Raw genomic sequence first — 53,948 nt, 5'->3', positions numbered from 1 at the left:
CTCCAGCACGAGCTGACGCTGCGGAGTGAGCCGGTATCCGCGCGCTCGGAGGTCGCTCTGCCAGTCGGTGGTAGCCACGGGGTCCAGTGTAGAAGCGGTACGGGCCCGGGTGCCCCCGTGGCACCCGGACCCGCGTCACCGGAAGGGGGAGACGATCAGTTCTGGCCGGCCTTCTTGCGCTTGGCCAGGAAGACCGCCGCGCCGCCGATCACGACGAGGGCGCCCGCACCGCCGACGAGCAGCGGAGTGTTGGAGCTGCTGCCGGTCTCGGCGAGGTCGCCCTCGCCGCCGTTGCCCTTGTCGGAGCCGCCCGCGGGCGCCGGGGTGTTGGCGTCCGAGGCGTTGTCGCTCGGCTTCTCGCTGGGCTTGTCGCTGGGCTTCTCGGTCGGCTTGTCCGAGGGCTTCTCGGTGGGCTTCTCGGTCGGCTTCTCGGTGGGCTTGTCCGTGGGCTTGTCGGTCGGCTTGGGCTTGGTGGCGTCCACGCTGTAGGAGCGCGTGAGGCGGTTGTTGCTGGTGTCCGGGTCGGGCTTGTCACCCTTGATCTCGGCGCGCAGCGTCTGCTTCTTGCCGGAGAGGGTGGCGGGAAGGTCCATGTTCTCCAGCGCGTCGCCGTCCGCGGCCAGGTTGGCCACGATGACGACCTTCTTGGCGCTCCAGGACTTCACGGTGCCCTTGTCCACCTTCGGCTTGCCGGTGAAGGTGACGTTCTTGACGGCGGTCACCGTGACGGTGGCCTTGGTGGCCTCGGGGCCGTGGTTGCCGAAGTTGCCGCCGATGCCGTCGCCCATCACCTTGCCGGAGTTCTTGTCGTAGAGAATCCCGGACGTCAGGCCGACGTTCAGCTCGGCGCCGCTGTCGTACGCGAAGGCGCTCGCCGCGGTGGCCAGCTGAGTGGTGGCCAGGCCGCCGAGCAGCGCGACGGTGGCGGCGGCGGAGGTTATGCGAGAACGATTCACAGAAGAGCCTTTTCCCCGTTGGGCGGTCGAGCGCCGGGGCAAGAGGGCACGAGAGCGCGCCGCAGGGGCCCCACCGGCGCTCGTGCCGGTGAATGGATTAACGCCATTCTTATCACTCAAGGGCACGCATTAGATTGCCTACCGGGAGTGATTTCGGCGACTCGTGCTGTAGGGGTCTCGCCGTGACCTGTGGATTCGCCTCGACCGGGGTGCCGGGGGAGGGTTCCCGAACTGGCGGGCGGAATCGCGCTATTCCACAGCTTTCACAATCGTGACATCTCCGAGACGTGCGCCGCGGGCAGGCCGCCGCTGCCGCCGAACGCGGCGGCAACAGCCGTCGAACGGAAGGGGAACGGCCCTCGACGGGGGAGGGGGACGGCGCCCGGGGAGGAGGGGAGCGGCCCTCGGCAGGGGAGTGGTGGCGCCCGGCGGGAGTGGCGGCGCCGCACCGCGGGGGGCGGGACGGTCCGAAACGGCGAGCGGGGACGCTCCTCGGCGGAGTGAGCGTCCCCGGCGGAGTGCCCGGAGTGTGAGCGTCCCCGGCGGAAGCGGGGAGCCAGGTCGGGGGAGTCAGGTCCTCAGCGGAAGAAGGCGATGCCGTCGTCGGGCAGGTCCACGACGTCCTTGGCCCATTCCTTGGGGTCCACGACCTTCTTCAGGTGCGCGGACATGTAGGGCCGCAGCGGCACCTCGGGCGTGGCCTTCTCGCCCACCCACATCAGATCGCTGTTGACGTAGCCGTACAGCCGCTTGCCGCCGCTGTACTCGCCGGCGGCCGCCGTGCGGGCCACCGCGTCGGTCGCCAGGTCGATCTGCGGCTTCTTCTCGGCCAGTTCGCCGTACCAGACCTCGGCGATGCCCTGGTCGCGGATCATGACGACCTCGACCTTGCGGTCCGCGTCGATGCGCCAGTAGCCCGTCTCGGTCTCCAGCGGGCGGACCTTCCGGCCCTCCGCGTCGAGCTCCCAGGAGTGCGAGACGTACTCCAGGAAGTCACGGCCGTCGTGGGTGAAGGTGACTTCCTGCCCGAAGTTGCACTTCTGCTCCTCCTCGCCCTCCTGGGCGTCGAGGGCGGCCACACCGGCACCGGTCCAATTGCCGAGCAGGAAGGCGAGGGGCACGAGGTCCGGGTGGAGGTCGGACGGAATCTCGATCATGGAACTGGTCGATCCCTAAGAGTGGCGGGCGTGCGAGCGGTCAGCGCTGGCCCTGGTAGAGCTTCTTGAAGGTCAGCCCGGCGAAGGCCACGGTGCCGACGCAGACCAGGACCATCAGGGCGGTGAAGAATGCCTCAAGCACGGGTGGCTCTCCTTGCGCGGTGTTCGGTGACCCCCCGAGTCTAATCGCCGCGGCGGGGGCGGGCCTCCCGAGGGGCTGCCCGGCGGACGCGGGGGCGCTCTGTGGACGAGGAGGCGCGCTCAGTAGACGAGGGCCCGGACGTCCTCGGCCATGATCTCGCTCACGAAGAGCTGTGCGCCCGCGATGCGGACGCCTTCGAGGACGTCCTTCTCCTCGATGTCACGGCGGGCCGCGCACTGGGTGCACAGCGTGATCCTGCCGCTCGCCTGGATCGCGGCGATGAGGTCGGGCAGCGGTGCCGCGTGCGGAAGCTCGAACTCCGCTGCGCGGCCCGGGAGGGCGAACCAAGCCGATTCGCCGGTCAGCCAGAGGCTGACCTCGGTGCCGCTCGCCGCCGCGACGGAGGCGACGGTGAACGCCTGCGAGCACCGCTCGGGCGCGTCAGCGCCCGCGGTGACCTTGATGACGAGCTTCCGGTGTGCCATACGGCCAGCATATGGGGGCTCCGCCCGGTCCCGGCCCCGGCACCGTGCCGGGGCCGGAGGCTCGGCACGCCGCCGCCGGACCTGGCGGAGCCCCTACGTGGCTCAGACCGCGATGGTGACCTCGGCCAGGCCGCCGTCCTGGGCGACCACCGTGCGGTCCGCGGTGCCGCCGGGCACCAGTGCGCGGAGCGTCCAGGTGCCTTCCGCGGCGTAGAAGCGGAACTGGCCGGTGGCGGAGGTGGGGACCTCCGCGGTGAACTCGCCGGTGGCGTCCAGCAGCCGCACGTACCCGGTGACGGGCTCGCCGCCGCGGGTCACGCTGCCCTGGATCGTCGTCTCGCCGGGCTTGATGGTGGCGGCGTCGGGCCCGCCTGCCTGTGCTCCGCACATGAGGGTGTTCCGTCCTTTCGAGGGGTCGGGTCAGTTGGAGCCGAGTTCGACGGGCACGCCGACGAGCGAGCCGTACTCGGTCCAGGAGCCGTCGTAGTTCTTGACGTTCTGCTGGCCCAGCAGCTCGTGCAGGACGAACCAGGTGTGCGCGGAGCGCTCACCGATGCGGCAGTAGGCGATGGTGTCCTTGCCCAGGTCGACGCCCTCGGCCTCGTAGAGCTCCTTGAGCTGCTCGTCGGACTTGAAGGTGCCGTCGTCGTTGGCCGACTTCGACCAGGGGATGTTGCGGGCGCTGGGCACGTGGCCGGGGCGCTGGGACTGCTCCTGCGGCAGGTGCGCGGGGGCGAGCAGCTTGCCGCTGAACTCGTCGGGGGAGCGCACGTCCACCAGGTTCTTGGTGCCGATCGCCTCGACGACCTCGTCGCGGAAGGCGCGGATGGCGGTGTCCTGCGGCTGGGCCGTGTAGTCGGTGGCCGGACGCTCGGGCACCTCGGCGACCAGGTCGCGGGAGTCCAGCTCCCACTTCTTGCGGCCGCCGTCGAGGAGCTTGACGTCCTGGTGGCCGTAGAGCTTGAAGTACCAGTAGGCGTAGGAGGCGAACCAGTTGTTGTTGCCGCCGTAGAGCACGACGGTGTCGTCGTTCGCGATGCCCTTGGCGGACAGGAGCTTCTCGAAGCCCTCCTGGTCGACGAAGTCGCGGCGCACCGGGTCCTGGAGGTCCTGCTTCCAGTCGATGCGGATCGCGTTCCTGATGTGGTTCTTGTCGTAGGCCGAGGTGTCCTCGTCGACCTCGACGAGCACCACCTTCGGGTCGTCGATGTGGGCCTCTACCCAGTCGGCGTCGACCAGAACGTCGCTGCGGCTCATGCTGTCTCTCCTCGTGAGGTGGGTGGATGCGGCGGAGGGTGCGAACAGGTGCGCGTACGCGGCGGCTCGCGGACACGGTTGGGTGCACGGCGGGGTGCGGTCGTGCGCGACGGTGCGCGGTGGGACGTACGCGGGACTGCGCTGCGGCACGTGTGCGGGTAGGCGGCGAGACGCCGAGCGGGCGGGGCGCCTCGGTCCCGGCGGGACGTGCGGACGGTCAGCGGGTCAGCGGGAGCCGCGACAGAGCATGGCGGCGATGCGGCACAGGTCCACTGCCCGGCGCTTCGTGAGGTCCGCCTGTCGCTTCATGCGCTCGATCGTAAGGACGACGACGGGTCTGTGTCACCGCCGATCCGCATCGTGAGATATTTTTGTCCGTATTACGGGATGAGTGCCCCCACGGGCAGGGCGGGGAGGCGGCGCCGGGCGGGTGGGTGCGGGGCGCGCGCACCGGGTCGTCTCGGATGGCGGGATTGATGATCTCGCCTTCAACGGCAGCCGGACGCCGAGGCGGTCCGGTGCCGGGCTCCGCACACGGCGACGACACCGTCGGATGCTGCGGCCCGCCCGGAATCCGGGCCCTGCGCCTCGGGCCGAGGGCTGCGCCCGGGGCGGGGCCCGGCCGGCCCCCAGGCGGGGCGGGGCCGTCGGGAGGAGCGGGGTCGCACGAGGGGGCCGGGCCCGACGTACCGGAGTCAGGTCCGTGCCCAGCGGTCCGCGACCGAGCGCCCCGGGACGGGGTCCAGGCGCGGGCTCCCGGGGGTCAGCCGGCCAGCCGGACGTCGGTGCCCGCCATGGAGACGTCCACGCCGCTCTTGGTCGCCTCGACCTTCTCCAGCCGGAGGCCGTCGGGGAGGCGGTCGATCTTGCGGTCGAAGTCGATCTTCTTGCGGATCGCGTCCTCGACGCCGGGCACCTTGGAGCCGGGCACCTCGTCGGCGTGCAGCCGCACCGTGTCGCCGCCGGTCACGCTGACGGTGCTGTAGACGCTGCGTTCGATGCTGCGGCCCACGACCGGGAGGACGATGCCGGCGGTGACCTTGACCTGGTCCTTGCCGGAGGTGCTCTTGCCGCCGTAGCTGACGCGTACCCCGTCGTCCGCCGCCTTGGACAGATCCGCGTAGGACAGGTGCACGGTGCCGGTGGCCCGGTCGGCGACCGCCGTACCGAAGTTGTTCGACAGCTTCACGTCGAGGGCTTCCATGGTGATCTTGCTCAGCCGCACCTGGCGGTCGTTCGCCGTGGCGGTGACGCCCTCGACGTCGACCTTCACCTTGTCCAGTTGCTTGCCGGCGACCTGGGTCAGAAAGGGGAAGCCCTCGATGGAGACGGAGGGGTCGCCGGACGACGCGGAGCCGAGCTGGCCCTTCAGTTTCTCGGCCACCTTGTCCTCGGCGAGGTTCACCGCCACGCGGTCGGCCGCCACGAAGAGCCCGGCGAGTATCACCAGGATCACCAGCCCTGTGCGGAGTGCGCGCATCGTGTCCGTATCCCCCCATGAGTCGGCGTGCTGGCTGCGAGCGTAACCCGCTTCGTGTCGCTGTGGACGGGGAGACGACGGGGACGCAGGGGGACAGTGAGGTTCCCGTTGCGCGGGTATCCGTCGTCGGGGCATCGTCAGAGCAGAGTGCGGCCCAGCAGCTGGACGGCGGGCGCGGCCAGGGTCAGCGGGAGGGCGACGCCCGCGGTCATGTGGACGAACCGGGACGGCCAGTCGTAGCTGGCCACCCGCAGCCCCAGCACCGCGCACACTCCCGCGCCCAGGCCGATGAGCGCGGCCGGGACCGGATCCACGCCGGTCAGCCTGCCTGCCGCGGCCCCGGCGGCCGCCGCAGCCGCCAGCGCGAGCGGCACCGACACCGGGCCGGGCAGCGGTACGGCCCGGGCCAGCGCCGCCACCGCGACCGCGGCAGCTCCCACTGTCACCGCGTCGGCCTCGGCCGGGAGCAGCCCGGCGGCCAGCACCGTCAGGCCGATGGCGGCGAAGCCCGCGGTGAGCGCGTAGAGGCGCTCGTCGGGGCTGGAGTTGTTGCGCAACTGCAGCACCAGGGACAGGACGCACCACACGCCCGCCGCACCGAGCAGCACCGTCGGGGCCTCTCCGCCGTCGGTCAGCAGCAGCCCGGCGTCTGCCGTCAACCCGGCCACGAACGCCAGCGCGATGCCCTGCCGGGCGGGCCACATCCCGTTGAGCCGGTACCAGCCGGCCGCCGTCAGCGCCTGCAGCAGCACGAGTGCGCCCGCGAGCGCCCCGTGCCCCAGCGGCGCGGTCGCCGCCAGCAGCGCCGCGAGGACCGCGGTGACGGCGGCGGGCCTGATCCCCGGCGCGATGATCGGGGAGCCGGTCCGCTGCCGTGCGCCACCGGTGCCCGCGGGGGCTGCCGTGGCCGCCGCGGTCCGCGGGTCCGCCGGGGCCTGTCGGGCCGGGGGCGGCTGCGGGGCGGTCCGGGTGGCGTGCGAGGGCGGACCGGGGTGCGCCCCCGGCTGCGGTCCGGGCTGTGCTCCCGGCTGCGGTCCGGGCTGTGGGGCCGGCTGCGGTCCGGGCTGTGGGGCCGGCTGTGGTCCGGGCTGGGACTGGTGCTGTGGCATCGGCTGGTGCTCTGTGCGGCTTTCCGGTGGCAGGGGCTGCCCGGCCCCTCCGGGCCGGAGCGGTCCCGTGGAGGCGGGCAGGGGCTGGTGGGCCGACGGGGTCCCGTGCGGGAGCGCCCCCGTGTGCCCGGGTGCCCCCGTCGAAGGGGACCCGGGCCGGGCGGAGGCCGCAGCGCCGCCGGGCCGCGGCCCGTCGATCCGGGTCACCTCGTAGGTCACGTCGTAGGAGACATCGTCGTACGCCGGTCCGTACGGCTGCCCGTACGCCTGCTCGTACGGGGCCGGGTGCGTCGCCCCGTACGAGGGCTGCCCGCCGTGGTCGGGCAGCCGGCCCGCCGCGGGGCCGTGCGGATACGGGCCGGCGGCGCCCTGGCCGCCACCGCCCCCGCCGTACTGCTGGCCGTACTCGGCCTGCTGCCCGTACCCGTACTGCTGCCCGTGCTCGGCCTGCTGGCCGTACGGGTCTCGGGAGGACCGCTCTTGGGCGTACGCGTCCGGACCGTACGGCCCCGAGGCGTACGGATCCGTCCCGTTCGCCCCTGTCCCGTACGGGTCCCGGGTGTACGGGTCGTGGGCGTACGGGTCGTGGGCGTACGGTGCGGGCCCGGCGTACCCGGACTCGGCGGCGTCCGGCGGTGCGGCGTCCGGCTGGGGCGTGTGCGGGGGCAGCGGGTGGGACGGGTCGGGCGGCACGGGTCGGCCGTACGCGTCGTACGGACCGCCGTAGGGCTCCTCGGGGCGGCCGTCGCTCATCGGGCGCCTCCCGCGAACGGGGGGAGGACCTCGACGGTGCCGCCTTCGCTGAGTTGGACGGCGTCATGGGTGCGGGTGCCGACCGGGTCGCCGTCGACCAGGAAGGAGCAGCGCAGCAGGACGCGGGCGAACTCGGGCCGCCCGGCGTGCGTCTCGCGGGCGCTCCGGAGCGCGTCCGCGAGGGTGCCGGCCTCGTACGGTTCCTCGGCGGTGCCTGCCGCGGCCTTCGCCGCCGCCCAGTAGCGGATCGTGCCGCTGGCCATGGTTGGGGTCCCTCTCAGCCGTCCGTGCCCTCGGTGGCGTCCGGTGCCGGTCCCGGGGCGTGTCCCGGCGTGCTTCCGGCGGCCCGCGGGGCGTGTGGGTCGCGGCTCCCATGATGCGGCCTCGCGGCGGGTGCTTGTAGCCGGGTGGCCGCCCAGCTGCCGATCCGGTCCAACAGTGCGGCGTCCGCGGCGTTCTCGGCGTGTCCGAAACCGGGCCGCAGCCACAGTTCGCAGGCTTCCGGGTCCGCCGCCTCGGCGAGCGAGAGCGGATGGTCGACGGGGAAGTACGGGTCCTGGTCGCCGTGCACGACCAGCAGCGGGACCGGGGCGATGCGCGGGACGGCGGCGACGGGCGGGAGCGGAACGGGGTCCCAGTCCCGGTGGTGGACGCGGGTGCGGAGCCCGTAGCGGGAGACGAGCCGGCCGAGGGGGTGCTGGATCGCCCAGTGCAGCCGCCGCATCGGTGCCGTGCCCCGGTAGTACCAGCGGGCGGGCGCGCTGACGGCCACCACGGCGTCCGCGTGGGCGGGAGCGGGACCGGAGGCGCGGGCGGGAGCGGGAGCGGGACCGGGGCCGGGGCCGGAAGCGGGGGCGGCTGCCGCGGCGCCGACGGCACCCCGCGGGCCCGCCGGGTCAGCCGTGCGCCCGTCTGTGCGCCCCCTGTGCATCACAGAATCGAAAGTTGACTCTGCGTGATCCTGGCCGTACTCCGCGCGGTACAGGGCCGCGTGCCGCAGGACGACCGAACCGCCCATCGAGAAGCCGACGGTCGCCACCGTGCGGTGCCCCTGCGCGCGCGCCCACGCCACCGCGGCGGCCAGGTCCAGCACTTCCCGGTCCCCCACGGTCGAGCGCCCGCCCGACCGGCCGTGCCCCCGGAAGGAGAAGGTCACCACGGTCGCGTGTGCGGTGAACGCGGCCGCCGCGCGGCGCACCGCCGGCCGGTCCAGGGCGCCGGTGAAGCCGTGCGCCAGCACGATCGCGCCCGGGTCCCGGGCGGTTCCGGAGCCGTCGGCCGGGCCCGTGTACGGCTCGTACCGGGCCTCGATCCGGACCCCGTCGGCGGTCCGCAGGTCCTTCCGTACCGCCGTCGTGTCAGTACGCTGCGTAACACCCTGGCGGGGGGCGCGAGCGATGTCACATGCCGCTCCGACTCTCATGCGGGTATTCTGCTGGCAAGCAGGATCCGGGCAGCGTCGCCCCCGGGTCCTTTTGTGCTTTCTGGGGGTCGTGGCCGGTGGAACAGGCCCGCGGCCCGGCCCTCGGGCAGTGCCGTACGAAGCAGTGCCGCCATATTCCCCCGGGCACCGGCCCGGGTGGCGCCCCCGGCGCAGGGCGCCAGGAGGGAAATCGACGTCATGGGCAAGCGAACCGTGCAGAACCGAGACCGGAACCGAGGCCGTTCGAAAGCGCACCGACCACGTCCGACGTGGGCCCTCTCGCCGAGGGAGGGTGTCACCGCATGAGTTCACTGCTGCTCCTCACCAACGCGCTCCAGCCCTCTTCGGAGGTGCTGCCCGCGCTGGGGCTCCTCCTGCACAACGTGCGCGTCGCCCCCGCCGAGGGGCCCGCGCTGGTGGACGCGCCGTCCGCCGACGTGATCCTCGTCGACGGCCGGCGCGACCTGCCGCAGGTGCGCTCCCTGTGCCAGCTCCTGCGCTCCACCGGACCCGGCTGCCCGCTGATGCTGATCGTGACGGAGGGCGGGCTCGCCGCCGTCACGGCCGAGTGGGGTGTGGACGACGTCCTGCTGGAGACCGCGGGACCCGCCGAGGTGGAGGCCCGGCTGCGGTTGGCGACCGGCCGCCGCCAGCTCACCGCGGACGACAGCCCGATGGAGATCCGCAACGGGGACCTGTCGGTCGACGAGGCGACCTACAGCGCGAAGCTGAAGGGCCGGGTCCTGGACCTGACCTTCAAGGAGTTCGAGCTGCTGAAGTTCCTCGCCCAGCATCCGGGACGGGTGTTCACCCGCGCCCAGCTCCTCCAGGAGGTGTGGGGCTACGACTACTTCGGCGGCACCCGCACCGTCGACGTCCATGTCCGGCGGCTGCGCGCCAAGCTGGGGCCGGAGCACGAGGCCCTGATCGGGACGGTCCGCAACGTCGGGTACCGCTTCGTCTCGCCGGAGAAGACGGAGGGCCCGCCCGCCGCGGAGCCCGCCTCCGGCGCCGGCTCCGTCGCGGACGCGGCGGAGCGCGTGACCCGCGAGGCGGCGTCCTCGTCCGGGCGCAGCGGCGACTGACCGCAAGAGGGACGGGGACCGCTCCGGCCGGGTGACCCCTCCGGCCGGAGCGGTCACCCCGGCCGGAGGGGCCGGTACGGCGCTCTCCGGCCGGGCCCGGGGCCCGCTTCCCACGCCGCCGGCCGTGGCGCCGGGAGTCCTCCGCCGCCGCCCGGCGCGAAGGGTGGAGACGGGGGCGGAGCGGGGCGACTCATCCCGCGTAGACTCTCGGCGTGGCCAAGGTGACGCGGGACGACGTGGCGAGGGTGGCGGGGACCTCGACAGCCGTTGTCAGCTATGTGATCAACAACGGTCCCCGGCCGGTCGCCCCGGCGACCCGGGAGCGGGTGCTCGCCGCCATCAAGGAGCTGGGGTACCGGCCCGACCGCGTGGCCCAGGCCATGGCGTCGCGGCGGACGGACCTCATAGGGCTGGTCGTCCCGGACGCCCGCCAGCCGTTCTTCGCGGAGATGTCGCACGCCGTCGAACGCGCGGCGGCCGAGCGCGGAAAGATGGTCCTGGTCGGCAACTCGGACTATCTGGACGAGCGCGAGGTGCACTATCTGCGCGCCTTCCTCGGCATGCGGGTCTCCGGCCTCATCCTCATCAGCTCCGGTCCCAGCGAGCACGCGGCCGCGGAGATCGACGCGTGGGACTCGCGCGTCGTGCTGATGCATCGGCGGCCCGAGGCCATCGACGACGTCGCCGTCGTCCTCGACGACGTGGGCGGCGCCCAGTTGGCCGTCCGGCACCTGCTGGAGCACGGCCACGACACGGTGGCCTGCCTCGGCGGCGTGGAGGAGACCCCGGTGCTCGGCGACCCGGTCACCGACCACGTCGTGGGGTGGGAGCGGGCCATGCGGGAGGCGGGCAAGTCCACCGAGGGGCAGCTCTTCCAGTCCCCGTACAACCGGTACGACACCTATCAGCGCTCCCTGGAGCTGCTGAGCGGCCCCGACCGGCCGACGGCGCTGTTCTGCGCCACCGACGACCAGGCCATCGGGGTGCTGCGGGCGGCACGCGAGCTGGGCATCGACGTGCCCGGCGAGCTGGCCGTCGCGGGGTTCGACGACGTGAAGGAGGCGGCCCTGACCGATCCGCCGCTGACCACCGTCGGCTCGGACCGCGAGGCGATGGCGAAGGCCGCCGTCGACCTGGTGCTGGACGACTCGCTGCGGATTCCCGGGACGCGCAACGGCGGCGTCCCCGGCAGCAAGGGCCGCGTCCGGCAGTTCCCGTCCGGACTGGTGATCCGCCGCTCCTGCGGCTGCGATCCGGCCTGAGCCGCGGCCCCGAACGCCGAACGGCCCCCGAAGGCCGAACGGCCCCCGCAGGGCGAGAACTCGGAGGTTTCTCACCGCCTCCTCAGAGAGCTCTCATCTTGCCGGAGCACGCTCATGGGCATGGACAACTTCGAGCGGCAGACCCCGCACGGCACCCACGGCCCGCAGGGCGGCGAGCCCCCGCACGGCACGCGGCCCCCGCAGGGCGCATCCGACGCGCACGGCACGCAGGGCCCGCACCTGCCGTATCCGCAGCGGCCCGAGCAGCAGTCGCCGGCGCCCTTCGGAGCCGTACCGCCGCCCCCGCCCCCGGCCGGGCCGCCCCACGCCGCCTTCGCTGCGGAGTCCGGCGCTCCTGGCGCGGCGGGTGACCCGGCGGAGACCGGTGCCTCCGGCGCGGCTTCCGACGCCGGGCATGGGCGTCCGCACCGCCGCCGGATGCGGCAGCCCGCGGCGCTGCTGACGGCGGTCGCCGTGGCGGCTGCCGTGATCGGCGGAGGGACCGCCTTCGGCATGGAGCGGCTGCTCGGCGGGCACGGCGGGACGAGTTCCGCGGCGCCCGCTGTCGGCGGCAGCAACGCGACGGCGAAGGGCGCGGTCTCCGACGTGGTGCGCAGCGTCCAGGACAGCGTGGTGGAGATCAAGGCGACCAGCGGTTCGGGGGAGTCGACCGGTTCCGGTGTCGTCATCACCGAGGACGGTCAGATCATCACCAACAACCACGTCGTCTCCGGCGCCGACACCGTGAAGGTCTCCTTCAGCAGCGGCAGAACGGCGGACGCCGAGGTGGTGGGGACCGACGCGGACAAGGACCTGGCGCTGCTGAAGGTGGACGGGCAGGACGACCTCCAGGCGGCTCAGCTCGGCGACTCCGGGGCGGTCGGCGTCGGCGACCAGGTCGTCGCCATCGGCTCTCCCGAGGGCCTGTCCGGCACGGTGACCAGCGGCATCGTCTCCGCCAAGGACCGCGAGGTGAAGGTCCCCAAGGAGGACGGCGGACAGCAGCGGCTGCCGGGACGGAACGGCGGCGGCAGCGGGGGCAGCGGCGGCAGCGGCGGCCAGGAGTGGCCGTTCGAGTTCGACGGCGGCCAGTACAACGGCGGCGTCCAGGGTGAGACGACCACCTACAAGGCCATCCAGACCGACGCGTCCCTCAACCCGGGCAACTCCGGCGGTCCGCTGTTCAACATGGCCGGGCAGGTCATCGGCATCAACTCGGCCATCTTCTCGTCCGGTTCGGGGCAGGGGCAGACCTCCCAGGCCAGTGCCGGCAGCGTCGGCCTGGGCTTCGCCATCCCGGTCGACGACGTGAAGAAGGACCTGGACGCGCTGCGGCAGGGGGGTGCGTGAGGGCGCTGCGTGACCTGCTGGGCGGCCGGGACGGTGCCAAGCTGGGAGCCATGCCCTCCGACACCACGCCTCCGCCACCCCAGCGGTCCCGGTCGCCTCAGTCGCCTCAGCCGTCCTCGGGGCCGGAGCCCGCTCCGTCGGCCCCCGCGTCCGGGAACGGCACCGGGAACGCCGCCGGGAAGCAGACCGTCCTCGTCGTCGACGACGAGCCCGCGGTCCGGGACGCACTCCGCCGCAGCCTGAGCTTCGAGGGGTACGCGACCCAGCTCGCCGCCGACGGTGCCGAGGCCCTGGAGAAGGTGGCCGAGCACCAGCCGGACCTCGTCGTCCTCGACGTGCTGATGCCCCGCATGGACGGGCTCACCGCCGCGCGCCGGCTGCGGGCCGCCGGGCAGCGGGTGCCGGTGCTGATGCTGACCGCGCGCGACACCGTCGGCGACCGCGTCACCGGGCTGGACGCGGGCGCCGACGACTACCTCGTCAAACCCTTCGAACTGGACGAACTCCTCGCCCGCGTCCGGGCGCTGCTGCGGCGCAGCTCCTACGCGCGCGCCCAGGCGCAGGCCGAGGCCGCCGAGGAGCCGGAGACCCTGGCCTTCGCCGATCTGCGGATGGACCTGCTCACCCGCGAGGTGACCCGGGGCGGGCGGCCGGTGGAGCTGACCCGCACCGAGTACACGCTGCTGGAGATGTTCCTCGCCCACCCGCGGCAGGTGCTCACCCGGGAGCAGATCCTCAAGGCCGTCTGGGGCTTCGACTTCGAGCCCTCGTCCAACTCGCTGGACGTGTACGTGATGTATCTGCGGCGCAAGACCGAGGCGGGCGGCGAACCGCGGCTGGTGCACACGGTGCGCGGCGTGGGCTACGTGCTGCGGGACGACACGTGAGCCTCGGCTCCGACCACACGGGGCGCGGCCTGCGCACCGCCCTCTTCCGGCTGCGGCGCGGCGGCGCCCGCGCCGTCTCGATGCCGCTGCGGGGCCGGCTGGCGCTGCTGGCCGCGACGACGGTGGCGCTGGCGGTCGCCGCGTGCGCGCTGGCCTGCTGGTTCCTCGTCCGCGCCCAGTTGCTCAACTCGCTGGACGATTCGCTGCGGGACAACTCCGTGGCACCCGGCGCCGTCGTCGACCGGGTGCAGTCCGGCCAGTGCACCCCGCCCGACCAGCCGGCGCCCAACCCCTTCGGCGCCACCGTGCAGGTCGTCGACCCCTCCGGCGGCAACTGCGTCATCGTCGGCAGGAAGCTGGACGTCACCGACGCCGATGTGCGGGTGGCCGAGCGGCGGCACGGCGAGACCCTGCACACGGCGCGCGCCTCGGACGGCACCGAGTACCGGGTCCGCACCACGCCGGTCGCCGGCACCGGGCTGGCGGTGTCGGTGGCGCGGCCGATGGCCGAGCTCCAGGAGTCGCTGCGCAAGCTCGCGCTGATCCTCACCCTGGTGGGCGGTGCGGGCGTACTGGGTGCGGCCGGCGCCGGTGTCGCGCTGGCCCGCGCCGGGCTGCGGCCCGTGGACCGGCTCACCGGGGCCGTGGAGCACATCGCCCGCACCGAGGACCTGGCGGTGCGCATCCCGGTCGACGGGCACGACGAGATCGCCCGGCTGTCCCGCTCCTTCAACGCCATGACCGAGGCGCTGGCCTCCTCACGCGAGCTCCAGCAGCAGCTCATCGCCGACGCCGGGCACGAACTGCGCACCCCGCTCACCTCGCTGCGCACCAACATCGACCTGCTGGTCCGCAGCGAGGAGACCGGGCGGGCACTCCCCGAGGAGGACCGCAGGGAACTGCTCTCCTCGGTACAGGCGCAGATGGCCGAGCTGGCCGAGCTGATCGGCGACCTGCAGGAGCTCTCCCGCCCGCAGGCGGTGCCGCACGCCGCGGCGGGAGCGGGCGCCGATCCGGGCGGCGCCGACGCCCCCGGCGGGCCGGGCGGTTCCGCCGCCCCGCCCCGGGCCGCGGTGGTCGGACTGCACGAGGTCGTGGAGCGCGCCGTGGAGCGGGCCCGGCCGCGAGGGCCGCGGCTGACGCTGACGACCGACCTCGCCCCCTGGTACGTACGGGCCGACGCGGCGGCGCTGGAGCGTTCGGTGGTCAATCTGCTGGACAACGCGCTGAAGTTCAGCCCGGAGGGCGGCAGCGTGCACGTCGTGCTGCGGGACGGGGTGCTGACCGTCCGCGACCAGGGTCCCGGCGTACCGGCCGACGAGATCCCGCACGTCTTCGACCGCTTCTGGCGCTCCCCCTCGGCGCGCAGCCTGCCCGGTTCCGGCCTCGGGCTGTCGATCGTGGCCCGCACGGTGCGGCAGAGCGGCGGCGACGTGCGGCTCCGGCGCCCCGCGGACGGCGGCCCGGGAACAGAGGCGGTCCTGCGGCTGCCCGGTGCCCCCACCCCGCCGCCGTCCGAGCCGCCCCGCTGAGCGTGTCCGCGGTCGGCGGAGCGACGGGCGGTCCACTCCCGTGCGTTCCGCCGTAGGGTCGTCCCCATGAGTGACGTGGATGTTGTGGACGAGGTGTCCGCGGACGATGTACGGGAGGTCCAGGCGCTGATCGACGCCGCGGCGCGGGAGGACGGCCAGCCCGCCGTCTCCGAACAGGGCAGGCTGCAGTTGCGCGGCGGCTCCCGCCCGGGCGTGCGCCACCTGCTGCTGCGCGGCGGCGACGGCGTGCTGTCCGGCTACGCGCAGTTGGAGGACACCGACCCGGTGGAGGCTCCGGCCGGGGAGTTCGTCGTCGCACCCACGCGCCGCGGCAACGGCTACGGCCGCAGGCTGGGGCAGGCCCTGCTGGACCAGTCCGGGCGGCGGCTGCGGGTCTGGGCGCACGGCGGCCATCCCGCGGCGCGGCACCTGGCGCAGAGCCTGGGGATGACCCTCTTCCGCGAGCTGCGTCAACTGAGGCGCCCGCTGGCCGGACTGGAGCTGCCCGATCCGGTGCTGCCGGAGGGGGTGACCGTGCGGGCCTTCCGGCCCGGCGAGGACGACACGGCCTGGCTGGCGCTGAACGCCGCCGCTTTCGCGCACCACCCCGAGCAGGGCACCCTCACCCAGCGCGATCTCGACGACCGGAAGGCCGAGCCCTGGTTCGACCCGGTCGGCTTCTTCCTCGCCGAGCGGGACGGGAAGCCGGTCGGATTCCACTGGACGAAGGTGCACTCGGCGGAGGAACTGGGCGAGGTCTACGTCCTCGGTGTCGACCCCGGCGAGCAGGGCGGCGGCCTCGGCAAGGCCCTCACCACCATCGGCCTGCGGTATCTGGCCGACGAGCGGGGCCTGCCGACCGCCATGCTCTACGTCGACGCCGACAACGGAGCCGCGGTGCGGGTCTACGAGGGGCTCGGCTTCCGCACCCACGAGACGGACCTGATGTACCGCACCGAGACCTGACGGCCGGGTACCCGGGTTCCGCGCCGAGCCCGGGCACCGGGTCCCGCCCTGAGGGCCGGAGGACGTGCGTCCTCCGGCCCTCCCCCCGTTGCGGGCCCTCCCCCGGCACCGCCGCGGTGGGGAGACACCGTCGCCGCGGGCGGGGGAGGGGGACTGCGGAGCGGCCTCGGCGGCCGGGTCGCCCCGGCCCGCGAGGACCGGGGGCGCGGCGGAGCCGCTCGGGGTCGTCAGACCCGGGGTGAGGCGGTGACGGAGTAGTGGACGTAGCCGTCGCCGTCGTTGTTCCAGTTCAGCTTCCAGGCACCGTCACCGAGCGCGTAGCGGGAGACGGCGTGCCGGAAGGTCGGGGTGGTGTAGGAGCCGTCGCCGCTCTCCATCCGGCCTTCGAGGCCGAAGTCGCGGTGGGCGCGGATCGGGTCCGGCGCGCCGGCGACGCTCTTCTTGAGGTAGACCCGGAATTTCGCCGCGTCGAAGGTCCGCGGGGTGGGGTTCGGGTAGGAGGAGGGCACGTCCCAGCTCAGCTTGGCGTAGCTGTAGATGTAGCTGCCGGACCGGTAGGAGCACATGGTCGCCTTGAGGGTCCAGTTGTCCGCCCACGGACCGGAGTAGCCGCGGTCGTCCACGGTCTTGGTGGTCGTGTTGCAGGACGCCGCCATCGCCGGGGGCGCCATGACGACGGCCGCGCCGGCGAGGGTGCCGAGGCAGGTCGCGGCGACCGTGGCCCGGCGCATAAGGGTGCGCATTCGGTGACTCCTGGTTCTCCGCACGGGGTGCGGCTTCGCTGGTACGAGCCGACCGCGCCCCGGGCCGGCACCTGGGTGCGGGACCGGAGCGGGAAGCGGTGTGACGGGCTTCAGGGCGGCGAGCCGTCTCGGCACCGGGCGTCCGCGCAGTGGCGGTCCCCCATCGCCCGGTGACCGTCCGAAGGTGCCGCTCGTTCGCGGCAACGCCCTGAGAGGCGGATACCCGTCCGCCCGTTCGTCGCTTCCCCCGCCGGTGCGGTCGGACGCCGGGATCGTAGGCACACCGGCCGGCACCGCGCCGTATGCATCCGAGGAGGCCGGCTGTGCATGTGAGGCGCCCGTTCCGGACCCCTGTCAGCGGCCGGGCTCCGCCGGATCCGGTACTGCGGTCACCGGGAGCTGCCCGGCGGCCACCATCATCAGCAGCACCTGGTGAGGGGCGGCTCCCGGCTCGCCGAGCGGCAGCCGCAGCAGCGCGCCCAGTGCCGAGAGCCGGGCGGCGAGGGTGTTCCGGTGCATGTCCAGCGCCGCGGCGGTCGCGCTCGCGTGACAGTTGTGCGCGAGCCAGGTGGCCAGCAGCCGCGCGGGATCGGCCGCCTGGTCCAGTACGGTCAGCTCGCGCGTCGCCCGGTCCACGACCGGCGGCTCCCGCAGCAGCGCCCGCAGCCCGGGAGGTGCCTGCGGTGCGAGGTCCGGCGGGACCGGCAGGTCGGCGAGCTGGAAGGCGAGGTCGGCCACCGCGCGGTGTGCGACCTGCCGGTGGTCGAGCCCCATCGCCTCCAGCACCAGCCGGAGCCGCTTGTTGGCCGTGGTGCGGTCGACGCCGAGCAGCCTGCCCGCGCGCAGCGCCCCGTAGGACAGTGCGCGGCGGGCGGTCGGCACTGCCTGGGAGCGCTGCTCCTCGGTGAGCTTCCGCAGCCCGACGCAGACCTGGTGGGCCCACACGCGTGCCCGCGGCGACAGCGACGCCAGAAGGGAGGAGGCCCCGGCGTCCCGGACGATGCCCTCCGGATCGTTCCGCGCGGCGGTCAGCGCCCGGACGGCGGCCTCATAGGCCAGGGCGGTCTGCGACCAGGGCCGGGGCCCCGAGACCCCGGCGAGACGTCCGGGCCGCTTCCGCACCACCGGGCGCAGCAGGGCCGCCGGGGTGCCGTCGTCCGGGTCCTGCGGAAGCACCACGATGACGTGCCGCGGATCCGCCGGGCACAGGACGACCAGCCCCCCGTCGCCCACGGCCTGTTCGCAGGCCGCGGCGGTCTGCTCGCGGTCCTCCCGCGGCGCGCGTTGCACCACGGCCACCACTCCGCGTGCGGCGGCCAGCACTTCGCCGACGCCGTACTCGGCGGCACCCAGCCGGGCCAGCGGTTCGGCGACCCGTACGGCGCCCTCCCAGTTCCCCAGCATCAGGTACTGCAGCACGGACACCCGTACGCCCCGCAGGGCGGTGCGCAGCACCTCGTGGTCCCGGCGGTGCCGCAGCGCGCAGTCCAGCAGCGCCACCTGTCCCGCCGTGTGGGCCAGCAACTGCCGCAGGTGCGGCGGCCAGCCACCGGAGCGGAGTGCGGCCAGCACCTGGTGCGGCCGGTCGCTTCCGATCGCGTGCAGCACCAACTCCCGGTCACCGAACGGCACGGCCGCCGTGTGGATCCGTCCGCACCGCACCTCCTCCAGTGTGCGGCGCTGTTCGGTGGCCAGCCGGTCCCACTCGGGGTGCCCCGGCTCGACCAGGGTCACCGGGCCGCCGGTGACGGCGGCCACCTCCCGCAGCAGTCGCGCCGGTCCCTCCGCCCGCTCCAGCGCGGCCGCGGAGAGGGCCAGCACCCGTGCGGTGGAGCGGGCGTTCTCCCGCTCGACCGTCAGTTGTCTCCGCAGCACGTGGCGCAGGGTCTCCTCGGCGTCCCGGGGTGCTGCCGGGACGAGTGCCGGCACCCCTGCCGCTCGGGCGGCCTCCCGGCCGGCGGGGGCCGCGGCGGGTGCGAGCACCACCGCGACCACGCCCGCGCGGACGAGTTCCCGCAGCGCCTTACCGGCGCAGTCGGGGACCGCCCCCTCGGGGCCGGTGGGCAGGACGGCCAGCCCGGCCCGCATCCGGGGCGCGTCCGCGGGTAGCCGCCAGTGCGCGTCGCACGCCACGGCGTCGTCCACGTGCTGCGCGGTCGCTGGTGCCGATGTGCCGGCGGCCGGTTCCGGTGGTCTGGAGGAGCCCGGGCGGCTGGGGGAGTCCGGAAAGCGCAGTACCGGGCGGGGACCGGTGGTCAGGTGGCGGAGGTTCAGCATGGCGGTGCCGCAGTGGGGGAGAGGCCGGGTGGGGGTGCGGGGATACTAACCGCCGGTGCCGCTCCCGGACCTCCCGGGAGCGGAGGAATCCGCGGGCCGCCCGCCCCGGCAGGCCATCCGCGGCACCCCGCGATGCCATGTCGGCGTAACCAATGATTCAAACTCGCGTGCGAGCCTCGCGGAATGGCCCGGTCCTCCCTCGCAGAGAGCATCGACAATGGCGGTATGACCCAGCAGCCGCAGTCCCCGGTCGGCTCGATCGCGGCCCACCGCCTCAGCTCACCCACCGATCCCGGCAGCGTCCCGGGGGCCGGGCCCGGCCTGGGCCTGGACCCCGACCTCGACTCCGACCCGGACGTGTACGCGGGCGGCGGAGGCCGGCTGGACGACGAGTCCGCCACCGACCTGCCCGCCGACCGCTTCCTGGACCGGGAGCGCAGCTGGCTGGCCTTCAACGAACGGGTGCTCGAACTCGCCGAGGACCCGGAGACGCCGCTGCTGGAGCGGGCGAACTTCCTGGCGATCTTCTCCGGGAACCTGGACGAGTTCTTCATGGTCCGTGTCGCGGGCCTCAAGCGCCGGATCGCGACCGGCGTGGCCACCCGCAGCGCGGCGGGGCTCAAGCCGCGCGAGGTGCTGGAGGGGATCTGGGAGCGCTCGCGGGAACTCATGGAGCGGCACGCAGCCTGCTACCAGCAGGACATCGCCCCGGCACTGGCCGCCGAGGGGCTGCACCTGCTGCGCTGGGCGGAACTCACGGACAAGGAGCAGGCCCGGCTCCTGACCCTCTTCCGGCAGCAGATCTACCCGGTGCTGACCCCGCTGGCCGTCGACCCGGCCCACCCCTTCCCCTACATCTCGGGGCTGTCGCTCAACCTGGCGGTGGTCGTCCGCAACCCCGTCAGCGGGCACAACCACTTCGCGCGGGTGAAGGTGCCGCCGCTGCTGCCGCGGTTCCTGGAGGCGTCGCCGCAGCGCTACGTCCCGCTGGAGGACGTGATCGCCGCGCACCTGGAGGAGCTGTTCCCGGGGATGGAGGTGCTCGCGCACCACATGTTCCGGGTCACGCGCAACGAGGACCTGGAGGTCGAGGAGGACGACGCGGAGAACCTCCTCCAGGCCCTGGAGAAGGAGCTGATGCGGCGCCGGTTCGGCCCGCCGGTGCGCCTGGAGGTCGAGGAGTCCATCGACCCCTACGTCCTGGACCTGCTCATCCGGGAGCTGAAGGTCGGCGAGTCGGAGGTCTTCCCGCTGCCCGGGCCGCTCGACCTGACGGGACTGTCCGGGATCGTCTCCGCCATGGACCGGCCGGAGCTGAAGTATCCGAAGTTCGTGGCCGGCACCCACCGGGACCTCGCGGAGGTCGAGTCCGCCTCGGCGCCCGACGTCTTCGCCGCGCTGCGCAGCCGCGACGTACTGCTGCACCACCCCTACGACTCGTTCTCCACCTCCGTGCAGGCGTTCCTGGAGCAGGCCGCCGCCGATCCGGACGTGCTGGCCATCAAGCAGACGCTGTACCGCACCTCGGGCGACTCGCCGATCGTGGACGCGCTCATCGACGCCGCCGAGTCCGGCAAGCAGGTGCTCGTCCTGGTCGAGCTCAAGGCGCGCTTCGACGAGCAGGCCAACATCAAGTGGGCCCGGAAGCTGGAGGAGGCGGGGTGCCACGTCGTCTACGGGCTGGTCGGGCTGAAGACCCACTGCAAGCTGTCGCTGGTGGTGCGCCAGGAGGGCGAGGTGCTGCGCCGGTACGCGCACGTGGGCACCGGCAACTACCACCCCAAGACGGCCAGACTCTACGAGGACCTGGGGCTGCTCACCGCCGACCAGGAGGTGGGCGCGGACCTGTCCGACCTGTTCAACCGGCTGTCGGGCTACTCGCGGCGGGAGACCTACCGCCGACTGCTGGTCGCCCCGCGCTCCCTGCGGGACGGACTCGTCGCACGGATCCAGCGGGAGGTCGAGCACCACCGGGCCGGGCACGAGGCCGCCATCCGCATCAAGGTCAACTCGATCGTCGACGAGACGGTGTGCGACGCCCTCTACCGCGCCTCGGCCGCGGGCGTGCCGGTGGACGTGTGGGTGCGCGGCATCTGCGCGCTGCGGCCCGGCGTACCGGAGCTGAGCGAGAACATCCGCGTGCGCAGCGTCCTGGGCCGGTTCCTGGAGCACTCGCGGGTGTTCTCGTTCCGGAACGGCGGCGAGCCGGAAGTGTGGCTGGGCAGCGCCGACATGATGCACCGCAACCTCGACCGGCGGATCGAGGCGCTGGTGCGGGTCACCGATCCCGCGCACCGCGCCTCGCTCGACCGGCTGCTGGTCACCGGGATGTCCGACGCCACGGACTCCTGGCATCTGGGCCCGGACGGGGTGTGGACGCGGCACGCGCGGGCCGCCGGGGAGGAAGGCGGGCAGCGGTTGTCGAACGTGCAGGAACTGCTGATCGAGGGGCGGCGGCGGAAACGCGGTCCGGCCGCGACGTGACGCGCGGCGCCGCGTGGCGGTTGGGGGACTGAGGGCGATGCGGCGACGTCGGTGCGCACGGGCACACACGCGCGGTGCGACCGGTGGCGTCGGCAGGACCGGTGGCGTCGGTGGGACCGGTAGGACCGGTGCGGCCGGTGGCGTCGGTAGGACCGGTAGGGCAGGTGGGACCGGTGGGGCCGATGGGGCCGGTGGGGACAACGTGCGCGCTGCGCGGAAGGGGACGTGATGGGACGGAGCCGGGACGTGGTCGTCGAGTCCGGGCGCGGCACGCGGGAGCCCCCGCGGCCCGCCGGGACGGCCGGGACGGCCGGGGACACGGCGGCAGATCCGGCCGCGGACCGGGCGGCGGAGGTGGGCCCGGGGGCGGCCCCCGGGCCCGCGGGCCCGGTGCCGGCACCCGCAGCTCCTGCGGCGTCCGCGGGGACGGTCGCCGAGGTGCTGGGCGGCTACCTCCAGGAGCGCGCCGCGGAGTTCCTCCGCGGACTGCGCACCCATGCGCAGGGCACCGGCGCCGGTACGGGAGGCACCGGAGCCGGCCCCGGCGGGACGGCCGGTGCGGCGGACCCCGCCCGGGCTGCCGCGTCCGTCGGCGTCCTCCGCTCCGCCGCCCGCCGGATGAACGGAGTGCTCGTCACCTACCGTGCGCTGCTCGACCCGGTCTGGGCCGACAACCTGCGCACCGAACTGAGCTGGCTGGCCGGGGTGGTGGCCCGTGAGTACGCCTGCGCGGACCGGCTGGAGCGGCTGTCGGGCGCCCTGCACCGGCTGGCCAGCGGCGCGGCGGGCAGGGGCGAGGGCACCGACCCGGCAGCCGCGGAGGCGGGCGGCCGGACACCCGGCGCCGCGGGCGGCGGGCGGCGGTCCGCCGGGGGCGCCGCGGCCACCCGCGAGCGGGGTGCCCTGCCGGTGGGAGCGGCCCGCGCCGGGGCCCTGCTGGAGCGCCAGCTCACCCTGGCCCGCACCCGCGCCCACTCGGCCGCGCTCCAGGCACTGGGCTCGGCCCGGTTCCACGCGGTCGCCGACGCGGTGGCGCTGCTGGCCTCCGAGACACCGCTCTGCCCGGGCGGCGACGCCGGCAGGCCCGCCGCGGCGGTGCTCGCGCAGCCGGCCGAGCAGGCGCGCCGCAGGCTCGACGAGGCCGTCGCCGCGCTTCCGCTCAGCCGCGCCGGAGCCCCGTACAACGCCGACGGGCTCTCCCGTTCGCTGGGCACCGAGGCGCGTCAGGACGCGGCCTGGGACCACGTCCGGGTGCTGCTGCGGGTGCACCGCTACGCGCAGGAGGTGCTGGGTCCGCACGCGGTGCCCGACCCCCGGCTCCGCCCGGCGGGCGAGGCGCTGGAGCGGCACCACGAGGCCGCGGCTGCCGCAGCGGCTGCTGCCTCCGCCGCCGCGACCCCCCGCATCGCGCCCGCCACCGCCTACGCCCTGGGCGTCCTGCACGCCGACCAGCGCCACGAGGTCGAGGCCGCCCGCTTCACCTTCGGCCGCCACTGGACCCGCACCCATCCGGAGGGCGCCCCTGCCTGAGGCGGTTTCCCGGGGCGCTTTCCTGAGGCGGGGCGGCGCCCGGCGGCAAGCCGTCGGGGCGGGACGTGTCAGATGAAGGCGCCCGGCATGGTGTGCGGGGCGAGGGCGCTCCAGCGGACCGTCACCTCGCCCTGGCGCCAGCGGCGTGGGCCGTCGGCCAGCGGCCAGTCCGCGGCGAGGGCGCGTACCGCGCGGATCCAGCGCTGGCGGGCGCTGAGGGCGCCGTAGGGGGCGGCGGTGGCCCAGGCGCGGTCGAAGTCGGTGAGGAAGGCGTGCACCCTTTCGCCGGGCACATTGCGGTGGATGAGCGCCTTCGGCAGCCGTTCGGCCAGGTCGGAAGGGGCCGCCAGGGTGGCGAGGCGGGCCGCGAAGGTCACCGTGCGTGGGCCCTCCGGGCCGAGCGCCACCCACACATGGCGGCGGCCGATCTCGTCGCAGGTGCCCTCCACCAGCAGTCCTTCCGGCGCCAGCCGCGCGCACAGCCGCCGCCACACCGGAAGGACCTCCGCTTCCGGGTACTGGCGCAGCACGTTCGCCGCGCGGATCAGCGTCAGCCCGCGGCCCCGGTCGACGGGCAGTTCGAAGCCGCCGCGGACGAAGGCCAGGCCCGGGCGCGCGTACGGGTGCGCCGCGGCGACCCGCGCCGGGTCGATCTCGACGCCGTACACCCGCGCGTCGCCGCGCACCCTGCGCAGCCGCTCCAGCAGCTCGACGGCCGTCCAGGGCGCCGCGCCGTAGCCGAGGTCGACGGCGGCGGGCGGAGCGGGGGAGCGGCGGAGCGCGGGGCCGTGCGCGGCGGCGATCCAGCGGTCCATCCGGCGCAGCCGGTTCGGGTTGGTCGTCCCGCGGGTGACCGTACCGACCGGGCGGGACGGTACGGGGGGACGCGGCGGCATGAGGGCGAGGATACGCGGGCCCCGGAGAGCCGAGCCGATTGTCACAGTTCGGCAAATTCGACTGCGGAGAGGGAAGAGGGAGCAACCTTTCCGCTGTTCTCGCTCGCGGGCCGCGCGTGGCCGGGTCGCAGCTGCCGCGACCTCGTACCGCACCGTGTCCCGGTCCGCACCGTCCGCAACGGAGGAGGCATCGGAACCGTGAGCCACCACGTGTCCCGGCTCGGTCAGCGGCGCGGCGGACGCTCCGCCCTCCCGCACCAGTCCAGGCCGCCGCTGCTGCGTCTGACCGGCCCGCGCCGGGCCCGCCGGGTGGCGATGCTCAGCGTCCACACCTCTCCGCTCCACCAGCCGGGCACCGGCGACGCGGGCGGCATGAACGTCTACATCGTCGAACTGGCGCGGCAGCTCGCAGCACAGGGCACCGAGATCGAGATCTTCACCCGCGCCACGACCGGCACCCTGGCCCCCACCGTCGAGCTGGCCCCCGGCGTCCTCGTGCGGCACATCGACGCCGGCCCCTACGAGGGCCTCTCCAAGGAGGAGCTGCCCGCACAACTGTGCGCCTTCACGCACGGGGTGATGCAGGTGTGGGCCGGCCACCGGCCCGGCTACTACGACCTGGTGCACTCCCACTACTGGCTGTCCGGGCACGTCGGCTGGCTGGCCGCACAGCGCTGGGGCGTGCCACTCGTGCATGCCATGCACACCATGGCCAAGGTCAAGAACGCCGCCCTCGCCGACGGCGACACCCCTGAGCCGGCCGCCCGCGTCATCGGCGAGACGCAGATCGTGCGCGCCGCCGACCGGCTGGTCGCCAACACCGACGAGGAGGCGGGTGACCTCGTCCACCACTACGAGGCACCCCGCGATCGCACCGCCGTCGTCCACCCCGGCGTCAACCTCGACCGCTTCCGGCCCGCGGACGGCCGCGCCGCCGCCCGGGCCCGGCTCGGCCTGCCCCAGGACGCGCTGATCCCCCTCTTCGCCGGCCGCATCCAGCCGCTCAAGGCCCCCGACGTGCTGCTGCGCGCGGTCGCCCGGCTGGTGGACGAGGAACCCTCGCTGCGCCGCCGGATGGTGGTGCCCGTGGTGGGCGGGCCCAGCGGCAGCGGACTCGCCAAGCCGGAAGGGCTGCAGAAGCTCGCCGCCCGGCTGGGCATCGCCGACCTGGTCGCCTTCCGGCCGCCGGTCGGCCAGGAACAGCTCGCCGACTGGTACCGGGCAGCCTCCGTGCTGGTCATGCCGTCCTACAGCGAGTCCTTCGGCCTGGTCGCCGTCGAGGCCCAGGCGTGCGGCACCCCCGTGGTGGCCGCCGCCGTCGGCGGGCTCCCGGTCGCCGTGCGGGACGGCGTCAGCGGCTACCTGGTCGCCGGGCACGATCCCGCCGAGTACGCCCGCGCCCTGCGCCGCTTCGCCGACGACCCGCACCTCCCGGACCGGCTCGGCACCGCCGCCGCCCGGCACGCGCAGGGCTTCGGCTGGGCCGCCGCCGCGGGCTCCACCGCCGAGGTGTACGCCGCCGCGTTGCAGGAGCGGCGCCGTCGCCTACGATCGCCGCATGGGTGACGTTGCTGCCGCGGCACGTGCGGCGATCGAGCGGACACTGAACGACGCCGAGCTGGAGTGGGAGAGCCCGACGGAGGGCACGTACGTCGTCACGCTCCCGGGCACCCGGAAGCTGCAGACCACGTGCTCACTGGCGGTCGGCGCGCACTCCCTCTCGGTCAACGCCTTCGTCGTCCGCAACCCGGACGAGAACCACGCCGCCGTGCACCGCTGGCTCCTGGAGCGCAACACCAAGCTGTACGGCGTCGGTTACGCGATCGACGGGCACGGCGACATCTACCTCGTGGGGCGGTTGCCGCTGGCATCCGTCACCGGCGAGGAGGTCGACCGCCTGCTCGGCAGCGTCCTGGAGAACGCCGACGGCTCCTTCAACACCCTCCTGGAGATGGGCTTCGCCGACGCCATCCGCAAGGAGTACGCCTGGCGCACCGCGCGCGGCGAGTCCACCCGCAACCTGGACGCGTTCACGCACCTGACCGGCCACGAGGGCTGAGCGCGCGCCGCGTCGCGCCGCACCTGCGCCGCAGTCGGTGCGCGGCCGCTCAGGCGGGACCGGCCGGTCCGGCTGCCGGCCGGTCGATGCGGTAGATGACGTGGCGGCGGTCGTCGGCCGGATTGTCCGGGGTCAGCTCGCCCTCCGCGACCCGATGCAGCCCCGCCTTCTCCAGGGCCCGCCAGGACGGCCGGTTGGCGGCGTGTACCGGGATCACGGCACAGGTGGCGTCCGGGTGGTCCGTCCACGCCCGGGCGAGAGCGGAACGGATCAGCTCGGGGCCGAGGCCGCGACCGGTCAGTCCTGGCTCCCCGATCAGGTAGTCGAGGGTCAGCGCTCGCTCGGGCACCTCGGTGACCGTCGCCAACTCGGCCCGGCAGTCCGGATAGTCGGCCAGGAAGCACCGCTGCACCAGCCCCAGCGGCCTGCCGTCGAGCAGGACCAGCCAGTCCTCGGACGGCTCCTCACCGCGGGCCGCGGGCCCGAAATCCCGCGCCACCGCCTCCGGCGAGGTCTCGTGGTGCCACCAGCGGGCCACATGCGGCTGCGCCAACCAGGCCCGCAGCAGCGGAAAGTCGCTTTCGTCGAGACGCCGCCGGCTCAGCACCCGGCCAGCCTACGCCGGAACCCCCGGGCCGGCCTCGGCCACCGGGCTCCGGTCGGGCGGTGGACGGCCAGCGTGGCACCGCGGCAGTGGATCGCGACCCTGGCCGCGGCGAAGAGCGCGCCTTGCAGTGCGGGGCCGCCAACAGCAACGTCAGGCCGGCCGCTGGCCAGGACGGTGGCGTCGGGTGCTTCCTCCTCCAGGTCGGTGGCCATCAAGACCTGCTCGAAGGCCACGCCCGCCAAGGCACCGCCCCCGGCCCCCGGCAGCATGCCGACGGATCGCAGGCGAACTCGACCGCGTTCCGCCCTGCTTCCGCCGGGTGTGCCGCAGGAACAGGGCCACGGCGACCAGCGCCGCGCCACCGGTGACCGGCAGGGCCGTGCCGCCGCGGGTGGTCTCCCCTGCGTGCCGCGCTCTCGCCTTCAGCTCGGCGGCCTTCCGCTGTCCGTGGTGCTTGATGTCCGCGCGGGCCGCCAGCGCCTCGACGGTCTCGCCGAGTTCCCGGCGGGTCTCCTCCACCTGGGCCCGCAGCTCCGCCGGGCTCGGTGCGGAACCGTGACTGTGGGGGCTCTGCGTCATCGGTGCGACCTCTCCTTCACCTCGGCGACATCCGCTTTCAGGCTCTGCACGGTCCCCTCGGGCTTCACCGGCGTCGCCTTGCCGAGCTGGCCCTTGCCGAGCACGGCCAGCGTCCCAGCGACGACCGCCAGCGCGGCGGTCACCACCAGGGCCGCGAGCCACAGCGGCAGCACCAGGTCGAGGGCGACGATGACGGTGGCCGCGAGGGCCTGGAGGGCGACGAAGCCCAGCACCCCCGCTCCGCCGAACATGCCGCCGCCGAGGCCGAAGCGCTTGCCCTTCTGCCGCATCTCGGCCTGCGCCAGTTGCAGTTCCTGCCGCATCAGCTGGGAGATCTGCTCCGACGCGTGCTGTACCAGCCTGCCGACCGACTCCTCGCCGACCGCGTCCTCACGCGGCCGGGATTCGGGTGTCCGGGGCGGGGCCTCGTGGCTCCGGGGCGGGGCCTCATGCGTCGTCGTCATGGTGCGCACCAGCCTTTCGCTGCTCGGCGTCCGGTGCCGGGTCACTCTCCCCCCGGCGGTACCCCGGCCTTCCCGGCCTATGCGGTAGCGCTCCGTGACCGAATACCGGGTTTGCCGGGTGCGTCGGTCACGGAGTGTGCCCGGATCCGCAGATGAATACTCGGATCGGCGGATGAGTACGAGGACGGATGGTCGCGCCCCCGCATGGTCCGTACGTTCCCTCATATGGAACCGAACAGCACTGCGAAGACCGCGCCCCGGGACGCCGACTCCGCCGACTCCACGGCCGCCGGACCCGCCGCGGAGCGCCCGCGTCCGCGTACCGCAGCCGAGTGGTCGGGGCTGGTACTCCTGGCCGCCGCAGTCCTGATCTTCGGCGCCATGGTGTTCGTCCTCGGTCCGCTCCTGGCCATCGCCTGCTCGGATTGCCAGGACGGCGTCCGCGGCCCGCTGCGGTTCGGCACCGCGCTGATGGTCACGGACCACGTCGGAGTGCCGCTGACGACACTGGGCACGCTGGTCGCCATGTTCGCGGTCCGGCGGGGTGCACAGGCGGCCGGCATCGGCCTGGGCATACTCCTGCTGCTCCTGCTGGTGCAGTGGGCGCTCGGTCAGGCCACGGTCTGAGCCGCGGGCGGGTGCTGGTGGCCCTGCGCCGACTGTGCCCCGGTCGGTGGTCGGCCGAGTCGCCCCGCCCGGCCACCGACCGGCCGCGCCTCAGATGATGGGGCTGGTGTAGACCCCGGTGTATGCCTGGCTGCCGATGAAGGGCTTGTTGACCGCCCACAGGTCGGCCCACTCGTACTCCGGCACGTTGAAGCTGCACTTCACCCAGCCGGCGGCCGCGCCACGGGCGTTGAAGCACTGGCGGTCCCAGTGCGACGGGAGCCTCGAATTGAGCGTGCCCGCGACCGAGTCGCCGTTGGCCTTGGTGTCCTTGACGTAGATCGCGTCCCCGTTCGCGACGAAGCACGCCTTCGCGCCGGACGTCGACACGCACGGGGCGCTCGACGGCGGTGCCCCGCTGGGGGTGCCGTTCGCGGCGGCTGCCGCGGTCGCCGTTCCGGCGGTGATGAGTAGCGCGGCGGGAACCGCCAGCAGCGCGCGTCCGAGTTTTCTCATGTGTGCTCCCCGTTGTCCGTGTGCCTCAAGTGACGTGTGTGTGCGCATCATTGAACACCACGAGGTGGACGGGAGAGTCATCGCCGCCGTCCGAACCACTCACCAGGGCACGGGTGTTCCGTCCCAGGAGAAGAAGCCGCCGGTGGGGCCGTCGTCCGGCAGCAGGGCCAGGTGGAGGGCGCCCTGCGCGGCCTCGGCCGGATCGCCGCCGGCAGCGGCGGCCTGCGGATTGAGGTCGGTGGCCCGCAGACCGGGGGCGAGCGCGTTGACCTTGAAGCCGTCCTCGGCCAGCGTCTGTGCGTACAGGACGGTGAGGGCGTTGAGGGCCGCCTTGGACGACCGGTAGGCGGCGGCGCCGCCGGCGCCCGGGGCGAACTGCGGATTGGGTGAGGTGCTCCAGGTCAGCGACGCGGTGCCGCTGGAGACGTTGACGATGCGCGGATGCGGGGACCGGCGCAGCGCGGGCAGGAAGGCGTTGGTCACCGCCGCCACACCGAACACGTTGGTCTCGAATGTGCGCCGGTACTCCTCGATGCGGGATTCGGCCGGCGGGGCGAGGGACGGCGAGATGCCGGCGTTGTTGACCAGTACGTCCAGACGGTCCAGCCGAGCCGCGGCCCGTTCGACGCCGTCCGGATCCGTCACGTCGAGGACCAGCGGGCAGGCCCCGGAGCCGATCTCCGCCGCGGCCCGCTCCCCGCGCCCCGGATCACGGGAGCCCACGTACACGGTGAACCCCTCGGCGGCGAGCAGCCGGGCGATATCCTTGCCGATGCCCTTGTTGGCACCGGTGACCAGAGCTGTGCGTGCGTTCATGGCAACCATGCTTCTCCTGGCGCGGGCGCCCTGCCAGGGACAGCCTGTACCAGGCAGCGGGAGGAGGCAGCATGGCCCGACAGGAACTCGCCCACTATCTGCGGGACCGCCGGGCGGCCCTGCGCCCGCACGAGATCGGCCTGGCGACAGCCGACACCGACCGCCGCACACCGGGTCTGCGCCGCGAAGAGGTGGCGGAGCTCGCCCACATGTCGGTCGACTACTACACGCGGCTGGAGCAGGCCCGCGGGCCGCGGCCGTCGGCCCGGATCCTGGACGGGCTGGCCCGCGCGCTGCGGCTCGCACCGGCCGAGCGCAGCCACCTGTTCCGGCTGGCCGGCTTGAGTGCGCCGCCTCCCGGCGCCGGCGCGGTGCGGCAGGTGCGACCGCACGTGGCCCGGATGCTGGAGCGGCTGCCGGAGACCGGCGCCGTCGTCACCGACGCGGCGTACGACGTCGTCACCTGGAACCCGCTGGCCCGGACACTGCTCGGCGCCGACTACGGGGGCGGGAGGCCGAACCTGGCCCGCCGCCGCTTCCTCGGCGGGGGACCGGCGTACGAGAGCACCAGCGCCGAGGAGTTCGGACACATCGTGGTGGCCCGGCTGCGCCGGGCCGCGGACCGCTACCCGTATGACCCGCAACTGGCCGCGCTGCTGGCCGAACTCCAGGCCGGGAGTGCGGAGTTCCGGCAGATCTGGGAGACGCGACCGGTCCACGCCCCCGGGCACCGCACCAAGACCCTGGACCATCCGGAGTCCGGTGCGCTGCGGTTGAACTGCGACGTCCTGCTCGTACCCGAGGACGACCAGGAGGTCGTCCTGATGACGGCCGACCCCGGATCACCCGACGCGCGCACCCTGCGCAGCCTGGCTGCCCGGGCGACCTGACCCGGACGCGGCGCACGGGCACGGCAGGAGCGGCGTGGCCGGGTGCCGCGCGAGGGGCCCGGTCCTCGTCTTCGGCGCTCACGCTGGTGCGGGCAGGTCCCAGCGGGTGCCGTCGGGGATGTGCCAGGCGTAGGCGCTTCCGTCCGCTTCGCGGGCGTACCCGAACCGGTCCTGGGAGGGGCGGCCGGCCTCGTTCCACCACTGCCAGGCCGCTTCGACCTGCTGCCACAGATCCCGTACCCCGCCGTGGGTGACGGTGGCGGGGCCGTCGCCGAGGGGTGCGCGAGCCCAGGAGCCGTCGGGGTGCTGGAGCTGGAGCGCCATGGCACCGGCTTCGTCGATGTGGTGGACGAGCTGGGCGCCGGGCAGGTGGAAGGCGAGGAGCAGGCCGAGAGGGTAGTTGGCCCGGATGTCGGCCGCGGTGACCGTTGTCGGGCGGGTGTCGGCGAGCGGTGACCGGTCGGGCCACTGGGGTGCCGGGTAGCTGGTCGCGTCCGTGCGGGCGGCCATGAAGCGTCCGCAGGTCGCAGTGAAATGCCCGACGGCCCGGCGGCTGCCGTCGACGCGGAGCGTGACAAGTCCGCCCTCGATACCGAGATTGAGGTCGGTGAGCACGAGTGTGCCGGGTTTGCTGTGGTCGAGCCATGCGTCGGGGACGGCCGGCACGGAACAGGTGGCGATGATCCGGTCGAACGTGCCACCGGCAGGGTGTCCGTGCGAGCCGTCGCCGACCGCGAGCTGCGGAACGAACCCGGCGTCGGCGAGGCGCTGCCGGGCCGTCCCGACCAGGGCCGGGTCGATGTCCATGGAGTGCACGAGGTGGTCGCCGATCCGGTGGCTGAGCAACGCCGCGTTGTAGCCGGTGCCGGTACCGATCTCCAGCACACGGTGTCCGTCCTCGACGGCCAGGTCTTCGAGCATGCGGGCCATCAGACTCGGCAGGGTGCTGGAGGAGGTGGGAATGCCGGTCCATGCCGTCTCGTCGACCTGTTCGGCGGTGGCCGGGTCGAGCGCGGTCACGAGGGTCTGGTCGCGGTACACGGCGGCGAGGTCGGCGTCCGTGCCGGTGGCCTGCCGCTCACGCCAGACGGTGATGCCGCGCGCGTCGGCCTCCTGCTCGTACCAGCGGGGCACGAACAGATGCCGGGGAACGTCGGCGAAGGCGTCGACCCAGGGGCGGGTGCGGATCGCGCCCGCTGCGGTGAGCTGGTCGGCGAGGGCCCTCATATGCGGGCGTGCGCGGTCCGGGGAGTCGTTCATGCGGCTCCTTGCAGTTCGTCGGCGATGGCTTGGGCGAGGGGGAGGCCGGTCGCGTGCTCGATCCAGTCCCACTGTCCGCACGGGTTCGCTTCCAGGAACGTCCATGTGCCGTCCGGGGTGACGACGAAGTCGAAGGCGGCGAACCGTAGGTCGAGCCGACGCAGATACCGTCGCACGCCCTCGGCGGTCGCATCCGGGACCGTGGTGGCCTGGTAGGTGAGGGAGGCGTAGTCGCTGCGCCAGTCGATGTGTCCAGCGCTGCCGGCGGCGTGGATCTCAGCGGCGAACAGCCGCTCGCCGACGGCGGTGAGTCGTACCTCGTGGGCCTTGTCGACCCATGCCTGGAAGAGGTGCGCGGTGGTGTCGATGCCCCGCAGATCGGCGAGATCCGCTGCGGAGAGACGGCGGGTGTAGACGGTCTTGAGCTGATCGCCTTCGATGAAGACGGGGGTTGCCACCGGCTTGCAGACGGCCCGGCCTCCCACCTCACCGACGAACGTGCGGACGGCGGCCGGATTGTTGGTGATGAGCGTTGCGGGCACCGTGAGTCCGGCTGTGCGTGCGGTGGCGAGTTGGAGCGGCTTGTACTCCGTGCGGGACATGGCGGCCGGATGGGACATCCAGCGGCAGTCGAGTGCGGTGATGATGCCGCCGAGACCGGCGCGGGCCTGCGCGGCGGCGAACCTGCGCTCGGGGTCGGACATGGCAGGCAGGTCGAAGGGGTTCGGGGCGCGGTAGTAGACGGCGGAGATGTCGGCCAGGTCGACGGCGCGGTCCGGGGGCCAGTCGTCCTGCGCTGCGATCACGAGCACGGCGGGCATGAGGGCATCAGTCCTTCGGGCCCTCGTCCAGCGGCGGCGGGTTCGTATGGCTGCCGTCGAGGACGGTGGGGGTGTGGGTCTGCATGTAGGGGAGCGGGCCGTCGTACAGGCTGCGGGAGATCTGCAACTCGTTGTCGTAGACCGCCGGGGGCCGCACGAGCGCTTGCGCGGCATCGGGGACGCGGGTGAAGCGCAGCACCCACGGGCGGGAGTACTCGCCGCTCGGCGGGGCACTGCTGTGCGGGATGCGCCCGTGTTCGGACGCGACCGGGAACGCTTCCCGGGGATGTGAGAGCAATGCGTGCATCTTCCTGCCTTCCGGTAGATCCGGTAGAGGTGTCGCGACCCTGACCCGTCGGTCGCCATGGGTGGTGCGCTGGTGTGCCCCCGGCCGACGTCGGCGTACGTCAGAAACTGCCGTCGGCCGGGGAGCGGCCCGCCGGTGCCGGGGAGGTGCCGCGGGGGCGTCTCTTTGGCGCGGGCGGGAGTCATGAGGTGCTGCTGAGGGCGGCGGCGATGGTGAAGCCGGTGCCGAAGCCGATCGCGAGCAGCAGGAACGGCCCGGCGATTCCGCAGGTGGTCATCACGCGGTGGCGGATGCTGCGGATCATTCGGTCTGCTCTTCCCGTGTGCGCCAGAGGTGCGCCAACTCGTCGGCGAGGTGCGGTGGGGCGTGGCGGGTGACGGCGTACTGACTTGCGTGCGCGAGACACATGCGCAGGCCGTGAGGGGGGGGCCGGAGCCGCACTCGATGACGGCGACCTGAACCGTCTCGTCCCGGTCGGTCTCGCAGTAGGCGCACCGTCCGGGCTGGACGCTGAGCGTGCCGCGCCTCACGAGCGGGTGCCATGGCGGAGTGCGCGCGGGGTGCCGTTGGCGGTGATACCTGCGTCGTGGCACTCGGCCTGGGTGGCGAGCCGTGCCGCAGCGGGCGGGCAGTCCCATTCGGTACCGCCGCGCGGGGGCCGCAGTAGGAGGTGGGGCCCGTCCTGCCCCATGACACGGCCAAGCGAATTCGTACGCCGGTCGATGACGTAAACGCCGATGCGGTAGGTCTGTGCGGCCATAGATCGTGGCTCCAGTCAGGTGCCTGCCTGCTGAGAGCAGGCAGCATCACTGTGCACACCGTTGCGGTCTGGGTGCACTCCGTTACGCAATAGCGTGCTCCTTGACTAGTAATTCATGCAAGAGAATCAACTCGATCGTGCAAGATTGCATATGCCTGCTCGGGGGTCCCGGCCCGGGGTAGCGTCAGCGAACACCGCACGGGCAGACTGAACACCCGACCTGGGAGGGGAGCGAATGAGCGCGCCAACGGTGCGACGCCGACGACTCGGCGCGAAGCTTCGCGAGTACCGGGAGGCGCGCGAATGGACTCTCGACGATGTCGCCGAACGCAGCGACGGCCGATTCAACGCTGCGAAGTTGAGCCGCATCGAGACAGCGCGCACAGCCGTCCGCCCCGACGATGTAAGAGCGCTGCTCGACCTGTACGAGGTGTCCGACCCCGACGTGTGTGCCGCACTTTTGACACTCACGCGGGAGGGCGCACGCCGCGGCTGGTGGCACTCGTACCGAGGCGTCCTGTCGCCCGTCTACGAGGATCTGATCAGCCTCGAAGCTGAGGCGGAATCGGTGTCCTCGTGGCAGCTCGGAGTCATTCCCGGTCTGCTCCAGACCGGCGAGTACGCCCGCGAGATCATTCGTGCGACGGCCATGTCTGAGGCGGTCGAGGCTCGCGTCGATGCGCTTGTCGAGGTGCGCCTCGCCCGACAGGCCATCCTGACGCGCGAGGACCCGCTCGCGCTGTGGGCCATCATCGCCGAGCAGGCTCTACGGTCCACCTCCGAGGCTGACGGAGTGATGCACGAGCAGTTGAGCCGCCTCCTCGCGATGGGTAGGCGCCCGAACGTGAACGTTCAGGTGTTGCCCGCAGATGCGCCGCTGCACGTCGGACAACTGGGCAGCTTCACCGTTCTCGGGTTCGGCTCTCATGCTGATCTCGACGTCGTACATACCGAAGGTTTGACCTCGGCCCTGTACATCGAGGAACGCGAGCAGGTAGCCGCTCACCGGGATGCTTGGCAGCGGTTGACCTCCGCAGCGCTCTCGGTTGAGGCATCGGCTGAACTGATTACACAGATAAGGAAGAACACATGACGCATGTTGACGATGCCTCCGCTCTTCCCACCCGTTGGTGGGCGTCCTCGTACAGCGACAGTGGGGCGCAGTGCGTCGAGTGCGGCATCGTTGATGCCGAGACGGTCGCGATCCGGGACAGTAAGGCGCCCCAAGGGCCCGCGTTGCTGGTGAATCGCGATCAGCTGTCCGCGTTCGTTTCCGCGGTCGTCGACGGTCAGCTCGACCGGTAGGTCAACGACAGATGGCCCCCGCCCTTCCCGGAACCGGGGCGGGGACAGGGGCGTTTCAGTACCTGCGTTCTCGGGGGCTGCGCATGCCGCAGCCCCCGAAGCGCACTCAGACCGCGGGCTCCGGGGGTGCCGTCGGCGCCTCCGCGGACGCGGACCCCGCGGATGCGGTCTCCGCGGGGGAGTGCGCCGGCTCGGGGGCGGGGTGGGCCCGCATGCTGCGGAGCAGCAGCGCGTAGCCGAGGGCGGCGAGGGTGCCCACTGCGGCGCTGGCGGTCCACAGGGTGTCGGCGCCGAAGTGGTCGATGACGGCGCCGCCCAGCAGGGGTGCGCCGAGGGAGGCGACGGACCAGGAGAGGGCGTAGACGCCCTGGTAGCGGCCTCGGCCGTGGGTGGGCGAGAGCTGGACGACCAGGCCCATCTGGGTGGGGGCGTTGATCATCTCGCCGAGGGTCCAGACGGCGACGGCGAGGGCGTAGAACGCGGCGGACGCGGCGAAGGCGTTCAGGCCGAAGCCGTATCCGGTCAGCAGCGCGGAGACGATCAGCAGTTTGGCCGGGTCGCGGTGCTGGATGAAGCGGGTGAGGGGGAGTTGGAGGAGCACTATCAGGACGCCGTTGAGGGCGATGACGGTGCCGAAGTCGGTGCTGGTGAGTCCCTGCTCGCCCATGGAGATGGGGAGCGAGACGAACGCCTGCTGGATGAGGGTGGCCAGCAGCAGGTTGAGGGCGACGACGACCATGAAGCGCCGGTCGCGCAGCACCGTCCACAGTGAGATGTCGCTGCTGCCGTCGGGCCGGGAGTCCGGCACCGCCTCGGTGGCGGTGCCGGGGGCGGGCGTCGGGGAGCCGGTCGCGGCGGGCTGGGACTCGGCCAGCTTCCGGAACGTGATCAGCGCGGTGGCCAGCACCATGGCCGCCTCGCCGAAGAACAGCAGCTGGTAGCTGTACTGGGCGATGAGTCCGGCGCTGGTGGAGGAGACGGCGAAGCCGAGGTTGATGGCCCAGTAGTTCAGAGAAAAGGCCCGAACACGGTCCTCGGGGCGGACGATGTCGGCGATCATCGCCTGCACGGCGGGCCGGGAGGCGTTGGTGGACATGCCCACGAGCGCGGCGACGAGCGCGATCGCCACGGGGTGCGTGACCAGGCCGAGGACGGCGACGGAGACGGCGGTCGCCAACTGGGCGCCCAGCAGGGTCGGACGCCGCCCGATCCGGTCGGTCAGTACTCCGGCGCCGAGTGAGGAGACGACTCCGCCCAGGCCGAATAGGGCGCCGACGAGACCGGCGTACGAGGCGGAGTAGCCGCGGTCCAGGGTCAGATACAGCGCCAGGAACGTCGCCACGAAGGCGCCGAGCCGGTTGACGAGGGTGCTCGTCCACAGCCACCAGAACTGGCGGGGTAGCCCCCCGACACTCTCGGCGGCAGCCAGCCGCACCTTGCCGAACGACACGTTCCCGGCCATGACCGCTCCCCCTGTGTGCCCGCACTCGCCGCGACCGACGTATACGGCGAAAGACGTAAGCGGCTGAACCGCGCCGGGCACGTTACCGAGGGCGCTCATGGCGCCGCCAGCGAATTGACGGCTGCCGTCAATCGGCGGCCCGGGGCGGCGGACGGCCGGAGGCTCCGGGCGGCGGACGATGGGCGGCTCCGGGGGCGGACGGTCCCCGCGACCGGTTCCCGGGCGCGGGGGCGATTGGTGCCCTCCGGGTTGGGCATCTGCTGTCCGGGAAGGCGCGGTCGCGTCGAGACCGCGCGGTGCCTGAGGGGGAGGGCGACGCAGTGGCCGAACAGGACAGCGGGGAACCGCCGGAGGGACTGACAGCAGCGGAGACGGGACTGTGGCACGCGTACCGGAACGGCAACGCGTACGACCTGCGGGTCGGGGACCCGGCCCGGGACGACGCGCACGGCGACATCTCCTGGGGGCCCGAACGCACCGTCCGGGCCCGGGTGATCTCGCTGCTGCTCCTCGGCGGGCCGCCTCCGGTGCCCGGCAGGGCGCCCGCGCTGAAGCTGGCGGGCTGCCGCCTCACCGGGCCGCTCGACCTGTCGAACTCGGAGATCACCGTCCCCTTCGAACTGCGGCACTGCCGGTTGGAGGAGCCGTTACGGCTGGTCGACTGCCGAGCGGGCACGGTCATTCTGCACCGGTGCCGGATACCGCGCCTGGAGGCGGAGCGGCTGGCCGTCGCCGGCGATCTGCGGCTGACCGGGAGTGAACTTGTGCACGGTCTGCTGCTGGCGCAGGCCCGCATCGGCGCGGATCTCGCCCTGGAGGAGGTGCGGTTGGGCAGCGTCGGGAGAGGCCGGGCGCTGGACGCCGACGGGCTGAACGTCACCCGGGACGTGGCGGCCGACCTGCTGCGGGCCACCGGCGAGCTGACCCTCCGGGCCGCGCGGGTGGGCGGCGCGGTGAGCCTGCGCGGATGCCTGCTGCGGCATCCTGACGGCGGGCCGGTGCTCACCGCGCCCCGGCTCACCGTCGAGGAGGATCTCGTGCTGGCCCCCGCTCCGCGCTGTCCGGGGGGCGGCTCGTCCGCGCCGGACGGTCGGCCGCGGGTCGCACGCCTGCACGGCGGCGTCCAACTGGACGGCTCGACGTTCGGGGGCGCGTTGGACTTCCAGGACGCCGACCTGGAACTGGCAGCGGACCAGGAGTTCTCGTTGCGCTCCGTGCAGGCGGCGGAGCTGCGGTTCACGCCCCGGGCACCGGAGCGCGGCCGTGTGGTCCTCCAGGACGCCTCCGTGCGCCGTCTGGTCGACCGTCCGGACAGTTGGCCGAGCGACGGCCGACTGGTGCTGCGAGGCTTCACCTACGAACAGCTCGCGCCGGGAGCCCCCTTCCCGCTGGCCCGTCGGCTCGCGTGGGTGCGGGCGGCGACCCCGGAGTTCGCTCCCGAGCCCTACGACCGTCTCGCCGCCTGCCTCCAGGCCGGAGGCGAGGACGCGGACGCGCACACCGTCCTGCTCACCAAGCTCCGGCGGAGGCGGCGGACGCTCCCGCTGCCGTTCAGGGCCTGGGAACATGTCCAGGACGCGGTACTCGGCTACGGATACCGGCCCGGACGCGCGGTCCTGTGGCTCGGCCTGCTGCTGTCCGGAGGGACGGTGTGGTTCGCCCGCAACCCGCCGGCTGCGAACACGCCCGGTGAGGGGCCGCACTGGGTTCCTGCCATCTACACCCTCGATCTCCTGCTGCCGGTGCTGGACCTCGGGCAGGAGACGGCCTGGCGACCCGCCGGGCTCTCCCAGTGGGCAGCCCTGGCGCTGGTCGTGCTGGGCTGGCTGCTCGCCACGATCGTGACGGCGGGAGCGGCGGCCGTCGTCCTGCGCCGGAACTGAACCCGGTCGGGCGGTGGGGGCGGTGCGGGCGGTGCTCCGGAGCCGCTGAGCGGTCCCCGGATCCGGTCCGGAGCCCGCCGGTCCGGAGCCCGCCGGTCCGGAGCCCGCGGGGCCGGGGTCGGCCGGTCCGGGGGGCCGGGGCCGGACGGCCCGGCGCCCGGCCGCACGTGGGGCAGCAACCGTGTGCCGCCGTCGGACCGCCCCCATGTGGCTCAGGCACATACCGCCCGCACGAACTGCGGAGGGACGCCACATCCGGGGGCCCGCGGGGCACTCCTAGGCTGCGGCCATGACGCCTGAGCCCGAGTCCGTGCCTCCGCAGCAGCAGTCGCCGCAGCAGCAGTCGCCCGTACCGACCCGCTCCGTCCACCTGGACCTGACCGGCCGGACGGCTCTGGTCACCGGCGCGGCGAGCGGCATCGGGCGGGCCTGCGCACTGCGGCTCGCGGCGGCGGGGGCCCGGCTGCGCGCGGTGGACCTGGACCCGGAGGGGCTCGCGTCGCTGGCGGCCGAGGTCGCCGCGGCCGCAGAAGGGCCCGGAGGCGGCGCGCCCGTGGAGATCCACCCCCTCGACCTGACGGACGCCGACGGGCTGGACGCGGCGGAGCGTGCCGCGGACGGTGCCGACGTGCTCGTCAACGCGGCCGGTACGCAGCTCGTGAGGCCGATCGAGGAGTTCCCGCCCGAGGCGTTCCGCCGGATGCTCACCCTCATGCTGGAGGCGCCGTTCCGCACCACCCGGGGTGCGCTGCCCGGGATGTACGCGCAGGGGTGGGGCCGGATCGTGCACATCTCGTCCGTGCACGGGTTGCGGGCCTCGGCCTACAAGTCGGCGTACGTGGCGGCCAAGCACGGTCTGGAAGGGCTCTCCAAGACGACGGCGCTGGAGGCGGCGGCCCACGGGGTGACCGCCAACTGCGTCAACCCGGCATATGTGCGTACCCCGTTGGTGGAGCGGCAGATCGCGGACCAGGCCGAGGCGCACGGCATCCCGGAGGAGCGGGTGGTGGCCGAGGTCCTGCTCGCGGACTCGGCGCTGAAGCGGCTGCTGGAGCCGTCCGAGGTGGTCGAGGCGGTCGCCTATCTGTGCACTCCCGCCGCCGGGTTCCTCACGGGTTCCTCCCTGCCCCTCGACGGCGCCTGGACCGCTCACTGACCCTGTGCCCATGCACAGCACCACCGACCACGGTCCCGACGGCCACAGCTCCGCACGCCACGAGAGCTCCGGGGGCCACGAACCGCCGGGCGGCTCCGCACCCGCCGCCTGCCTCGGCTATCTGGAGCTGCTGGCCCGGGGCGCCCCGGCCGAGGCGTACGAGGACCCGGCGGCACACACCGCAGCCGAGGGGGGCGTGCCCGCCGCCGAACAGGGCAAGCAGCTCGCCCTGCGCATCCACGCCGAGCTGGAGGGCAGGCGGCGCCGCGAGGCGGAGCTGACGGCGCTGTTCGAGACGGTGCACGACCTCGCCGGACTCCGCGACCTCGACGACGTGCTCCAGGCCATCGTCCAGCGCGCCCGCCGGCTGCTGGGCACCGAGGTCGCCTATATGACCCTCAACGATCCCGAGCGGGGCGACACCTACATGCGGGTCACCGAGGGTTCGGTCTCGGCCCGCTTCCAGCAGTTGCGGCTCGGCATGGGCGAGGGACTGGGCGGGCTCGTGGCGCAGACCGCGCGCCCCTACGCGACCCAGGACTACCCGCGGGACGCCCGCTTCCAGCACACCCTCCCCATCGACCGGGGCGTCGGTGAGGAAGGGCTGGTCGCCATCCTCGGGGTGCCGCTGCTGCTCGGCGGCCGGGAGGTCATCGGCGTGCTGTACGCGGCCGACCGGCGCGAGCGCGTCTTCGAACCGGAGCAGATCGCGCTGCTGCGCTCGTTCGCGGCGCACGCGGCCGTCGCGATCGACAGCACCCGCCTGCTCACCGAGACGACCCAGGCGCTGGCCGGGCTGCGTGCCGTCAACGAGACCATCCGCCGGGCCTCCGACATCCACGACCGGCTGACGGAGCTGGTGCTGCGCGGCGGCGGGGTGGACGACGTGACCCGCGCGCTGGCCGAGGTCCTGGGCGGCCGGGTGGAGTTCCGCGACAGCGTGCGGTTCGACGACGTACCGGCGGGTGGCGCACCGGCGGGTGGCGAGGCGTCCGGTGCGCTGTCGGAAGGGGCGCCCTCCGGTTCCGTGCCCTCCGACGGCGTACCGGCCGCGGTCGAGCGCTCCCGCCGCGACGGGCACGCCGTGCGCGAGGGCGGCAGCTGGGTGTCCGCCGTCTCCGCGGGCGGCGAACTGCTGGGCGCGCTGCTGCTGCACGGGCACCCGGACCTCGACCCGGTGGACCAGCGCACCCTGGAGCGCGCCGCGATGGTCACCTCGCTGCTGCAACTCGCCCGCCGCTCGGCGGGCGAGGCCGAACAGCGGGTCCGGGGCGAACTGCTGGACGACCTGCTGGACGCCGCGCACCGCGACCCGCACCTGCTGCGCGACCGCGCCGCGCGGGTCGGCGCCGACCTGGACGTACCGCACACCGTGCTGGCAGCCCGCCTCGACCGGGCGCCCGACGCCGGGGCGCCGTCCGACGCCGGGACGCCGTCCGACGCCGGGACGCCTTCCGGCGGCCCGCCTGGGGACGCGGCGCACGCCTCCACCGCCGGGGCGCCGCACGACGCCGGGCAGGCGCCCGACGAGGCGGAACGGCAGCGCCTGTGGTCCGCGGCCGCGCATCTGGCCGCCACCCGCCGCGGCCTGGCCGCGACCCGGGACGGCGGACTGGTCCTGCTGCTGCCCCTCGAAGCCACCGACCGGGGCACCGGCCCGGGCGCCCCCGACTCCGGTGACCCCGGCCCCGACTCGGCCGATGCCGTCTCCCGTACGGCGCGCCGGACCGCCGCCGAGCTGGGCCGCGCTGTGGGCTGCCCGGTCACCGTCGGCGCCTCCGTGCCCGTACCGTCCCCGGCCACCCGGCCCGGTTCCGTCGCCGCCGCCTATCCGGAGGCCCGGCGCTGCCTGGACGTGCTCAGTCTGCTCGGTCGCCGCGGCGACGGGGCCGCGGCCGAGGACCTGGGCTTCCTCGGGCTGCTGCTGGCCGACACCCGGGACGTCACCGGATTCGTCCGCCGCGTCCTCGGCCCGGCGCTGGACTACGACCGGCGACGCGGCACCGAACTGGTCGCCACCCTCGACGCGTACTTCGAGAGTGGCGCCAGCCCGGTGCGCGCCAAGGACGTCCTGCACGTACACGTCAACACCGTCGCCCAGCGGCTGGAGCGGGTCGGCCGGCTGCTGGGCGACGACTGGCAGGCGCCGCACCGCGCGCTGGAGATCCAGCTCGCCCTACGGCTCCACCGGCTGACGGGCGCCCTCGGCGGCTGAGCCGGGGGAGCCCGGGGCGGGCGCGGTCCCGGGGGCCCCGGCCGCACCGGCCGCCGCCGTGCCCGGCTCCCCCACGGTCGCCAGATCCCGGTCCCGGGTCTCCTTCGCACAGACCAGCGCCACGACGGTGAGCAGCGCGGCGGCGATCACATACACCGACACCAGCGCCGAACCGTCGAACTCCGCCAGCAGCGCCGTCGCGATCATCGGCGCCGGAGCCCCGGCCGCCACCGACGAGAACTGCGCGCCGATCGAGGCGCCCGAGTACCGCATACGGGTGGCGAACAGCTCGGAGAAGAACGCTGCCTGCGGCGCGTACATCGCCCCGTGCAGCACCAGCCCGACCGTCACCGCCAGCAGGATCAGCCCGAAGCTGCCGGTGTCCAGCAGGGCGAAGAACGGGAAGATCCACACCCCGACGCCGGCCGCTCCCAGGATGTAGACCGGACGCCGCCCGACCCGGTCGGAGAGGGCGCCCCACAGCGGGATGACGGTGAAGTGGACGGCGGAGGCGATCAGCACCGCGTTCAGCCCGGTCTGCTTGGACAGATCCAGGTGATCGGTCAGATAGACCAGCAGGAACGCGGTCAGGACGTAGAAGCTGATGTTCTCCGCCATCCGGGCGCCCATCGCGACCAGCACGTCCCGCCAGTGATGCCGCAGCACGGCCAGCACCGGCATCTCCTCCGCCGCCGTCGCGCCCGCCGCGCGGTCCCGCTCCTTGCGGGCCTCCGCACGGGCGCGGGCCTCCCGGAAGACGGGCGACTCGTCCACGGCCAGCCGCACCCACAGGCCGACCACCACCAGCAGCCCGGAGAGCAGGAACGGTATCCGCCAGCCCCAGCTCTCGAACGCGCCGTCGGACAGCAGCGCCGTCAGCGCCGCCAGCACGCCCGTGGCCAGCAGCTGACCGGCCGGCGCTCCGGTCTGCGGCCAGGAGGCCCAGAAGCCGCGCCGCCGCGGATCCCCGTGCTCGGAGACCAGCAGCACCGCGCCGCCCCACTCGCCGCCCAGCGCGAAGCCCTGCACCAGCCGCAGCGTCGTCAGCAGGACCGGAGCGAACGCGCCCACCGTCGCGTGAGTGGGCAGCAGCCCGATGGCGAACGTGGCGCCGCCCATCATCAGCAAGCTGATGACCAGCAGTTTCTTCCGGCCGACGCGGTCGCCGTAGTGGCCGAAGACCAGCGCGCCGACCGGGCGGGCCGCGAAACCGACCGCGTAGGTCAGGAACGCCAGCAGCGTGCCGACCAGCGGATCGGAGTCCGGGAAGAAGAGCTTGTTGAAGACCAGCGCGGCGGCCGAGCCGTAGAGGAAGAAGTCGTACCACTCGATGGTGGTGCCGACCAGGCTGGCCGCGACGATCCGGCGCAGCGACCGCCCGCCGCCCGGCGCGGACTCGGGAGACTGGGAGGACTCGGGGGACTTGGGAGACCCGGCGGAACCGGAGTCATGTGGGGACGAGGAAGCGGAGACCATGCCGCCGCACGCTAGGCAACCCCGCCCCCGCCCCCCATGTGGCCGCACCCCACACTTCGCCGCCCTGCTGTCCGACGGGACCCCACCTCGCTCCCGGGCTCCCGGGGGGCGCGTAGGCTCTCCGGTATGGCCGACGCACCGTACAAGCTGATCCTGCTCCGCCATGGCGAGAGCGAGTGGAACGCCAAGAACCTGTTCACCGGGTGGGTGGACGTCAACCTCACGGACAAGGGTGAGAAGGAGGCGGTCCGCGGCGGCGAGCTGCTCAAGGACGCCGGCCTGCTCCCCGATGTGCTGCACACCTCCGTGCAGAAGCGCGCCATCCGCACCGCGCAGCTCGCGCTGGAGTCCGCCGACCGCCTGTGGATCCCGGTACGCCGCTCCTGGCGGCTGAACGAGCGCCACTACGGTGCGCTCCAGGGCAAGGACAAGGCCCAGGTCCGCGACGAGTTCGGCGAGGAGCAGTTCATGCTCTGGCGCCGCTCCTACGACACCCCTCCGCCGGTTCTGGAGGACGGTGCCGAGTTCTCGCAGAGCGGCGACCCGCGCTACGCGGCGCTGCCCAGCGAGCTGCGGCCGCGCACCGAGTGCCTCAAGGACGTCGTGGAGCGGATGCTCCCGTACTGGTTCGACGGCATCATCCCGGACCTGATCGACGGCCACACCGTCCTGGTCGCCGCGCACGGCAACTCGCTGCGCGCCCTGGTCAAGCACCTGGACGGGATCTCCGACGAGGACATCGCCGGCCTCAACATCCCCACCGGCATCCCGCTGGTCTACGACCTGGACGCCGACTTCGCACCGGTCACCAAGGGCGGCACCTACCTCGACCCGGAGGCCGCCAAGGCCGCCATCGAAGCGGTGAAGAACCAGGGCAGGAAGTAGCCTGTAGGCACGATCGGGCCCCCTGCCCGCGGTTTCTCCGTGAAGTAGGGGGCTTCGCTCTGGAGAGGGGCCGTTTGTGGGCCGCCTCAGTTGTGGACACCGATTGCGCCGATGCCAGAGCCTCAGCTGCGAAGGCGCACAAACGCCGACAAGGTCTCGGCGATTTCACCGACCTCGAGCCGGCTCTGAGCGACTGCGAGGACGAAGGCTTCTGCCCTGTCCTCGTCCAGCGGCTCGACAAGCTCGTACCCGTTGAGGTCCAGGAAGACGATGGCCGTCGCCCAGCCGGTGCGCTTGTTGCCGTCGATCAGACTGTGGTTGCCGGCGACGGAATGGAGAAGGGCGGCAGCCTTCTCGAACACGTCCGGGTACGCATCCTGGCCGAAGGCGCTGGAGCGGGGCCGCTGTACGGCAGAGGACAGCAGTCCCCACTCCCGAATCCCCGGTCGACCACCGAGCGTGATTTCGGCGAGGGAGAGGACGTCCTCTTCGTCGAGGTACTCGGTGATGTGAGGGCTCCGAGCTACTTGGTGGCCAGCCGTTCATTGAGACCAGCGGAGATCCTGGCCGTCCGCAGAGCGGCGGCACGTACCTTCCGGCGACGCAGTTCGGCGAGAACGGTGTCGTGTGCGAGGGACTTCATGCTGGTGCCCTCCTGGGCCGCGGCCTCACGGACTTGAGCCATCTCTTCTTCGCTGAACGTCACGTTCAGTGCGGGCATGATGCCTCCTCCCTCCGGTTCTCTCCGGCTTTGGTACCCATCTTGGTACCAGGCTACCAGGGTGCCCTGATGCCAGAGACGGCATACAGGTCCTGTCCCGGCCTCCCGGATGCGATCACGCGCCGCCCCCCGGACGATGGCACGGGGGACGGTCGATGCGGGAGGTGCGCTATGGCGGGACTTGTTCGCAAGAGCTTCGACGCGCCGGACGAGGTCCGGCCCTTCGAGGGCGGTACGGGGCAACTGGAGGTCGTCAACATGGCCGGGGGAGAGGTGGGCCGGGGGACGTTCCAGCCGGGCTGGCAGTGGTCCAAGCACGTCAGGCCGATCGCCGGGACGGAGAGCTGCCAGGCGGCGCACGCCGGGTACGTCGTCTCGGGGCGGATGAAGATCGTGATGGACGACGGCGACGAGGTCGAGATCGGGCCCGGTGACGCCCTGGACTGCCTGCCCGGACACGACGCCTGGGTCGTCGGCCAGGAACCCTGCGTCCTCATCGACTGGCAGGGCTTCTCGGGGTACGCGAAGCGCTGACGCCCGACGCCCCGACGTCCCGGTGCCCGGCGGTGCCCGGCCGGTCCCGGTCCGGCGGGCGCCCGGCCGTCTCCCGCATACGCTCGGAACATGACGATCCACCCCGTTTCGGTGCTGGCGCAGCGGCTGCTGCCCGGGGAACTGACCGCGGGGAGCCCGCCGGACCCGCGGCGGGTGCGGCGCAGCGCCCGCGACTGGGTCGTCGACGTCCTGCTGTTCGGCTGGGCGGTGCTGTGCTGGGCGGCGCTCTTCCAGCAGGCCGAGGCCAAGGAGTACCTGCCCGGCTGGCTGGTGGCGATCGACCCGCCGCTGGGTGCGCTGGCCTGCCTGTCGCTGTGGCTGCGGCGCCGGTGGCCGCTGGGCGTGGCGCTGGCGGCGGTGCCCGCCGCGGCGCTGACCGACACGGTCGTCGGCGCGCTCGCCGTCATCATCTTCAATCTGGCGCTGCGCGTCCCGCCCCGCACGGCTGCCCTGGTGCTGCTGCTGCACCTGGCGGCGACGCTCCCCTATGTGCTGCTCTACGGTGTGCCGCACGAGGAGCGCTGGACGGTCGCCGCGTTCGTCCTCGTCTTCTATCTGCTCTTCTTCACCTGGGGCAGCGCGACCCGGGCCCGGCGCCAGCTCGTGCTCAAGCTGCGCGAGGACGCGGTGCGCGCCCAGGCGGACCATACGCGGCGGCTGGCGGACGTGCGGCGCGCCGAGCGCCGGGCGATCGCCCGGGAGATGCACGACGTGCTCGCGCATCGCGTCTCGCTGCTGTCCGTGCACGCGGGCGCGCTCGCCTACCGTACGCAGCGCACGGCCGCGGGCGAGAGCCCCGCGTTGGCTGACGCGGAGATCGCCGAGAGCGCCACCGTCATCCGCGACAACGCGCACCAGGCGCTGGAGGAGCTGCGCGACGTCCTGCACGTGCTGCGCGAGGACGAGGAGGACGGCGTCCCCGGCGTCCCCGGCGTCCCCGGCGCCCCCGTCGACGCGACCGGGAGGCCGGGGGCGTCCGACGGCGCCCGGCCGCAGCCGGATCTGACGCGGCTGGGCGAACTGGTCGACGAGGCGCGGGCCGCGGGGCAGACCGTGCGGCTGGAGCTGGCACTGCCCGAGCGGGCCGACGGCGAGGGCGGCTATCCGCTCCGCCCGCAGCTGCAGCGCACCGCCTACCGGGCCGTACAGGAAGGACTCACCAACGCGCGCAAGCACGCGCCGGGCCGGCCGGTGGAGGTGCGGGTGGCGGGCGCCGTGGAGCAGGAGCTGACCGTGCGGGTCAGCAACCCGCTGCCGCCCGGCAGCGCGGCCGGGCGCACCGGCTCCTCGATCCCCGGCGCCGGTGCCGGGCTGACGGGGCTGCGGGAGCGGCTGGAGATCGAGGGCGGCACCCTCGCCTACGGCCCCGAGGACGGCATGTTCACGCTGACCGTCCGGCTGCCGTGGCCCCCTCCGGAACCCGGATACGACGCGGGGCCCTGACCGGCGCGAACCGGCCAGGACCCCGGGCGTGCTCGCGTGCTGTCCGCCGCGCCCCCGGGCCCGCGCCCCGCGAGACGCGGGCGCGGGGGCGTGACGGCAGACGGTCAGCCGCAGGAACCCCCGCACTGGCAGGGGCCGCCCGACTGGCAGCCGCAGCCGCAGCCGGCACCGCACCCGCACGCCCCCAGCAGGGGCAGGTGCCGGGCTTCCGTCGGTGCGGTCGGCGGCTGGTCGGCCGTGGTCCGGAGCGGTTCGGTGGAGTCAGCCATCGTGCCCTCCTCGGCAGGGACAGTCATGGACAGACATGACCGTCTCCATTGCATGCCGCCACGGCACGGGCGCATCAAGGGCGCGCGGGTGCACGCCGCCCGGCGGCGGTGACCGGGCGGTGACCGCCCGGGCGGCCGGGCGGCTGCCCGGCGCCAGGCGGCCGCCCGGCGGCTGCCTGGCGCCGGTGCTCGCCCGGGGGTGCCGGAGAGCGCGAGCTATCGGCTCTCGCCCGCCGCGGTCCCCTCACCCGCGCCACCCGCGTCACCCGCGTCGCCCGGGATGCTGCCCGCGGCGGGGTCCGCCGCACCGGCCGCGGCGGCGGCCGGGTCGATCTCGTCCGCGTAGTCGCCGGTCACCAGGTAGACGACCCGGCGGGCCACCGACACGGCGTGGTCGGCGAACCGCTCGTAGTAGCGGCCCAGCAGCGTGACGTCCACGGCGGTCTCGATGCCGTGCTTCCAGCGGTCGTCCATCAGGTGCTGGAAGAGGGTGCGGTGCAGCAGGTCCATGGCGTCGTCGTCCTGCTCCAGCTGCATCGCCAGGTCGACGTCCTTGGTGACGATCACCTCGGCCGCCTTCGCCATCAGCCGCTGCGCGAGCTGCCCCATCTCCAGCAGGGTCGCCTGGAGGTCCTGGGGGACGGCCGACTCGGGGAAGCGCAGCCGGGCGACCTTCGCCACGTGCTGCGCCAGATCGCCCGAACGCTCCAGGTCGGCGCTCATCCGCAGCGAGGTGACGACGATCCGCAGGTCGGTGGCGACCGGCTGCTGCCGGGCCAGCAGCTGTATCGCCCTGGTCTCCAGGTCGCGCTGGATGTCGTCGACCTTCTCGTCGGCGGCGATGACGCTCTCGGCGAGCTTGAGGTCCGCGTCCAGCATCGCCGTGGTGGCGCGCCCGACCGCGGAGCCGACGAGCCGGGCCATCTCGACCAGGCTGTCCCCGATCGAGTCCAGCTCCTCGTGGTACGCGTCCCGCATGGCTGTCCTTCCCTCGCACGAATGTTCTTCCGGGGCGCACGGCCCCGGCCTCTCTCACGGGGTCGCTCGGGCCCCTACGCTCCCACGGTGCGCCCGAAATGCGACCGGTGCGGCCCCCCACGGTGAACCGGAGGCGCCGTGCGGGTAAACACTGGGCGACAGCTCTTTCGGCGGCGCCGTCCAGGGCTGGGGCTCTCTCGCGAGAGGCGCATAACCTGGGTGTATGGACGTTAATGCGGCTGTCGCCGCGGCAGCAGCGATCGCCGGGGTCTGTACCGGTGTGATCGCGATGCTGGCGTTCCGGTGGAGCGAGCGGGAGCAGGCCCGCCCCACCCGCACCTCCCTGCACACCGAGCCGGGGCTGCCCCCGGGTGTCGACACCGTGCTGTCGGTGCTCCGCTCCTCGGCCGTGGTGCTGGACGAGAGCGACGGCGTCGTCAAGGCCAGCTCCGCCGCCTACGCGCTGGGTCTGGTGCGCGGCGGCAAGCTCGCCGTGGAGCCCATGCTCCAGATGGCCAGGGACACCAGACGGGACGGCGAGATACGGCAGGTCGAGCTGGATCTGCCCCGGCGCGGCACGGGACGGGGTGATGCCCTCGCGGTCTCCGCACGGGTCGCCCCACTCGGCTCCCGGCTGGTGCTCCTGCTGGTGGAGGACCTGACGGAGGCCCGCAGGATCGAGGCGGTGCGGCGCGACTTCGTCGCCAACGTCAGCCATGAACTCAAGACCCCGGTCGGTGCGCTCTCGCTGCTCTCGGAGGCGGTGCTGGACGCCTCCGACGACCCGGAGGCGGTGCAGCGCTTCGCCGGGCGGATGCAGAACGAGGCGACCCGGTTGACCAACCTCGTGCAGGAGCTCATCGACCTCTCCCGGGTGCAGAACGACGACCCGCTGGAGGACTCCGAGTCCGTCCGGGTGGACGAACTGGTGACCGAGGCCATCGAGCGCAGCCGGCACAGCGCCGACAGCAAGCAGATCACCCTCCTCGCGGGCGGCACCGAGAGCCTGCACGTGTGGGGCAACCGCGGCCAGCTCGCCGCGGCGCTCGGCAACCTCGTGGAGAACGCCGTCAACTACTCACCGGCCCGCACCCGCGTCAAGGTCGCGGGCCGCCTCGCCCAGGCCCCGGGCGGCGATCTGATCGAGATCGCCGTCACCGACCAGGGCATCGGCATCTCCGAACGCGACAAGGAACGCATTTTCGAGCGCTTCTACCGCGTCGACCCGGCCAGGTCCCGGGCCACCGGAGGCACCGGACTGGGCCTGTCCATCGTCAAGCACGTGGCCGCCTCGCACGGCGGTGAGGTCACCGTGTGGAGCGCCGAGGGACAGGGCTCCACCTTCACCCTGCGGCTGCCCGAGGCGGGCAGCGCGCGGGAGCAGGCCGCACTCGACAAGGCCGACCGGCTCGGCCGGAACCGCCTGTCGGGCGCACTGCAGGAACCGGCCGCCTTCGAGGACGAGGAGCGGCCGTATGTCGATCAGGCTGATGAACAACTTTCCGCCCCGGAGGTCCTCCCGTGACCCGAGTGCTCGTCGTCGAGGACGAGGAATCGTTCAGCGACGCACTGTCGTACATGCTCCGTAAGGAAGGCTTCGAGGTCGCGATCGCGGCCACGGGTCCCGACGGGCTCGATGAGTTCGAACGCAACGGCGCCGACCTGGTGCTGCTCGATCTGATGCTGCCGGGGCTGCCCGGCACCGAGGTCTGCCGGCAACTGCGGGGGCGCTCCAACGTCCCCGTGATCATGGTGACGGCCAAGGACAGCGAGATCGACAAGGTGGTCGGCCTGGAGATAGGCGCTGACGACTACGTCACCAAGCCGTTCTCCTCGCGCGAGCTGGTGGCCCGCGTACGCGCCGTGCTGCGCCGCCGCGGCGAACCGGAGCAGGAGGTCGCGCCCGCGGCACTGGAGGCGGGCCCGGTCCGGATGGACGTGGAGCGGCACGTGGTCACCGTCGCCGGCGGCAAGGTCGACCTGCCGCTCAAGGAGTTCGACCTGCTGGAGATGCTGCTGCGGAACGCGGGGCGGGTGCTCACCCGGATGCAGCTCATCGACCGGGTCTGGGGCGCGGACTACGTGGGCGACACCAAGACCCTCGACGTGCACGTCAAGCGCCTCCGCGCCAAGATCGAACCCGACCCGGGGGCGCCCCGCTACCTGGTGACGGTGCGCGGCCTCGGCTACAAGTTCGAGCCGTAGGCCTGCCTGCCGCACCCGGCTGCGCCCTTCGCGGGGTGACGCCGCGGGGCCCCGGCCCGCGAGGCCCCGGCTCGCGGAGGCTCCGGCTCGCGGAGGCTCCGGCTCGCGGAGGGAGGGCCTTCCGGGCGGCGGACTCGGCCCGGCGGCGTCCGTGCGGTGCCGGGGCGTACGTACGGCGAGGGGCCGCACCCACCACGGGTGCGGCCCCTCGCCGTAGGGATCCGCGGTACGGTCCCGCGGCTCAGTGGCCGGAGGACTCGCCGCCCTGCTCGGTGCTCTGCTCGCCGCCCTGCTCGGTGCCCGGCGAGGTGCTCGGGGACGTCGCGCCCTCGCCCGCGCCCTGCTCGTCGGCCGAGGCGCCGGTGGAGGCGTCCTCGGAGGGGTTCTCCGCACCGTCCTGGCCGGCAGACGCGGAGGAACCCGGCTCGGGCGCCCTGCCGGTCGGCGAGGAGCTCGGGCCGACCGTCTCGAAGGCGTGCTTGGCGGGCAGCACGGTCGCCCGCAGCTTGACCGCGCCGGTCCGGCTCAGGTCGAACGTGACCGGCTGCGCGTTGCCGTCCTTGACGCCCGCGGCCTCGACGTCCTGGAGCAGTGCGGAGGCTTTGCCCTTGCCGCCCAGCACCAGCGAGCCGCCGGCCGGTACGACGAGCTTCTTCTCGCCCTTGGCGGGGCTCAGTTCGGCGCGTGCCCCGTCGACGCGGATGCCCTTGAGGGTCTGGTCCCGGTCACCGTCGTTGAAGATCCGCGCCGTGACGGTCGCCTCGCCCGAACCCTTGGTGTCGGTGACGATGTTGGCGTTCTGGACCTTGATGACCCCGACGTGCGTCGCCGCGTTGTCGGGCTTGACCTCCAGCGTCTGCGCGTCGTTCCCGGCGCCGCAGGCGGTCAGCGAGACGGCGGCGAGCGCGAGGGTGGTGGCGGCGAGGGCGCCGCGACGAAGGCTGCTGCTCACGGCGGCGGCAACTCCTAGGCGAGCTATGGCGGCGGCACGCTCCAGAGCGCGTGCCGGTCGCGTACGGATGGGGCTTTCGCGTGCGCGCTCAGGTTACCGACAGCCCGCTGACGCCCCGCACCCGACCCTCCGACCCGGCGCTCCGGCCCGGCCCTCCGACCCCGGTGTCGACCCCGGTGTCGACCCCGGTGTCGGGCCGGCCCTCGGACCTGGCCGTCCGCACCGGGGCCTCCGGACCGGGCGTCGCCCGGGTGCCGGCCCGCTCGGGGCGACAGGGCGCGCGCGGCAGTCCCGTGCGCCGTCGAATAGCTCCGGCCGCGGTGCGGGCGACCTCCGTACGGGCGATTCCAGGAGAATGCGAGAGCTCGATGAATAATTGATCAACGGGCTCTTGCGGGGTCATTGATCAATTCCCGGAAAGCGGGAAGGGCGGCGCGAAGATGCTACTCCCTACAGTCGGACAAATCGGTCATCACGGACGTGTCGCGGTGTGCTTCCCGGGGTCTCCGGCGGCTGTTTCCGCGGGTGTGCAGAACCGCTCCCACCTGCGAATACCCGCTTGCATTGGTTGGTCGATGCACGATAGAGGGCTGCTTGTCAAGCCCCGAGATGCGCCCTGACCTGCGAAAACGCCATTCAGAAGACGTCGCCGCCGTGTTACCCTGGATAGCCACGGAAGGGGTACCTGACACATGACGTTCAAGGTTGGCGACACCGTGGTCTATCCCCATCACGGGGCCGCGCTGATCGAGGCTATCGAAACTCGCCAGATCAAAGGCGTGGACAAGACCTACTTGGTTCTGAAGGTTGCGCAGGGCGATTTGACCGTTCGTGTCCCGGCGGACAATGCGGAGTTCGTAGGCGTGCGCGACGTCGTTGGTTCGGACGGGCTGGACAGGGTCTTCGAGGTGCTCCGCGCGCCGTACGCCGAGGAGCCGACCAACTGGTCCCGCCGCTACAAGGCGAATCTCGAGAAGCTCGCGTCCGGCGACGTGATCAAGGTGGCGGAGGTCGTGCGTGACCTGTGGCGCCGTGAGCGGGAGCGCGGCCTGTCCGCCGGCGAGAAGCGGATGCTGGCCAAGGCCCGGCAGATCCTGGTGAGCGAACTGGCGCTGGCCGAGAACACGAACGAGGACAAAGCCGAGGCGCTGCTCGACGAGGTTCTCGCTTCCTGACACTCGAACTGCCCCACGATGCCGCGGTGCCCGGATGACATCAGTCGTCGCCGGGCGCTGCGGCATGTTCAGCGGCATATCCCGGCAGCTCCGCGACCGCAGCCCCCGGAACTGACTCCCGGTGGTGCCGCCGCAGGCGTACACACGGCCGAGCGGGCCGCGTGCCGGGCCCGGGCGCCCGACTCGACCGCTGGTCACGGAAAGGGCTCGGTCGAGTGGCTGCGCCCGGCACTCCCGCCAACCCAGGGCATCCACCCTGGCCTGGGGGTACCCCCAGGCCATACCCACCCCGGCTGAGGACACAAACCCTGAACGCGCTACCGATGTCAATCGATTCCACGGACTTCGCTCCTTCCGGCGACCAGCAACCCTCGGATGACGCCGGCCCCCGCACGGCCGTCGTCATCCCCGCAGCAGGCAAGGGCGTACGGCTCGGCCCGGGAACCCCCAAGGCGCTGCGCGAACTGGGCGGTACGCCGATGCTCGTGCACGCCGTCCGGGCGACGGCGCGGGCGCGCGCCGTCGACCTGGTCGTCGTGGTGGCCCCACCGGACGGCGCCCCGGCCGTCCGCACCCTGCTGGGCGAACACGGGCTCCCCGGAGTCGTCGTCGTACCCGGCGGCGGAACCCGCCAGGACTCCGTACGCCTCGGACTGGCAGCGCTGCCCGACACCGTCGAGACAGTGCTGGTGCACGACGCGGCCCGGCCGCTGGTGCCGGACGAGACGGTGGACGCCGTCGCACGCGCCGTCCGCGCCGGCGCACCCGCCGTCGTGCCCGCGCTCCCCGTCACCGACACCATCAAGCAGGTCGAGCCCCACCCCGGAGCAGAGCCGGAGCCCGTCACCGGCACCGTCGACCGCAGCCTGCTGAGGGCCGTGCAGACCCCGCAGGGCTTCGCCCGCACGGTGCTCGCCGAAGCGCACACCCGGCTGACGGCCGAGGGCGACGGGGCCACGGACGACGCGGGCATGGTCGAACGGCTCGGCGTCGACGTGGTCGTCGTACCCGGCCACGAGGAGGCGTTCAAGGTGACGCGTCCCCTCGATCTGGTGCTCGCGGAGGCCGTGCTGGCCAGGAGGAGGGCGCACGATGCGTTCTGACGACACCGAGGACATTCAGGGCACCGCCGGCCCCGCGCCGGCCGCCGCCCTGCCGCTGGTCGGCATCGGCACCGACGTGCACGCCTTCGAGGAGGGGCGCGAGCTGTGGTGCGGCGGACTGCTGTGGGAAAGCGAGCGCCACGGCCTCGCCGGGCACTCCGACGGCGACGTGGCCGCACACGCAGCATGCGACGCGCTGTTCTCCGCCGCCGGGCTCGGCGACCTCGGCACCCACTTCGGCACAGACCGGCCCGAATGGTCCGGCGCCTCAGGCGCCGCCCTGCTCTCCGAGACGGCGCGCATCGTACGCACGGCGGGCTACGACATCGGCAACGTGGCCGTCCAGGTCATCGGTGTCCGGCCGAAGATCGGCAAGCGGCGGGCGGAGGCGGTGCGGGTGCTGTCCGACGCGGTCGGGGCGCCCGTCTCGCTCTCCGGCACCACCACCGACGGCCTCGGCCTGACCGGTCGCGGCGAAGGGCTGGCGGCCGTCGCGACCGCGGTGGTCGTCCGCCGCGTCTGAACGGCGCCCCCTTCGCGGGGGCGCCGCGGCCCCCTTTGCGGGGTGCGTTCCCCCCATCCCGTTGTTTGCCGGGTGCGGCGTTCGTTGTGGGGGGGGGGGGGGGGGGGGGGGGGGGGGGGGGGGGGGGGGGGGGGGGGGGGGGGGGGGGGGGGGGGGGGGGGGGGGGGGGGGGGGGGGGGGGGG

General features: G+C 73.5%; 53 protein-coding genes (1 of these 53 running past the window's edge). 25 read left to right on the top strand and 28 right to left on the bottom strand.

Features of this window, described 5'->3' with window-relative positions; all coding sequences use genetic code 11:
• From ACFYNS_RS26915 to ACFYNS_RS26870, 10 genes are all read right to left on the bottom strand, one after another.
• On the bottom strand, positions 1-78 hold the start of the coding sequence (locus tag ACFYNS_RS26915) for a transcriptional repressor (RefSeq protein ID WP_360292728.1). It extends 378 nt beyond the left edge of the window; the window shows 78 of its 456 coding nt (coding positions 1-78); it begins with the start codon at positions 76-78; its stop codon lies off the left edge, out of view.
• 77 nt (positions 79-155) lie between these two features.
• On the bottom strand, positions 156-956 hold the full coding sequence (locus ACFYNS_RS26910) for an LAETG motif-containing sortase-dependent surface protein (protein WP_360292731.1): 801 nt from the start codon (positions 954-956) through the stop codon (positions 156-158).
• Between the two features lie 578 nt (positions 957-1,534).
• Entirely contained in the window at positions 1,535-2,113 is a 579-nt protein-coding gene (locus ACFYNS_RS26905; protein WP_276476104.1) for an FABP family protein, read from the bottom strand.
• A 261-nt stretch (positions 2,114-2,374) separates the two neighbouring features.
• Positions 2,375-2,740: a DsrE family protein gene (locus ACFYNS_RS26900; RefSeq protein WP_360292734.1), complete on the bottom strand. Its 366-nt coding sequence runs from the start codon at positions 2,738-2,740 to the stop codon at positions 2,375-2,377.
• 102 nt (positions 2,741-2,842) lie between these two features.
• The gene (locus tag ACFYNS_RS26895) at positions 2,843-3,130 is read right to left on the bottom strand and encodes a DUF1416 domain-containing protein (protein WP_075003218.1); all 288 of its coding nucleotides are present in this window, start codon (positions 3,128-3,130) and stop codon (positions 2,843-2,845) included.
• Positions 3,131-3,160: 30 nt separating this feature from the next.
• Positions 3,161-3,997 carry a sulfurtransferase gene (locus ACFYNS_RS26890; RefSeq protein WP_360292737.1) on the bottom strand — a complete coding sequence of 279 codons (837 nt, stop codon included), beginning with the start codon at positions 3,995-3,997 and terminating at the stop codon, positions 3,161-3,163.
• Between the two features lie 763 nt (positions 3,998-4,760).
• Positions 4,761-5,477, bottom strand: a complete 717-nt coding sequence (locus tag ACFYNS_RS26885) for a DUF2993 domain-containing protein (protein ID WP_360292740.1) — start codon at positions 5,475-5,477, stop codon at positions 4,761-4,763.
• A 137-nt stretch (positions 5,478-5,614) separates the two neighbouring features.
• Positions 5,615-7,339 carry a hypothetical protein gene (locus tag ACFYNS_RS26880; RefSeq protein ID WP_388605483.1) on the bottom strand — a complete coding sequence of 575 codons (1,725 nt, stop codon included), beginning with the start codon at positions 7,337-7,339 and terminating at the stop codon, positions 5,615-5,617.
• Positions 7,336-7,602 carry a MoaD/ThiS family protein gene (locus ACFYNS_RS26875; protein ID WP_360300891.1) on the bottom strand — a complete coding sequence of 89 codons (267 nt, stop codon included), beginning with the start codon at positions 7,600-7,602 and terminating at the stop codon, positions 7,336-7,338. The genes ACFYNS_RS26880 and ACFYNS_RS26875 overlap by 4 nt, the downstream gene beginning before the upstream one ends.
• A gap of 14 nt (positions 7,603-7,616) precedes the next feature.
• The gene (locus ACFYNS_RS26870) at positions 7,617-8,762 is read right to left on the bottom strand and encodes an alpha/beta fold hydrolase (RefSeq protein ID WP_388605482.1); all 1,146 of its coding nucleotides are present in this window, start codon (positions 8,760-8,762) and stop codon (positions 7,617-7,619) included.
• 302 nt (positions 8,763-9,064) lie between these two features.
• Between ACFYNS_RS26870 and ACFYNS_RS26865 the strand changes: the two genes are divergently transcribed.
• From ACFYNS_RS26865 to mshD, 6 genes are all read left to right on the top strand, one after another.
• Positions 9,065-9,847 (top strand): response regulator transcription factor, encoded by a 783-nt coding sequence (locus ACFYNS_RS26865; protein WP_360300897.1) that lies wholly within the window; start codon positions 9,065-9,067, stop codon positions 9,845-9,847.
• A gap of 212 nt (positions 9,848-10,059) precedes the next feature.
• Positions 10,060-11,109: a LacI family DNA-binding transcriptional regulator gene (locus tag ACFYNS_RS26860; protein ID WP_360300900.1), complete on the top strand. Its 1,050-nt coding sequence runs from the start codon at positions 10,060-10,062 to the stop codon at positions 11,107-11,109.
• A 114-nt stretch (positions 11,110-11,223) separates the two neighbouring features.
• Entirely contained in the window at positions 11,224-12,459 is a 1,236-nt protein-coding gene (locus tag ACFYNS_RS26855) for a S1C family serine protease (protein ID WP_388605481.1), read from the top strand.
• A complete protein-coding gene (locus tag ACFYNS_RS26850) occupies positions 12,456-13,346 on the top strand; it encodes a response regulator transcription factor (RefSeq protein WP_388605480.1) in 891 nt (296 codons plus the stop codon). Before ACFYNS_RS26855 ends, ACFYNS_RS26850 begins: the two co-directional genes overlap by 4 nt.
• A gap of 80 nt (positions 13,347-13,426) precedes the next feature.
• Complete coding sequence (locus ACFYNS_RS26845) at positions 13,427-14,878, top strand: ATP-binding protein (RefSeq protein ID WP_388605499.1); 1,452 nt, start codon at positions 13,427-13,429, stop codon at positions 14,876-14,878.
• Positions 14,879-14,944: 66 nt separating this feature from the next.
• Positions 14,945-15,844 carry a mycothiol synthase gene (mshD, locus tag ACFYNS_RS26840; RefSeq protein WP_388605479.1) on the top strand — a complete coding sequence of 300 codons (900 nt, stop codon included), beginning with the start codon at positions 14,945-14,947 and terminating at the stop codon, positions 15,842-15,844.
• A gap of 227 nt (positions 15,845-16,071) precedes the next feature.
• Here the strand turns inward: mshD and ACFYNS_RS26835 are convergent, their stop codons facing one another.
• Together ACFYNS_RS26835 and ACFYNS_RS26830 are read right to left on the bottom strand one after the other, a co-directional pair.
• Positions 16,072-16,587, bottom strand: a complete 516-nt coding sequence (locus ACFYNS_RS26835) for a hypothetical protein (RefSeq protein ID WP_360300910.1) — start codon at positions 16,585-16,587, stop codon at positions 16,072-16,074.
• A 354-nt stretch (positions 16,588-16,941) separates the two neighbouring features.
• The gene (locus ACFYNS_RS26830) at positions 16,942-18,732 is read right to left on the bottom strand and encodes a helix-turn-helix domain-containing protein (protein WP_388605478.1); all 1,791 of its coding nucleotides are present in this window, start codon (positions 18,730-18,732) and stop codon (positions 16,942-16,944) included.
• A 357-nt stretch (positions 18,733-19,089) separates the two neighbouring features.
• On the opposite strand from ACFYNS_RS26830, the gene ACFYNS_RS26825 reads away from it, so the two are divergent.
• Together ACFYNS_RS26825 and ACFYNS_RS26820 are read left to right on the top strand one after the other, a co-directional pair.
• Positions 19,090-21,348 (top strand): RNA degradosome polyphosphate kinase, encoded by a 2,259-nt coding sequence (locus ACFYNS_RS26825; RefSeq protein ID WP_360303591.1) that lies wholly within the window; start codon positions 19,090-19,092, stop codon positions 21,346-21,348.
• 228 nt (positions 21,349-21,576) lie between these two features.
• Positions 21,577-22,878, top strand: a complete 1,302-nt coding sequence (locus ACFYNS_RS26820; protein ID WP_388605477.1) for a CHAD domain-containing protein — start codon at positions 21,577-21,579, stop codon at positions 22,876-22,878.
• A 68-nt stretch (positions 22,879-22,946) separates the two neighbouring features.
• On the opposite strand, the gene ACFYNS_RS26815 is transcribed toward ACFYNS_RS26820, so the two are convergent.
• A complete protein-coding gene (locus ACFYNS_RS26815) occupies positions 22,947-23,774 on the bottom strand; it encodes a class I SAM-dependent methyltransferase (protein WP_360295000.1) in 828 nt (275 codons plus the stop codon).
• A gap of 198 nt (positions 23,775-23,972) precedes the next feature.
• Between ACFYNS_RS26815 and mshA the strand changes: the two genes are divergently transcribed.
• The gene (gene mshA / locus ACFYNS_RS26810; RefSeq protein ID WP_388605476.1) at positions 23,973-25,340 is read left to right on the top strand and encodes a D-inositol-3-phosphate glycosyltransferase; all 1,368 of its coding nucleotides are present in this window, start codon (positions 23,973-23,975) and stop codon (positions 25,338-25,340) included.
• On the top strand, positions 25,333-25,833 hold the full coding sequence (locus ACFYNS_RS26805; protein WP_360294994.1) for a YbjN domain-containing protein: 501 nt from the start codon (positions 25,333-25,335) through the stop codon (positions 25,831-25,833). The genes mshA and ACFYNS_RS26805 overlap by 8 nt, the downstream gene beginning before the upstream one ends.
• A gap of 49 nt (positions 25,834-25,882) precedes the next feature.
• On the opposite strand, the gene ACFYNS_RS26800 is transcribed toward ACFYNS_RS26805, so the two are convergent.
• The 3 genes from ACFYNS_RS26800 to ACFYNS_RS26790 all read right to left on the bottom strand — a co-directional run bounded on the left by ACFYNS_RS26800 (position 25,883) and on the right by ACFYNS_RS26790 (position 27,483).
• The gene (locus ACFYNS_RS26800; RefSeq protein ID WP_388549945.1) at positions 25,883-26,440 is read right to left on the bottom strand and encodes a GNAT family N-acetyltransferase; all 558 of its coding nucleotides are present in this window, start codon (positions 26,438-26,440) and stop codon (positions 25,883-25,885) included.
• A gap of 150 nt (positions 26,441-26,590) precedes the next feature.
• Positions 26,591-27,019, bottom strand: coding sequence for a DUF3618 domain-containing protein (locus ACFYNS_RS26795; RefSeq protein WP_388605474.1), 429 nt, complete (start codon positions 27,017-27,019; stop codon positions 26,591-26,593).
• On the bottom strand, positions 27,016-27,483 hold the full coding sequence (locus tag ACFYNS_RS26790; RefSeq protein WP_388605472.1) for a phage holin family protein: 468 nt from the start codon (positions 27,481-27,483) through the stop codon (positions 27,016-27,018). The genes ACFYNS_RS26795 and ACFYNS_RS26790 overlap by 4 nt, the downstream gene beginning before the upstream one ends.
• A 225-nt stretch (positions 27,484-27,708) precedes the next feature.
• On the opposite strand from ACFYNS_RS26790, the gene ACFYNS_RS26785 reads away from it, so the two are divergent.
• A complete protein-coding gene (locus ACFYNS_RS26785) occupies positions 27,709-28,110 on the top strand; it encodes a hypothetical protein (protein WP_360294984.1) in 402 nt (133 codons plus the stop codon).
• Positions 28,111-28,200: 90 nt separating this feature from the next.
• Here ACFYNS_RS26785 and ACFYNS_RS26780 read toward each other — a convergent pair whose 3' ends face one another.
• Both ACFYNS_RS26780 and ACFYNS_RS26775 read right to left on the bottom strand, forming a co-directional pair.
• Positions 28,201-28,605, bottom strand: a complete 405-nt coding sequence (locus ACFYNS_RS26780; RefSeq protein WP_360294981.1) for a hypothetical protein — start codon at positions 28,603-28,605, stop codon at positions 28,201-28,203.
• Positions 28,606-28,704: 99 nt separating this feature from the next.
• Complete coding sequence (locus ACFYNS_RS26775; RefSeq protein ID WP_360294979.1) at positions 28,705-29,421, bottom strand: SDR family oxidoreductase; 717 nt, start codon at positions 29,419-29,421, stop codon at positions 28,705-28,707.
• 71 nt (positions 29,422-29,492) lie between these two features.
• Between ACFYNS_RS26775 and ACFYNS_RS26770 the strand changes: the two genes are divergently transcribed.
• Complete coding sequence (locus ACFYNS_RS26770; RefSeq protein WP_360294976.1) at positions 29,493-30,311, top strand: helix-turn-helix transcriptional regulator; 819 nt, start codon at positions 29,493-29,495, stop codon at positions 30,309-30,311.
• A 78-nt stretch (positions 30,312-30,389) separates the two neighbouring features.
• Here ACFYNS_RS26770 and ACFYNS_RS26765 read toward each other — a convergent pair whose 3' ends face one another.
• The 4 genes from ACFYNS_RS26765 to ACFYNS_RS26750 form a co-directional block, all read right to left on the bottom strand.
• A complete protein-coding gene (locus ACFYNS_RS26765) occupies positions 30,390-31,571 on the bottom strand; it encodes a methyltransferase domain-containing protein (RefSeq protein WP_388605469.1) in 1,182 nt (393 codons plus the stop codon).
• Complete coding sequence (locus ACFYNS_RS26760; protein WP_388605467.1) at positions 31,568-32,392, bottom strand: RimK domain-containing protein; 825 nt, start codon at positions 32,390-32,392, stop codon at positions 31,568-31,570. Before ACFYNS_RS26760 ends, ACFYNS_RS26765 begins: the two co-directional genes overlap by 4 nt.
• A 7-nt stretch (positions 32,393-32,399) precedes the next feature.
• Entirely contained in the window at positions 32,400-32,699 is a 300-nt protein-coding gene (tgmA, locus tag ACFYNS_RS26755) for a putative ATP-grasp-modified RiPP (RefSeq protein ID WP_388605465.1), read from the bottom strand.
• Between the two features lie 181 nt (positions 32,700-32,880).
• Positions 32,881-33,003: a hypothetical protein gene (locus ACFYNS_RS26750; protein ID WP_360290761.1), complete on the bottom strand. Its 123-nt coding sequence runs from the start codon at positions 33,001-33,003 to the stop codon at positions 32,881-32,883.
• Between the two features lie 691 nt (positions 33,004-33,694).
• Between ACFYNS_RS26750 and ACFYNS_RS26745 the strand changes: the two genes are divergently transcribed.
• Complete coding sequence (locus tag ACFYNS_RS26745; RefSeq protein ID WP_276476072.1) at positions 33,695-34,552, top strand: helix-turn-helix transcriptional regulator; 858 nt, start codon at positions 33,695-33,697, stop codon at positions 34,550-34,552.
• The gene (locus ACFYNS_RS26740; protein ID WP_276476071.1) at positions 34,549-34,764 is read left to right on the top strand and encodes a DUF397 domain-containing protein; all 216 of its coding nucleotides are present in this window, start codon (positions 34,549-34,551) and stop codon (positions 34,762-34,764) included. Before ACFYNS_RS26745 ends, ACFYNS_RS26740 begins: the two co-directional genes overlap by 4 nt.
• A 106-nt stretch (positions 34,765-34,870) precedes the next feature.
• Here the strand turns inward: ACFYNS_RS26740 and ACFYNS_RS26735 are convergent, their stop codons facing one another.
• Positions 34,871-36,226: an MDR family MFS transporter gene (locus tag ACFYNS_RS26735; RefSeq protein ID WP_388605462.1), complete on the bottom strand. Its 1,356-nt coding sequence runs from the start codon at positions 36,224-36,226 to the stop codon at positions 34,871-34,873.
• A gap of 320 nt (positions 36,227-36,546) precedes the next feature.
• Between ACFYNS_RS26735 and ACFYNS_RS26730 the strand changes: the two genes are divergently transcribed.
• The 3 genes from ACFYNS_RS26730 (at position 36,547) to ACFYNS_RS26720 (ending at position 41,480) form a co-directional block, all read left to right on the top strand.
• Positions 36,547-38,109, top strand: coding sequence for an oxidoreductase (locus tag ACFYNS_RS26730; RefSeq protein ID WP_388605460.1), 1,563 nt, complete (start codon positions 36,547-36,549; stop codon positions 38,107-38,109).
• Positions 38,110-38,398: 289 nt separating this feature from the next.
• Positions 38,399-39,265: a 3-hydroxybutyrate dehydrogenase gene (locus ACFYNS_RS26725; RefSeq protein ID WP_360294953.1), complete on the top strand. Its 867-nt coding sequence runs from the start codon at positions 38,399-38,401 to the stop codon at positions 39,263-39,265.
• 10 nt (positions 39,266-39,275) lie between these two features.
• Positions 39,276-41,480, top strand: a complete 2,205-nt coding sequence (locus ACFYNS_RS26720) for a helix-turn-helix domain-containing protein (protein WP_388605458.1) — start codon at positions 39,276-39,278, stop codon at positions 41,478-41,480.
• Here the strand turns inward: ACFYNS_RS26720 and ACFYNS_RS26715 are convergent.
• Positions 41,442-42,956 carry an MFS transporter gene (locus ACFYNS_RS26715; RefSeq protein ID WP_360294948.1) on the bottom strand — a complete coding sequence of 505 codons (1,515 nt, stop codon included), beginning with the start codon at positions 42,954-42,956 and terminating at the stop codon, positions 41,442-41,444. The two genes, ACFYNS_RS26720 and ACFYNS_RS26715, sit on opposite strands and share 39 nt — an antisense overlap.
• Positions 42,957-43,082: 126 nt before the next feature.
• Here ACFYNS_RS26715 and ACFYNS_RS26710 point away from each other — a divergent pair, with 126 nt between their 5' ends.
• Positions 43,083-43,841 carry a phosphoglyceromutase gene (locus tag ACFYNS_RS26710; RefSeq protein ID WP_360294945.1) on the top strand — a complete coding sequence of 253 codons (759 nt, stop codon included), beginning with the start codon at positions 43,083-43,085 and terminating at the stop codon, positions 43,839-43,841.
• 122 nt (positions 43,842-43,963) lie between these two features.
• Here the strand turns inward: ACFYNS_RS26710 and ACFYNS_RS26705 are convergent, their stop codons facing one another.
• On the bottom strand, positions 43,964-44,350 hold the full coding sequence (locus ACFYNS_RS26705) for a type II toxin-antitoxin system death-on-curing family toxin (protein WP_360295003.1): 387 nt from the start codon (positions 44,348-44,350) through the stop codon (positions 43,964-43,966).
• Positions 44,351-44,364: 14 nt separating this feature from the next.
• Positions 44,365-44,562: a hypothetical protein gene (locus ACFYNS_RS26700; RefSeq protein ID WP_360294942.1), complete on the bottom strand. Its 198-nt coding sequence runs from the start codon at positions 44,560-44,562 to the stop codon at positions 44,365-44,367.
• Between the two features lie 171 nt (positions 44,563-44,733).
• Here ACFYNS_RS26700 and ACFYNS_RS26695 point away from each other — a divergent pair, with 171 nt between their 5' ends.
• Together ACFYNS_RS26695 and ACFYNS_RS26690 are read left to right on the top strand one after the other, a co-directional pair.
• Positions 44,734-45,096 (top strand): cupin domain-containing protein, encoded by a 363-nt coding sequence (locus ACFYNS_RS26695; protein ID WP_388605455.1) that lies wholly within the window; start codon positions 44,734-44,736, stop codon positions 45,094-45,096.
• A 90-nt stretch (positions 45,097-45,186) separates the two neighbouring features.
• Positions 45,187-46,560 (top strand): sensor histidine kinase, encoded by a 1,374-nt coding sequence (locus ACFYNS_RS26690; protein ID WP_388605453.1) that lies wholly within the window; start codon positions 45,187-45,189, stop codon positions 46,558-46,560.
• Between the two features lie 485 nt (positions 46,561-47,045).
• Here the strand turns inward: ACFYNS_RS26690 and phoU are convergent, their stop codons facing one another.
• On the bottom strand, positions 47,046-47,807 hold the full coding sequence (gene phoU / locus ACFYNS_RS26685; protein WP_360294933.1) for a phosphate signaling complex protein PhoU: 762 nt from the start codon (positions 47,805-47,807) through the stop codon (positions 47,046-47,048).
• A 223-nt stretch (positions 47,808-48,030) separates the two neighbouring features.
• On the opposite strand from phoU, the gene ACFYNS_RS26680 reads away from it, so the two are divergent.
• Together ACFYNS_RS26680 and ACFYNS_RS26675 are read left to right on the top strand one after the other, a co-directional pair.
• Positions 48,031-49,332 (top strand): ATP-binding protein, encoded by a 1,302-nt coding sequence (locus ACFYNS_RS26680; RefSeq protein ID WP_360294931.1) that lies wholly within the window; start codon positions 48,031-48,033, stop codon positions 49,330-49,332.
• Positions 49,329-50,012 carry a response regulator transcription factor gene (locus tag ACFYNS_RS26675; RefSeq protein ID WP_360294928.1) on the top strand — a complete coding sequence of 228 codons (684 nt, stop codon included), beginning with the start codon at positions 49,329-49,331 and terminating at the stop codon, positions 50,010-50,012. Before ACFYNS_RS26680 ends, ACFYNS_RS26675 begins: the two co-directional genes overlap by 4 nt.
• 241 nt (positions 50,013-50,253) lie before the next feature.
• On the opposite strand, the gene ACFYNS_RS26670 is transcribed toward ACFYNS_RS26675, so the two are convergent.
• Entirely contained in the window at positions 50,254-50,964 is a 711-nt protein-coding gene (locus ACFYNS_RS26670) for a DUF461 domain-containing protein (protein WP_360294925.1), read from the bottom strand.
• A gap of 692 nt (positions 50,965-51,656) precedes the next feature.
• Between ACFYNS_RS26670 and ACFYNS_RS26665 the strand changes: the two genes are divergently transcribed.
• The 3 genes from ACFYNS_RS26665 (at position 51,657) to ispF (ending at position 53,765) form a co-directional block, all read left to right on the top strand.
• The gene (locus ACFYNS_RS26665) at positions 51,657-52,139 is read left to right on the top strand and encodes a CarD family transcriptional regulator (protein ID WP_016472332.1); all 483 of its coding nucleotides are present in this window, start codon (positions 51,657-51,659) and stop codon (positions 52,137-52,139) included.
• Positions 52,140-52,462: 323 nt separating this feature from the next.
• Positions 52,463-53,242, top strand: a complete 780-nt coding sequence (gene ispD / locus ACFYNS_RS26660; RefSeq protein ID WP_388605450.1) for a 2-C-methyl-D-erythritol 4-phosphate cytidylyltransferase — start codon at positions 52,463-52,465, stop codon at positions 53,240-53,242.
• Positions 53,232-53,765, top strand: coding sequence for a 2-C-methyl-D-erythritol 2,4-cyclodiphosphate synthase (gene ispF / locus ACFYNS_RS26655; protein ID WP_388605448.1), 534 nt, complete (start codon positions 53,232-53,234; stop codon positions 53,763-53,765). Before ispD ends, ispF begins: the two co-directional genes overlap by 11 nt.
• The last annotated feature ends 183 nt before the right edge of the window (positions 53,766-53,948 follow it).

It is taken from the genome of Streptomyces sp. NPDC006925, assembly GCF_042869575.1.
Taxonomy (GTDB): domain Bacteria; phylum Actinomycetota; class Actinomycetes; order Streptomycetales; family Streptomycetaceae; genus Streptomyces.
The sequence above is the reverse complement of the archived record's forward strand: the minus strand, read 5'-3'. Positions and strand labels throughout refer to the sequence as shown.

Excerpts from the sequence above, each read along its gene's own strand:
- ACFYNS_RS26665 (WP_016472332.1), top strand. The coding sequence starts at position 51,657 with ATGACGTTCAAGGTTGGCGACACCGTGGTCTATCCCCATCACGGGGCC.
- ACFYNS_RS26825 (WP_360303591.1), top strand. The coding sequence starts at position 19,090 with ATGACCCAGCAGCCGCAGTCCCCGGTCGGCTCGATCGCGGCCCACCGC.
- ACFYNS_RS26885 (WP_360292740.1), bottom strand. The coding sequence starts at position 5,477 with ATGCGCGCACTCCGCACAGGGCTGGTGATCCTGGTGATACTCGCCGGG.
- ACFYNS_RS26780 (WP_360294981.1), bottom strand. The coding sequence starts at position 28,605 with ATGAGAAAACTCGGACGCGCGCTGCTGGCGGTTCCCGCCGCGCTACTC.
- ACFYNS_RS26835 (WP_360300910.1), bottom strand. The coding sequence starts at position 16,587 with ATGCGCACCCTTATGCGCCGGGCCACGGTCGCCGCGACCTGCCTCGGC.
- ACFYNS_RS26765 (WP_388605469.1), bottom strand. The coding sequence starts at position 31,571 with ATGAACGACTCCCCGGACCGCGCACGCCCGCATATGAGGGCCCTCGCC.
- ACFYNS_RS26845 (WP_388605499.1), top strand. The coding sequence starts at position 13,427 with ATGCCGCTGCGGGGCCGGCTGGCGCTGCTGGCCGCGACGACGGTGGCG.
- ACFYNS_RS26815 (WP_360295000.1), bottom strand. The coding sequence starts at position 23,774 with ATGCCGCCGCGTCCCCCCGTACCGTCCCGCCCGGTCGGTACGGTCACC.
- ACFYNS_RS26740 (WP_276476071.1), top strand. The coding sequence starts at position 34,549 with ATGACGCATGTTGACGATGCCTCCGCTCTTCCCACCCGTTGGTGGGCG.
- ACFYNS_RS26775 (WP_360294979.1), bottom strand. The coding sequence starts at position 29,421 with ATGAACGCACGCACAGCTCTGGTCACCGGTGCCAACAAGGGCATCGGC.
- ACFYNS_RS26725 (WP_360294953.1), top strand. The coding sequence starts at position 38,399 with ATGACGCCTGAGCCCGAGTCCGTGCCTCCGCAGCAGCAGTCGCCGCAG.
- ACFYNS_RS26760 (WP_388605467.1), bottom strand. The coding sequence starts at position 32,392 with ATGCCCGCCGTGCTCGTGATCGCAGCGCAGGACGACTGGCCCCCGGAC.
- ACFYNS_RS26770 (WP_360294976.1), top strand. The coding sequence starts at position 29,493 with ATGGCCCGACAGGAACTCGCCCACTATCTGCGGGACCGCCGGGCGGCC.
- mshD (WP_388605479.1), top strand. The coding sequence starts at position 14,945 with ATGAGTGACGTGGATGTTGTGGACGAGGTGTCCGCGGACGATGTACGG.
- ACFYNS_RS26865 (WP_360300897.1), top strand. The coding sequence starts at position 9,065 with ATGAGTTCACTGCTGCTCCTCACCAACGCGCTCCAGCCCTCTTCGGAG.
- ACFYNS_RS26700 (WP_360294942.1), bottom strand. The coding sequence starts at position 44,562 with ATGCCCGCACTGAACGTGACGTTCAGCGAAGAAGAGATGGCTCAAGTC.
- ACFYNS_RS26900 (WP_360292734.1), bottom strand. The coding sequence starts at position 2,740 with ATGGCACACCGGAAGCTCGTCATCAAGGTCACCGCGGGCGCTGACGCG.
- ACFYNS_RS26870 (WP_388605482.1), bottom strand. The coding sequence starts at position 8,762 with ATGAGAGTCGGAGCGGCATGTGACATCGCTCGCGCCCCCCGCCAGGGT.
- ACFYNS_RS26695 (WP_388605455.1), top strand. The coding sequence starts at position 44,734 with ATGGCGGGACTTGTTCGCAAGAGCTTCGACGCGCCGGACGAGGTCCGG.
- ACFYNS_RS26720 (WP_388605458.1), top strand. The coding sequence starts at position 39,276 with ATGCACAGCACCACCGACCACGGTCCCGACGGCCACAGCTCCGCACGC.
- ACFYNS_RS26880 (WP_388605483.1), bottom strand. The coding sequence starts at position 7,339 with ATGAGCGACGGCCGCCCCGAGGAGCCCTACGGCGGTCCGTACGACGCG.
- ACFYNS_RS26690 (WP_388605453.1), top strand. The coding sequence starts at position 45,187 with ATGACGATCCACCCCGTTTCGGTGCTGGCGCAGCGGCTGCTGCCCGGG.
- ACFYNS_RS26795 (WP_388605474.1), bottom strand. The coding sequence starts at position 27,019 with ATGACGCAGAGCCCCCACAGTCACGGTTCCGCACCGAGCCCGGCGGAG.
- ACFYNS_RS26735 (WP_388605462.1), bottom strand. The coding sequence starts at position 36,226 with ATGGCCGGGAACGTGTCGTTCGGCAAGGTGCGGCTGGCTGCCGCCGAG.
- ACFYNS_RS26790 (WP_388605472.1), bottom strand. The coding sequence starts at position 27,483 with ATGACGACGACGCATGAGGCCCCGCCCCGGAGCCACGAGGCCCCGCCC.
- ACFYNS_RS26785 (WP_360294984.1), top strand. The coding sequence starts at position 27,709 with ATGGAACCGAACAGCACTGCGAAGACCGCGCCCCGGGACGCCGACTCC.
- ACFYNS_RS26715 (WP_360294948.1), bottom strand. The coding sequence starts at position 42,956 with ATGGTCTCCGCTTCCTCGTCCCCACATGACTCCGGTTCCGCCGGGTCT.
- ACFYNS_RS26855 (WP_388605481.1), top strand. The coding sequence starts at position 11,224 with ATGGGCATGGACAACTTCGAGCGGCAGACCCCGCACGGCACCCACGGC.
- ACFYNS_RS26745 (WP_276476072.1), top strand. The coding sequence starts at position 33,695 with ATGAGCGCGCCAACGGTGCGACGCCGACGACTCGGCGCGAAGCTTCGC.
- ACFYNS_RS26680 (WP_360294931.1), top strand. The coding sequence starts at position 48,031 with ATGGACGTTAATGCGGCTGTCGCCGCGGCAGCAGCGATCGCCGGGGTC.
- ispF (WP_388605448.1), top strand. The coding sequence starts at position 53,232 with ATGCGTTCTGACGACACCGAGGACATTCAGGGCACCGCCGGCCCCGCG.
- ispD (WP_388605450.1), top strand. The coding sequence starts at position 52,463 with ATGTCAATCGATTCCACGGACTTCGCTCCTTCCGGCGACCAGCAACCC.
- ACFYNS_RS26710 (WP_360294945.1), top strand. The coding sequence starts at position 43,083 with ATGGCCGACGCACCGTACAAGCTGATCCTGCTCCGCCATGGCGAGAGC.
- ACFYNS_RS26895 (WP_075003218.1), bottom strand. The coding sequence starts at position 3,130 with ATGTGCGGAGCACAGGCAGGCGGGCCCGACGCCGCCACCATCAAGCCC.
- ACFYNS_RS26905 (WP_276476104.1), bottom strand. The coding sequence starts at position 2,113 with ATGATCGAGATTCCGTCCGACCTCCACCCGGACCTCGTGCCCCTCGCC.
- ACFYNS_RS26750 (WP_360290761.1), bottom strand. The coding sequence starts at position 33,003 with ATGATCCGCAGCATCCGCCACCGCGTGATGACCACCTGCGGAATCGCC.
- ACFYNS_RS26805 (WP_360294994.1), top strand. The coding sequence starts at position 25,333 with ATGGGTGACGTTGCTGCCGCGGCACGTGCGGCGATCGAGCGGACACTG.
- tgmA (WP_388605465.1), bottom strand. The coding sequence starts at position 32,699 with ATGCACGCATTGCTCTCACATCCCCGGGAAGCGTTCCCGGTCGCGTCC.
- ACFYNS_RS26890 (WP_360292737.1), bottom strand. The coding sequence starts at position 3,997 with ATGAGCCGCAGCGACGTTCTGGTCGACGCCGACTGGGTAGAGGCCCAC.
- ACFYNS_RS26875 (WP_360300891.1), bottom strand. The coding sequence starts at position 7,602 with ATGGCCAGCGGCACGATCCGCTACTGGGCGGCGGCGAAGGCCGCGGCA.
- ACFYNS_RS26820 (WP_388605477.1), top strand. The coding sequence starts at position 21,577 with ATGGGACGGAGCCGGGACGTGGTCGTCGAGTCCGGGCGCGGCACGCGG.
- phoU (WP_360294933.1), bottom strand. The coding sequence starts at position 47,807 with ATGCGGGACGCGTACCACGAGGAGCTGGACTCGATCGGGGACAGCCTG.